Source organism: Rheinheimera sp. B2H12, assembly GCF_059620065.1.
The window spans coordinates 1,324,799-1,382,469 of the sequence record NZ_CM184363.1; the positions used below are offsets into that span (position 1 = coordinate 1,324,799).

The following is a 57,671-nucleotide window of genomic DNA, read 5'->3' on the forward strand; positions in this document are numbered from 1 at the left end:
CTGTGGTTTAGTGGTTTCAGTGCGGGTGTTGATCAATAAAAAAGGCCGGCGTTGGGCCTTGGTGCAGCTGGATGATAAATCCGCACGGTTAGATGTGCGTTTTTTCCCCGAACAGTTCGAGAACTTCGAGCATCTGCTGCAAAAAGACCGGGTTTTAGTGGTTTCCGGACAGGTCAGCTTTGATGATTTCAGCGGTGGCCTTACAATGACGGGCCGTGAGGTGGTTGAAATTACCCAGGCGAGGGAGAAATGCCTGCAATCCTTATTGATTACGGTAGACGCCAGCCAGACCGGTGCTGATTATGTGGTCAGATTACAGCAGGTGTTGACCGAATTTAAAGCTGGAACTGTGCCGGTAAAATTGCGTTATCAGCGCCAGGAAGGTGCTGTAACTATGGCTTTAGGAACCGATTGGTGGGTGACGCCCACAGACGCTTTGTTGCATCAGTTAAAACAATTAGCAACAATACATCTTGAATTTAACTAGGTAGGTAGTGACAGTCGATGATGCTGAATTATTTAGAGTTTGAGCAACCGATTGCGGAACTTGAAGCAAAAATAGAAGAACTGCGCAAAGTCAGCCGCAATGGCGAGTTCGATCTCGGCTTGGAAGAAGAAGTGAACAAGCTCAAAGAAAAGAGCCTGACACTGACCAAAAAAATCTTTGCTGAGCTGGGTGCCTGGCAGGTTGCCCAGTTGGCCCGTCATCCGATGCGTCCTTATACGCTGGATTACATCAAACATATTTTCACTGATTTTGATGAACTGGCCGGCGATCGCACTTTTGCCAATGACGCGGCTATCGTCTGTGGTACAGCCCGGCTTGGTGAACGCACTGTGATGGTGATTGGCCATCAAAAAGGCCGTGACACCCGCGAGAAAATCAAACGTAACTTTGGTATGCCAAGACCGGAAGGTTACCGTAAAGCGCTTCGCATGTTTGAAATGGCTGAACGTTTTAACATGCCGATCATCACCTTTATTGATACCCCGGGTGCTTATCCTGGTATTGGTGCAGAAGAGCGTGGCCAAAGTGAAGCTATTGCCCGTAACTTAAAAGTCATGGCTGGTTTAAAAGTGCCGGTACTTTGTACTGTCATTGGTGAAGGTGGTTCTGGTGGTGCGCTGGCAATTGGGGTTGGTGATCAGGTCAATATGTTGCAGTACAGTACTTATTCGGTGATTTCACCGGAAGGTTGTGCCTCCATTTTATGGAAAAGTGCCGACAAAGCACCTTTGGCTGCCGATGCGATGGGTATTACGGCTCCGCGGCTGAAAGAGCTGAATCTGATTGATGAAGTGATTGCCGAACCTTTAGGCGGAGCTCACCGCGCGCATGAGCAAGTGGCCGCCAGTCTGAAACAGGCGCTACTGCGGGACTTAGCCAAACTGGATAAATTGTCGCTGGAAGAACTGCTGGACCGGCGCTATAAACGTCTGATGTCATTTGGCTATTGCTAAGCCTATGGCCTAGTCATTGTTGCACTTGCTTGATTTACCAGCAAAAAGCCGCTTGATGCGGCTTTTTATTGTGAATGTTAAACCACCTGTCAACGAGGTGGTTTTTTAATGATAGGCAGAGCCTGGATGGACACCGCTGAATTGATGGGCGCTATTGAAGATTGCATCGCGGCGCTGCCGGTTGAAGTGCAGCCGCAGCAGCTAGTGCTTGGACTCAGTGGCGGCCTCGATTCGATGGTGTTATTGCAACTGCTGTCGCAGTGGCAGCAACAACAACCAGGACGGCAGTTGCAAGCAGTTTATGTCCATCATGGCCTAAGTCCGCATGCCGATGCCTGGGCGCTATTTTGTGCAGAGCAATGCCAATTACGGCAGGTGCCGTTTCAAACCATTCACGTCACTGTTGCAGGCTCAGATAATCTGGAACAAAAAGCCCGTACCGCCCGTTATCAGGCCTTATCCGCTTTTATCAACTCACCGTACAGCGCTTTATGCACTGCCCATCATGCCGATGATCAAGTGGAAACTATCCTGCTGGCATTGAAGCGGGGCAGTGGTCTGGCCGGAATGGCCGGGATTGCCCGTTATAAACCCTTTGCCGCCGGTTGGCTGTTAAGACCTTTGTTGTCTTTCAGCCGCGCGCAGTTAACTGAATTTGCTAAGGCCCGGCAACTGCGCTGGATAGAAGATGAGAGTAATCACGATGTGCGGTTTGACCGTAATTATCTGCGGCAGAAAATCGTGCCATTATTGACCAGGCGCTGGCCAGCTTTTGCCAGTACTGCGGGTCGTAGCGTGGCGCAACTGGCACAATCGCAACAGGCGCAGAGCCTGTTACTGCAACCACTGCTGGCCAAGATAGCTTCGGGCCGGCAGCTGGATTTAACGGCGTTGTTACAACAACCGGCGTTATTACAACCCTTGCTGTTAAGGCAATGGCTGGCAACCTTTGAGCTCAATCCAACAGCAGACCGGCTGACAAAAATCCAGCAGCAACTGATCCTGGCGCGGCTGGATGCGAGTCCGGAAATTCAGTTGGCTGGCTGGGCACTGCGGCGTTATCAGCAAAAGTTGTATTTATTAGATCCCACCGAGTTGCAGCAACTGGCACAAAGTTCTCAGGCACAAGCGATTCGATTGGGGCTGTCGTTTATTTTGGCCGATGGCCGCACTGCTTGTTGGCAGCAGGAACCTATGGCCTGGGGCGATTTAGCTTGTTATCTGCCACTGGCGGTCAAGCCTGCGGCTGAACTGCAACTGGAGTATGGACTTTTGAGTCTGCGCTTTAAACCGGCTGGGGCGAAGCAGAGTAAAGCATTAAAAGATTGGTGCAAACACTGGCAGTTGCCGCCATGGCAGCGTCCAGCCCTGCTACTGTTTTGCAGCGCCGGGCAATTGCAGGCTGTGGTGGCACCACAGCAGCGAGCAGCTACCAGCGGCTGGCACTATAGTCAGGCTGGTGCCGCAGACGCACAAAGCTGGCTGAGCATAGCGCCAGCTCAGGCTTTGGCCAACACTGACTGACAGTCATTGCGCTTGATCGAGGGGGCCACTTTGACGGCATTTTTACCGGCTTGTTTCGCCTGGTATAACGCATCATCTGCCCGCTGGAATAAACACAACCCTTGCTCTTGCGCCTGTAACTGAGCCAGACCGGCACTGGCGGAGACACCATATTTTTCACAAATATGATGCTGGGCTATCGCTTTGACCAAGCGGTGTGCCACCAATTCGGCACTCAGCGCATCTTCAGCGGTTAATAACACCGCAAATTCATCACCGCCAAAGCGGAAAATATTGTCACTCAGCCGCAACGTTTGGCGCATGGCATCTGCCACGGCCAGCAACACTTCGTCGCCGGCATGGTGACCATGTTGATCATTGACGGGTTTAAAATTATCCAAATCCAGCAGGATCAAAGCACAAGGCGACTGCTTACGTGCCGACAATAACACCGCTTTGGCAAAGGCATCGTCAAAAAAACGTCGGTTGCCAAGACCTGTCAGGGTATCTTTTAATGCCAACTGTTGCAGTCGCGTCACAATCAAGGCGTTTCGCAGCGGAAACAGCCACTGAGTTTCCAGTTCTGCCAGCCTGCGTTGTAATAATGGACTTACTGAAGTATCGCTTTGATACACCAGTTCGGCCAGGCATTGGTCCTGCAATACCAGCATGCTGCGGTATTCATGTGCACTCTGGTAGCTGCCGGGCGCGATAAATGAACCCACTGCAGTATGAATTTCGATGGAACTCAATGGCAGAATTTTGCCAGCCGCCATCGAAAAAATCTGCAGCTGTTGTGCCAGTTCCAGACTGGTTTGCAGTTGCTCGACCAAACCTGGCCCCACTGTGTTGCTCAATTGCGACCAGTTGGGGGTTGAGGTGATACCTGCGTAACTGGGCACATGATCCAGTGACATTTCGCTCATGCTGAACAGTTCCATCAGCCTGCTCCTGTATTCAGTTGATACCGAGCAAAAGCATGATTTGTGCCAATATGAAATATTGATAAGATACAGCCGGTTACAAATTTTAACTTATCAGAAAATGCTAAATTACTGTTTTCTGACGGCAAAATACTGCCACTTGCAGTCGTTATGGCGTCTCGCTTGCTAAAAACGCCATTATTTTGTCGATCTGGCGCATGCCATCTTCGTAGCCCAGTTCAATCAGACGGCGGGTAAAAGATTTTTCAAACAACAGATAACTGGCCAGACTGGATTCAGAGTGTTGTTTAATGCCAAGAGTGCGCAATAAAGACCGGATGGCCATTGGCAATGCCAGAAAATGTTCACTGGCCAATTGATTAAAGTTGGTGCTCGGGTTGATGAGTAAACTTTCAACGGGTTTTAACTCTGACGGGATTTGGTGCTGGCGCAGAGTTTCAATGGTTTTATTGACGCGTTGCATCCTTTCCATATCGGCGGTTAAGGTGTCAGAGAAAATACTGTCCAGTAAATGACCTGCAATAGTCGACACATTCGGGTGATGTGGCATTTGTTGCAAATGTTCCCGTTTACGCGGTTGCTCCAGGCCAATGATCAGGATTTTATCGGCGCCTAGGTGGATAGGGGCGCTGAGTGGCGATAATTGATTGACCGAACCATCACCATAATAATGCTGATTAATCCGTACCGACGGCATCACCAGTGGAATGGCGGCGGATGCCATTAAATGATGGACGCCGAGCAAAGTCCGTTGACCACAACGGCGGGAGCGTTGCCATTCCGCCGCCTGACTGGATTGAAAAAACGTAATGGAATCACCGGTGTTATAACAACTTGCCGTGACTGAGACACTCTCAAGGTAACCTCCCATGATATTGCGGTCTAACCGTTTTAAATCCAGGATTTCGTTCAGCAGTAATTTCAGGGGTTTATTGTCAAGCATCGACACCGGTTTATGATTGGCGTAATCGGCCTGAAACGCCGCAAAGACGCCGCGCAATAAATGATAAGTGGCGCGCAAATAATCGGAGTAATACACCTGACCGGTATGGAAATTCTTCCAGACCCACTCCAGTTTGCGCACGCCCAGATGAAAGCAACTGGCATAACAAGCCAGCGCCGTACCATTGATCGCCCCAGCCGAAGTGCCGCAAATAATATCAAAAGGTGTTTTACTGTTGCGTGGATACTGCTGAGCTATCGCCTTCAGGACCCCGACCTGATAGGCGGCTCTGGCACCACCGCCGGTCAGTAACAAGGCAATCTTTTTATCGGTCTTGGTTTGGTTCATCAGAGATACATCAACTGTCACGCACACTACTATGGCTAACTATTACTGAGTTCTGCTGACAAAGCAACGGCGCTTCAGCTGGAAAATTAGTTTTTACCGGAACCTGAGATGCGACTGACAGTCGAAGTGGTTTCAACGCCCTAGTTGCGGTAAGCTGTTAGCACGTAACTGATTTGTGGTGATGATGGTCCTGTCACGGCAGAACTGAAAGTGCAGCATGATGCTCAAAACCGAGGAAGTGGAAGATGTCAGACAATCAATCAGCAAAAAGACCCCATATTATTGGCCCTGTGTTGGTGTTACTGGGGCTGGCTGCTGCCGGCTGGTACTGGTGGAAACCGGTGCCGGCGCCGGTTGAAGTACCGGCAACAGTGACGGTGCCACCCGCTGTGGTGGAAGCAAAAACTACCGAACCGGATGATGTGCTGACCAATAGTGCCGAGCCAGCAGATCCGATTAGTGAGCAGGCGGCAGATGCTGGGGTGGATCCGACGTTGCTGGGCGGCGAACAAAGGGTAGCGGAGCAACCTGCGTTGCCGGCACTGGATGAGTCAGACGCTCTGGTTAAACAAGAATTACTGGCACTGAACTGGAAAGCAGGCTTGGCAGCACTTTTTGTCAATGAAGAGATGATCCGGCGTTTTGTAGTGCAGGTCGATAATATTGCCCAGGGCCAGATAGTGCCGGAACAGGCTATTTTTAAAGGGCTGAGCAAAGATTTTCAGGTGAAAAAACAAGGCCAGCACTATCAGTTGGATACTGCGAACTACAGTCGGTACCAGCCTTATCTGGAATTACTGGAGAGCGCGCCAAAAGCTCAGGTGGTTGCGCTGTTTAATAAGTTGTACCCCTTGATGCAAACGGCTTATCAGGAGTTGGGTTATCCGGATAAGCAATTCCGTGACCGCCTGCAGCAAGCTATTGCGGTGTTAGTCGCTGCTCCCGAGATTGCGGATGGCCCCTTGTTGGTGCTGGATTCAGTGCAATATGATTTTGCCGATAGTGAAGTTGAACAGCTACCCCTGGCGCATAAGCAGATGATCCGACTTGGGCAAAAAAATCAGCAAAGGTTAAAGCTATTACTGTCAGCCTATCAACCCCTGTTAGCGAAATAATGGTTGCGAGGTCAGAGCCAGGCTGAGTATTTGTGTTATTTTTCATCGGTTTTGCCGAAATAGCGCAAAATGAACAGAATCAGTTGCACCAGCGGCGAGTTTTGCGCATAATGCGCCCGCATTGCAGCTGATACTTCAGCCGCGACACTATGGTAGCCTTATTGGTCCTCTCGCAATACTAGTACGTGAACCCGGTCAGGTCCGGAAGGAAGCAGCCGCAGCGTATGACGTGTGTGCCGGGATGTGGCTGGTAAGGCTGCCACCCAATTCAGCTTTGGCTGACACTTCATCAAGTCTTCGTCATTATCTAATACTTAATTTGTAACAGTCTTACTTGCAGTCAATTGTGCCTGACTTGCTCACTCTGCCAGTGACTCCGCCGCTTTGTTTGCCTGCCGTAAAAAATCAGCTTTAACGATATCCAGCGCCGCTAATACAGTCTCGGATGGCAACTGCTGTTGTTCCAGTAATAAAATCAGTTCAACGGCCAATTGTACTTCCAATGTAGCCTGGGCTAACGGGATTGGGGCTGCCGGAGGTTGCGTTGCCGGCAGCGATACCGCCACCGGCGCTGGGCTGGTCGAACCGTTAACCATGTTCTGCTGCGGCGTTGCTCGCCGTTTCATCGTTCGTCGTTGCGGCTGTCACCACATCGGTTTTGTTGTTATCCGGACTGTCAAGGAAAGCTCTGGCTTTGGCAACCGCATCCTTGACGCGGGTTACCATCTCAAAGCGTTCCGTTTGCGGCAGATAAAACGCCATATCCACTTCATAACGAATATACTTACAAGGCAGCTGGTTCAGCACAATACAGCATAAATCGGCTAGATACTCGCTGTCATGCTCTTCATCCAGCCCCAACTCTCTGAGGTGATCCAGCATCAGTTTCTCGTAATAGTTGTGAATATCATCATGTAGTTTCATTAAGGCTCCATGGTCAAGCGTGTTGACCTGACTGGTTTTTTTGTTCGGCTAAGCATAAACACTAATCACTGAAAATGCCACAGCTGGTCTGACTGACATTCAGCCGAAAGCACTGCTACAATGCGGCGTCGCAATTAAGGCCAGAGGCCGGAACCCAGTTATGCAAAAGAATACCACGCCTTGTTACTACGGTGATTATCTGCAATTGGACAAAATCCTGACGTCTCAGGATACCCAAAGCGCTAAATATGGCGCTGAAGCCCATGATGAAACACTGTTTATCGTCGTGCACCAGGTGTATGAGCTCTGGTTTAAACAAGTGCTGCATGAATTAAAAGCGGTGCTGAGTGTGTTTGCTGCCGACGTGGTGAAAGATGAACAACTGACCGGTGTGGTGCATAAATTAAAGCGGGTGATCACCATCCAGCAACTGATGAATCAGCAAATCGGTGTGATGGAAACGATGACGCCGCAAGATTTTATGTCGTTTCGGGATTACCTGGTGCCAGCTTCCGGTTTTCAGAGTGTGCAGTTTAAGATGCTGGAGATTGGCCTCGGACTGAAAAGTGGTTATCGCATTGACTATGATAAAAATTCTTTTTACAGCCGGCTCAATGAAAAAGACCGGTTATTTTTACAAAGTCTGGAACAACAACCGAGTTTGTTTGAGCAAGTGGAAAAATGGCTGGAGCGGATGCCGTTTTTAGAATTTGGTGATTTCAGTTTCTGGCAGATGTACCAGCACACCACAGCGCAGATGCTGGATGAAGATGAAGAGACAGTCCGCAGTCTGGCTGAGCTGGCGGAGCATGAGCGGCTGTTGCAACTGAGCGAAATTGACAAAACCCGCGCCAAGTTCGCCGCCTTACTCGATACCGGTAAATATGCCGCCTTGCAACAGGAAGGCAGTTTTCGTCTCAGTCAGCGGGCGATGCTGGCGGCACTCTTTATCAGTCTGTATCAGGAAGAGCCGGTATTTAACCTGCCATTTCAGGTGCTGACCTGCTTGACCGAAATTGATGAGAACCTGACCATCTGGCGTTACAAACACGCCATGATGGTGCAAAGGATGTTGGGGACCAAAATTGGCACCGGCGGCTCGTCCGGCCATGATTACCTGAAACGCACCACCGAAAAGAACCGGATCTTCACCGATCTGTTCCATATGGCAACTTTCCTGGTGCCCAAAGCCAGTTTGCCGCTGTTACCGGCGGCGGTGAAACGCCAGCTCGGCTTTTATTTTTCCGGTCAGCAATAACCTGGGCGGTCAGGGGGGCTTGGTTCAAGCCGGCAGGTCGTAGGGCAGTTGCCGGCTTTGCAGCGCAGCTTTAAACAACTGCAGATGCACTGTTGTCAGCGCGGTTAAATCGCGCTGATAACCGCCACCAATGACTGCGGCCAGTGCAATATTGCGGTCGCGACAACTGTTGATGACATATTGATCGCGCGCCAGCACACCTGCAGTGCTGATCGCTAGTAAGCCCAAATCATCCTGCTGGTGAATATCAACCCCGGCATCAAACAGCACTAAATCCGGTTGATGCAGCGCCAGCAGATAATCCAGACTTTGCTGAACCGCCTCAAGATAAGCATGATCCTGACAATGGGTCGGTAATGCGAGATCCCAGTCTGACTGTTGTTTGCGTGCCGGGAAATTTTTTTCGCCATGTAAAGAGGCGGTGATGATGCCTTTGTTGTGCTGAAACAGCAGCGCAGTGCCATCGCCCTGATGGACATCGCAGTCAAAAATCAGAATTTTATCCACACCTTGTTGCTGCAGTTGCATCGCAGCCACCGCCAGATCGTTAAATAAACAAAAGCCACTGCCTTCCCCGGCAAAGGCATGGTGATAACCGCCACTTAAATGCAGCGCCAAGCCATGCTCTAATGCCAGTTGAGCGGTGTGCACAGTGCCGCCTACTGACTGCAGGCTGCGATGTAACAAAAATTCCGACCACGGAAAACCAATCCGGCGCATCGCTTTTGCATCGATAGTGCCATGCCACAGGCTATCGATATAATCCTGCTGATGGACCAGCTGTAACAGCTGTCGGCTGGCTGGCGGGCTGTTGGTGATAAAAGTGTCTGCCGGCACCCCGGCTTGCAGTAACGCCTGATACAAGGCCTGATATTTACCAATCGGGTAACGATGTCGCTCAGGTAATTGCAGCGCACTGTAGCAAGGGTGGTAAATCATCGGCGGCCAGCGCATCAAAATTCCTTTTTTTGTTCCAGCCACTGAATTTCAGCTTCTAACTGACTTAACGCTTTGCGGCAGCGGCCGAGTCTGGCGTGCAAAGCCAGTTGTCTGGCCGGCTCTTGTTGTTCAATGGCCGCTTGTTGGATCAGTTGTTGCAACCGTCGTTCAAATTCCAGCGTTTCACTGAGCTTCTGATACAAAGCCTGATGCGAACCACCGAGTTCCGCCAACAATTGCCCGGCGCGCTGACGTTGGGCCGCTGTAGCTTGTTGCTGGTCACTCAGTTGATGCGCAGCCGGATTTTTTTCTGGCCGGGCACGCCACTTACCTTTTTCCCGCTGCCGAACATCCAGACAACTAAAAGCCCGGGTCAGTGCCTGAATTTGCGCCGCTAACTTTTCTGCCATCCGCTGTTGATTGGCTTGTTGAATGCGCAATAAATCGCCGTGGCCACGCACCGGCTGGCGCAGGCGAGTTAGCATTTGCATGGCTTCCTGCACATAATCGAGCAGTTGCGGCGAATGACATTGGAATAGTTCAGAATCAAACCAGTCGCGCCGTTGCCAGGCGGGCGCGGCCTGATCAATGCGGCTGGCCTGACTGGCCAGCGTCAGCAGTTGTTGTTCCAGTTGTTGACTCAGTTGCAATACACTGCTCATGCATTAAACCAGGTTTGCCAGATCAAACGACCGGCGATGGCCATCACCATCAGAATAAACAAAGGTTTGATTAACTTGCTGCCAAAACGGATTGCGGTATGAGCGCCCAGATAAGAGCCGATCATCAGGCAGAGCCCCATGGCAATGCCCAGTTGATAATGAATATGACCGAGCCAGGCAAAAGTGACCAGGGCAAAACCATTACTGACAAAATTCATCGAACGGGCCACACCGCTGGTCAGCAATAAATTGATTTTATACAGCGCCATGGTCGACACCATCCAGAATGAGCCGGTACCAGGCCCGGCAATTCCATCATAGACACCCAGACTGAAGCCCTGCAGACGCTGACTCCAGCGATTTCTCCGATCAGGCGGAGGCAACATCAGTTGATCATCGGCCTGTACTTTGGCAAACAAACTGTAGATTGCTGCGATTAAGATCAGCACTGGCAGTACTTTTTCTAAAGTTTCTTTACTGATTTGATCAACCACCAGCACGCCGACGCAAGCGCCAATAGCGGTGGCCAGCAGCGCATGGCGCCAGTAACTTGGGTCAAATAATTTTTTCCGATAATAGGTGATGGCGGCGGTGAGTGAACCAAAAGTTGCCGCCAGTTTATTGGTCCCCAGCACCAGATGGGGTGGTAGACCGGCAGTTAACAATGCCGGTACCGTCAGTAAACCGCCGCCACCGGCGATGGCATCAATAAAACCCGCCAGAAAAGCGACTGAACAAAGTAACAGCAGCAGGCTGGGATCAAGCGCAAATTCCATGGTTATCCATCTATCTGTTGTTTAAAAGGCGGCAAGGCTTTGAGCATGGCGCTGCCGTATGATTTGGTGACCAGCCGCCGGTCCAGGATCACAATCCGGCCCTGGTCCTGTTCCTGCCGCAGCAGTCTACCACAGGCTTGCACCAGTTTCTTTGCTGCTGCCGGCACTGTCAGTTGCAAAAATGGATTACCGCCTCTTTTGGTCACGGCCTCGGCCATGGCTTCTTCAAATGGCGAGGTGGGGACAGCAAAAGGCAGTTTGGTGATAATCAGATTGGTGAGCAAGGGGCCGGGTAAATCCAGTCCTTCGGAAAAACTTTGGGTACCAAATAAAATGCTGCCTTCGCCGCCTTGGATGCGCATTTTATGCAGATCCAATAACGACTGTCGGCTGGCTTCGCCTTGCACCAGCAAGCTGAAACCAACTTTGCGCAGGGCTGTCGCCACTTGTTCCATCTGCCAGTAAGAGGCAAACAACACCAGATTGCCGATATTTTTATCCAAATAATCCGGCAATACTGCAATGAGTTCATCGGTAAACAACTCTGAAGTCGGTTCGGTTGTTAACTTCGGAATATGAATCAGGCCACGTTCGGCATAAGCAAAAGGGGAGTTGACCTGCAAGGTGCGTAAACCCGGATGCTCCAGTAAACCCAGTTCGCGTTTAGCATAATCAAACGAATTCAGTGAAGTCAGTGTGGCAGAACATAACAGCACGGCGTGGGCTTTACTAAAAAGTAGATCGTCCAGTTGAAAGCTGACCGACAGTGGACAGGCATGGCCGCGTAGTTGTTGTTCCTGCTGACTGACCCAGCGCGCTTGATTGACATGTTTTTGTTGTGGCACTGACCACAATTGCCACAGCTGATTTTGCGCAGAAAAACGTTGTTCTAATTGAGATAATTCATGTTGCAGTGGCAGCAGTAATCGGCTTTTCAACTTGCCTTCGCTGCCAAGCTCCAGCAGTTGCTGAAACAGCTTTTCGATGGCACTGAGTAATTTGCCACTGATTTCAGCCAGCGGTTCAGCCTGTTGCAACCACAATGGTGGCAACTGTGCATCAATAAAACGTTGATGCGGTTGTTTGCCAAACCAATCGTTGCTGAATGTTTTCAGCTGATTTTGCACAGGTTTGATGGTGGCGAAAAAGTCTTGTGCTAATTCCAGCAGTTTTAAGCAGTCACGGATCGCGCTTTGCTGCGGCAATTCTTTTTGCAGTTGCTGGTACAGCTTATCAATTTGTTCCTGCCATTGTTTGGCATCAAAGTTGAGACTCGCCTCTGCGGCAAAAAAATCCCGGCCGCTGTCGGCCAGATGATGCGCTTCATCAATCACATAAATACAGTCTTCCGGCTTGGGTAAAATACTGTTGCCAGAGGCTAAATCAGCCAGCAGTAAGGCATGATTGACCACCAGCACCTGACTGTGTTCCAGTTCAGCGCGTGCCAGATGAAAAGGGCAGCTCCTGTGGGCCTGATGTTGTTTATGGCAATGATAAGCATCCGCCTGAATACTGTGCCATTGACCATCACTTACGGCGATTGGCAGGCTGTCTTTATCACCGAGCCAGCTGCGTTCCTGCCAGGCGGTTAGCAGCTTTGCCAGCAGTGCCGGATCCGGCATCTCTTGCCAAAATGGCAGCAAATCAGGCTGCTTTAACTGTTGTTGCAAGCGTTCGATACAGGCATAGCGTTGCCGGCCTTTCACCAGACTAAATTCAAAAGCCAAAGCGCTATGCTGCTGAAAAAAAGGTAAGTCCTTGTACACAAGTTGCTCTTGCAAGGCCACTGTGGCGGTGGCAATCACTAAGGTCTTTTTCTTTTGCAGCGCCAGTGGGATGGCAGCCAAAAGATAAGCCAGCGATTTACCAGTGCCGGTGCCGGCTTCAATCAATCCGATCCGATCATAACTGTGATAACTGCCAGCAATAATATTGGCCATCTCCGCCACTAGTTTATTTTGGGCTGGCCTTGGCTGATAACCAGGTAAGGCAGTTTTGATCTGCTGATGGATGGTTTTGATCTGCGCTTTGACAGCGTCGCTTAGCATAATAATGCCTGTATAAATTCACAGTTAAGCTATTGTAAGCCTGTAGCCGAACGGCTGCAAATTTAATCTGGTCAGCGCCAGCGCAGATGTCTGGCGGGCAAAGGTCGAAAAAAATGAGCGGTTAAAACGGTGTCTGGGCTGTCTGAGGTCAAATATTGAGCCTCTCAGTGCGGTCAACTGACGAAAATCCGGCTTGGAATTGTTTCTTTTCGTAGCGGTTAGTTGCCATTTTTTTTGCTGAATAAGTGAGGTTTTGTTTTTTAACTAATTGATTTGTTTATTATTTACCTTTTTTTTGTTTGTCATCCAGTTGTCGTTCTTGTAGCCGGACAATCTTTATTCATTTTCGTTCCACTAAATTTAGTTGGCGGTAAAAAAAAATCTGTTTATTATCAACTGGAGTTTGCAGCAAAACGACTGCAAAAATGTGCCAGGTCAGACCAGGTTCAAAAAATAGAATCACTGCTTCACAGTGGTCCAGGGAGAATAAAACATGTTTAGAAATACCAAAGTATCCAACGCTGTGCGCACGGCCATCGTGTTTGGTGCCGTTGCCTCTGTCAGTTCTTTTGCTTCTTTTGCTCAGGAAGACGAGAAAAAAGTTGAGCGTATTGCTGTTACTGGTTCACGTATCATGAAAGCCGATCTGGTCTCTAATAGCCCGATCGTCAGTGTCGATGAAAAAGAGTTAACCAGCCGCGCTGACGTGACTCTCGATACCTTCCTTAACACTCTGCCACAGGTGAACCCTTCAGCTTCAACCACCTCGAATAACCCTGGCAATAGCGGTCAGTCCAATATCAACTTACGGGGTTTAGGTGCTAACCGTAACCTGGTGTTGATGGACGGTCGTCGTTTAATGCCATCCAGTGCTGATATGACGGTTGACTTAAATACTATCCCGGTCGCTTTAATTGAAAGTATTGAAGTGGTCAGCGGTGGTGCTGGTGCTGCCTATGGTGCCGATGCGGTCTCTGGTGCGGTGAACATGAAAATGAAACGCAATTTTGAGGGGCTGGATTTCCGTTTCAGCAACTCAAACCAGTTATCTGACCGTGATTCTAAAGAGAATAACTTCTCGTTAGTCTTTGGTGGCAATTTTGATGATGATAAAGGGAATGCGGTTTTTGCTTATGACCATTCTACCCGTCAGCCATTAACAAAAGGTCAGCGTGGTTTTGCTGCCACCGCTTCATCAACCACCTCTTATATTCCGGAAGGTTTACTGTTTAATAACGCCAATAACCTGCCATCCCAAGCTGCCATTGACAGCGTGTTTGCCAAATATGGCGTCGGTGCAGGTAAAGTTGTCAACAGCCAGGACTTAATCAGTTTTAACGCTGATGGTTCGTTATTCTCGCGTGGTGTCGCTGGTACGCCGTTGGATGTAGAAAACTGGAAATATGGTGATAATGATGTTGCTATCAACACCAACTTATTCCCGGATTTTTACAGCTATAACTTTGACCAGGTGAACCTGCTGGTATTACCACTGGAACGTAAATCCTTTATGAATAAGCTGGATTACCAGCTGACTGAAAAGGTTAAAGTGTTTGGTTCTGTTGCCTGGACCAATTACTCAGCAACAACGGCACTGGCTCCAACACCGTTCCCAACCATTCAGACCCAAGGTCCTGGCGGCACTAATGCTACGATGATTTCATCGAACCTGATTGCACCAGGTAAAGTGTCGGCACTGCGCGCCTTGTTTATACCAGTGACTAACCCCTTTATTCCGGCTGACTTAAAAACGCTGTTAAATTCACGGACCGGTGACAACCCGGATATAGTCGGTTCTGGCGCCAACGAAGCTTTTGCGCTGCAATCCCGTTCAGTCTGGGGTGGCTTACGTAATGCGGTGAACGATAACACTGTGTTGCAATACTCTTTAGGTTTCTCTGGTGAAATCAACGATGAATGGCGCTGGGAAGCTTATGCGATGGAGGGTAAAACCAATATCGAAGTGACGCAGGAAGGTGCCATTGACAGCCAGAAAATGCAGCGATTAATTGAAGCACCAGATGGTGGTAACAGCCTGTGTGCCGGTGGTTACAACCCATTTGGCCGTGCTGAAGTGTCTGATGCCTGTAAAACCTATCTGCTGGTGGAAAACGTTGAGCGTCGTGAGCTGAACCAACGCGTGATGCAAGGTTTTGTCTCTGGTGATATGTTTGAATTACCAAGCGGTATGTTAAGTACCGTATTTGGTCTTGAAACCCGTAAATTTGATTACGACCGCAACCCTGGTGCTCTGACTGGTGCCATTTCTGGTCCAAACGTTGCCACTGCTGCCGGTGGTGAAAACGAATTTACTGACTTCTTCGCGGAAGCTTATATCCCGTTACTGGATAGCAAGCCAATGGCTGACTTGCTGGACTTAACACTGGGTTTCCGGACTTCAGAATCTCAGTTCTACGACACCATCAAAAAAGTTGAGAGTAAAAAAGATCGCAATAACGCGTTAAAAGCAGAAGTGAGCTGGGAAATAGCTGACGGTCTGCCACGGTTACGTGCGTCTTACCAGCGCGCGGTACGGGCTCCAAACTTTGACGAATTATTCAGCGGCGGTAACTCTGCACCACAGTTTTATGATCCATGTTCTGCCAACAGTGAGTTCAGAAAAGCCAGTGGCGAAGCCGGTCGTAAATTATGTCAGGACACTGGCGTTACAGATACAGCCAGATTTACCCAGGCGCCTGGCAGCCAGTTAACTACCACTATTGGTGGTAATACTGCGCTGAAGCCTGAGACTGCCGATACCATCACTTTTGGTGCCGTGCATAACTTTGACTCTGGTATCACCGCCGCACTGGATTATTACAACATTGATATCCAGGATGCGATCTTAACGCCAAACTCAAACCCAATTATTGCCGACTGTTATAACTACTATGGCAATAACCCTAACCTGAGCAAGGATCAAATCTCTTGTCAGGCGCTTACCCGTGGTGGTTCAGGTGCGATTTCAGGCGTGAAAAACCTGGATCAAGCCGATGGCAAGTTTACTGCCAACAATGCCGGTTTTATCAAAACTTCTGGGATTGATTTACAAGCAGGTTACCGGTTAGATAGCGGTTTACTGGGTGGCTTAACCTGGAATACTGATGTGTATATCAACTACTTACTGTCTTATGAGACGCAATCTCGTGCTGGCATGCCAGTGGTTGATTACACAGGTTCTATCTCTTACTTCGGTGCTGGTTTTGGTCAATCCTTCCCTGAACTGAAAGCGAACTGGAACAACAGAGTCACTATTGGTGATTTTGAAGTGGCCTTACGCGGTCGTTTCATCGATGGCATGGTCAACCGGTTAAAAGTAGAGTTCCCAATCGAAACTTACCCAACGGGTGTGGCTTCAGTGGTGTACTGGGATACGTCTTTGACTTACAACCTGTTTGAAGGTGCCAACGTTCGTCTGGGTATTAACAACCTGTTCGACAAACAGCCTCCAACTTATGTACCAAACGTACAGTCAGGTACAGATCCATCGTTATACGATGTGGTAGGTCGCCGTTACACAGCTGCGATTCAGGTCAAGTTCTAATTGCAGTAAAAGTGAATGCCGTGCTCTGCACGGCAGCAAAAAACCCGGCCTGTGCCGGGTTTTTTATTTGTTGACTGCGGTGACCGTTGTCAACAAGTTAAGATGGCTGATTCTCCAGCCAATGCTGCTGGCAGCGGGCGCAGCGTTGTCGGGCTGGGTCCTGCTTCAGTAATTCTCGTTCAATCCGGCATTCGCAATCACAGCATAAGCCATACAAGCCCATATCCATCTGACTAAGCGCAGCTTGTAAAGCTTCCAGCCGGTTGGTTTTTTGTTTTAATTCAGGCGTTAGCCATTTGGCTAGTAATTCCGGCCAGTGCCCGAGTTGCTGTGATTCAAGCACTTGTAATAATTGTTGGTATTGCGTCTGCCGGTCTTGTTGCAGATAATGCAAAATATCTTGCCGGATCAGCTGCAATTCTTCGAATAATTGCGCGCGTAATAACGGGGTCAGTGATTGGGGCATAAAAACCTCTGAAGCAAGCAGCAGATAGCCATAAACAGGTAATAGCTAGTGTGGCGCTGAAATGGCGGCACCGTGCTGATGCAGATCAAACGAAGCGATAAAAGTTTGTTTGCTGATCTTGTCTGTTGTGTTGGCCCGGCGTTTGAACAATAACTTGGTCAAGTGGGAAGAAAATCTGCTTTCGTCGGGTCTGGTATGCAGTGACTAGGTATATATATTCCGGCATAGCCCGGTTCATCAACAGAGGACGCAACTATGAAAAATATGCAACAAAAAATGGCTGCAGCCATGGGCACACTGTTATTAAGTTCAATCACCACAGTGCATGCTGCTGAAAGCTCGTTTCAAGCGGTGGAATTAGCAGCCGGTTATCAGTTATCTGCAGCAGAAGCCGCTTGTGGCGCTGACAAAAAGAAAACCGACGACAAAGACACTGCGGATAAAGCCAAAGAAGGCAAATGTGGGGAAGGTAAATGTGGCGGCGATAAAATGGCCGACAAAGCTGCTGACAAAGCCGATAAAACCGACAAAGCCCAGGAAGGCAAATGTGGTGAAGGTAAGTGTGGCGAAGGTAAATGTGGCGGTCTGAATTAAGATGCAGTTGCCAACCGGTGTCGGGCTGGGCTTGCGGCGAGAACTGTTGCAGCCACTCGCCAGCCAAAAACCTGACATTATCAGCTTTTTTGAAGTGGCACCGGAAAACTGGTTACCTTTCGGCGGTGCGCTCGGCAAGCAATTTCGCCGGATGACCGAGCAGTATCCTTTTGTTTGTCATGGTTTATCACTGTCGCTTGGCGGTCCGGATCCGCTGGATCTGGACTTGCTGGCGGCGCTGAAACAGTTCTTCCGGCAGCATCAAATCAGACTCTACAGTGAACATCTGAGCTATTGCTCGGCCGGCGGGCATTTATACGATTTATTGCCTATGCCTTTTACATCCGCTGCTGCCCGTTACGTCGCCGGGCGGATCCGCCAGGTACAGGATATTCTGCAGCAGCAGTTGGTGATTGAAAACGTGTCCTATTATGCAACACCAGGACAGGAAATGTCCGAGCTGGATTTTACCCTTGAGGTGTTACAGCAAGCCGACTGTGGTTTATTGCTGGATGTGAACAATGTGTATGTCAATGCCCACAATCATGGTTACAACGCGCGGGATTTTATTGCCGCTTTCCCAAGCAACCGTATTGTCTATGGCCATATTGCCGGTCATTATCAGAATAAGCTAAGCGGCCAACCGGCTTTGATTGATACCCATGGCAGTGCCGTCTGTGCGGACGTCTGGCAGTTACTGGCTTTTGCCTATCAGCAGCATGGCGTTTTTCCAACGGTATTGGAGCGTGATTTTAATCTGCCGCCACTCTTAGAATTAACCACTGAGCTGGCGCTTATTCAGCATCATCAGCAACAGGCGGCTGGTTGTGGCCATGCCAGCCAAGTTGCGCCAATGGCAGCAGTCCAATAATGCCGGCACCGTCGTTAGCACCATTTCAGTTGTTACAATACCAGTTGGCAGATGCGATCCGGCAGCAGCAAGCGGATGTGGCCCCGGCAGATGTCAGGCCTGGTCAGTTTCAGGTCTATCAGGAATTGTTTTTTAATAATGTGCTGAATTTTGTCAGCAGTGCTTTTCCGGTGTTGTGTTCTTTGTACAGCCCGCTGGCCTGGCAGCAGAAGGTGGCCGCTTTTTTTCGCAGTGGCGCGCAACCGAGCCCTTATTTTTTGCATATCGCCAGCCAGTTTTTACAGTGGCAAGATGAACAGCCACTGGCTGCGAATGAACCGCCTTTTTTGCTGGAGTTGGCGCATTATGAATGGATGGAGCTGGAACTCGCGACCCGGCAGGTCAGCGCTGAAGTGACGCTGACGGCACTGTCGACAGATAGCGCTTTACAGTTATCGGCGCTGGCGGAATTACTGATCTACCAATTTCCGGTGATGCAAATTAGTGCCGATTTTCAGCCACAACAACCAGATAGCAGTCCGCATTTTTTATTGCTCTATCGGGATTTGGCGGACGAGGTAAAATTTATCAAATTGAATCAACTCAGTGCTTTGTTGCTATTTCAAATCCAAACTAGGCCAGGTATCCGCTGGGCAGAATTATTAGCTGAGTTATGTCGCTTGCTTCCAACAGAGTCCAGTACCATGATTGTCAGCAACGCTGGCGAATTTGTGCAGGATCTGGCAAAGAAAGCTGTGATCCGAGCTTTTCAAGGCGCGTAAAATTCATTACCATGACCGACCTGTTTCTGGCCTGATCAATAGTGGGGAAGTACGCAATGGCAGACGAAAATTTTAAAGAATCTTTTGGCGTGATGCAATTACTCGGTTTTATTGCCGTCTTCACTGGCTTATTGTGCTTGGTACCTATTCTGCGCTGGATCCAAATTCTGGGGTAATCCACAGTCAGGATGCAGAAAACCGCCGCATGGCGGTTTTTTTATCGGACTCACCAGCACAGAAGCTGGTTTTTACCATCGGCACCGGGCGGCAACCCGCGCCATGGTCAGTCAGCATCACGAACGAATTTTAAGCCAATTTTTAACAGAGTGTCTTTGATATGAATCAACAAAACAGCTTGAGCCTGATGTTGCAACAAGTGATTAAAGCGGTGCCGGATTATCCGAAACCAGGTATTTTATTCCGCGATGTAACCAGTCTGATGCAGGACCCAGTGGCTTTTGCCGCCGTGATTGATCACCTGAAACAACATTATGCCAACCACGGTTTTAGCAAAATTGTCGGCACTGAGTCACGTGGCTTTATTTTTGGTGCGCCGCTGGCTTATGCGCTGGGTGTGGCTTTTGTGCCGGTGCGCAAACCTGGCAAATTACCACGCGAGCGGATTGCCGAAAGTTATCAGTTGGAATATGGTCAGGATACGCTCGAAATGCATACTGATGCCATTGTTGCTGGCGATAAAGTCCTGTTAGTAGATGATTTATTGGCAACTGGTGGTACTATTGACGCCACAACCAAACTGGTTCGCCGGCTGGGTGGCACTGTGCATGACGCCGCATTTGTGGTGAATTTGCCAGAGTTAGGCGGCGCCGCCAGGTTAGCTGCTTTATCGCTGAATGTGCATAGCCTGGTTGAATATGCCGGTCACTAAGTGATAGCAGCCAGGGTGGATAGACACAGCGCGAAGAAGGAGTGCAGATGAGTTATCAGGTGTTAGCCCGTAAATGGCGGCCACAAAATTTTGCCCAGTTGGTCGGGCAAGAGCATGTCAAAGCCGCCTTAACCAATGCGCTGACCCAAAACCGTCTGCACCACGCTTATCTGTTCACCGGCACCCGCGGGGTCGGTAAAACCACCATAGCGCGGATTTTTGCCAAAAGTCTGAATTGTGAGCAAGGGGTGACGGCAACCCCTTGTGGCATTTGTAGTGCCTGTGTTGAAATCGATAAAGGTTATTTTGTTGATTTACTCGAAATTGATGCGGCATCCCGCACCAAGGTTGAAGATACCCGCGATTTACTTGATAACGTGCAATATGCACCGAGTCGGGGCCGGTATAAAGTTTACCTGATCGACGAAGTGCATATGCTGTCCAAACACAGTTTTAATGCCTTGTTAAAGACGCTGGAAGAACCGCCGCCGCACGTGAAGTTTCTGCTGGCAACCACAGATCCGCAAAAGTTACCGATTACTGTATTGTCGCGTTGTCTGCAGTTTAGTTTGAAGGCGCTGAGCCAATCGCAAATTAAACAGCACTTAAGTTATATTCTGGCGCAGGAACAGATTAGCGCTGAAGATGAAGCGCTGGCCTTGTTAGCAAGGGCGGCCAAAGGCAGTTTACGTGATTCACTCAGTCTGACCGATCAGGCGATAGCTCAGACCAATGGTCATATTGAGCTAGCGCCGGTACGGGAAATGCTGGGCTATCTGGAACAATCCTGGGCTGAATTGTTGTTGCAAGATGTGCTGAATCGCAATTTAACCAGCATGCAACAGCATTTATATCAGTTAATTGCCCAGTATAGTCAGTTTCAGTCGGTGCTTGACGATATGCTGTCGTTATTGCATCTGGCTGCATTAGCCCAATTCCAGCTCAGTGCCGCCGAACTGGCGCTGACCGAATCAGCTTTTGTCCGGGCTGTGGCCAGAGCCCAAAGTCCGGAAAGTATTCAGTTGTATTATCAGTTGCTGTTATCGGGCAAACGGGATTTAGCTTATGCGCCAGACTCGCGCACCGGGTTGGAAATGGCGTTGTTGCGGGCCATTGCCTTTGTGCCAGGCGAAGTAGCAGCGCCCGCCCATACGGGTCGCGCAGCAGCCTTATCCGCCGCTGGTATTCCGACAGCTACAGCCAGTCCAGTTGCTGCCAGTGTGTCGCCTGAGGAGGCAGCCGCAACTCCGGCTCCTGTGCTGGCGGCCGCAGCCATGCCAACCCTGGCGGCAGAAGCCAGTACTGAATCCAGCCAAGCACTACCGGCCTTAGCGGCACCAATCGCCGACCCTGCCACTGTTCCAGGAACTGTGCCAGGAACTGCACCGGCAACACCGGCAGCGACGATAGACCCATTGTCGGCCAGTATTCTGGCTCGGCGTGGCCTGACCATGCAGTCATTGTCGGCAGGAGCTGAACCGCCAAAAAAGTCTGAGCCTCAGCCGTTGGCGAAGCCTTCGGCCAAGCCGTTGCCAACGCCAGCGGCAGTGGGGCCGGTGTTGAACACTATGCCGCCGGCCCTGTCTGAGAAAGCTCCGGCACCGGTCACGACGACTGTGGCAACAGCAGCCACATCAGCATCAGCATCAGCAACTGAGCGTGTAGCGCAAACGCCAGCAGTATCCTTGCCAAGAGCCAGTCCAGCCCCGGCACTGCAGCCATTAACGGCGTCAAGCCCGGTCGATTTACCACCCTGGCAACTTGCCGAGGTTGTGACCAGCGCGCCACTGTCGGCAGCAACGGCAACAGACTGGCAGGAAGGGCAGGAAGATGACGAACCTTTATCTGCTGAGCTCAGGCCGCAGCTGGCGCAACCCAATGCTGATCGTCAACCGCAAGAGCCAGGCGAAGATGAAGAGCCAGATCCAGTCGCTGATAGTGCTGCTGGCGACTGGGCCTGGCAACAGTATCAACACCAGGATGCAACTGCTGCTGTGTTGCAGACTGAGCCGGCACAGTCACAGAGTACACTACAGCCTCAGCTCACGCAGCAGAGCGAAGCACAACCGATCCGGCATGCGCTGCTGGATAGCTTGCAAGTGTTGGACCCAGAAAATACCGACTTTGCTGAAGAATTGCCGACTGCACAAATCCAGTTGACGCAAGTGCCACAACAGTTAGTGTTTAACGGCGAGATTGATGCCAGCAATTTTGCCGTGCGCTCTGCCAGTCAAGTCGATAGTTGGGCAGCACGGATTGATCAACTGGCTATCGGTGGTCTGATGCGATTATTTTTATTGCATGCCAGTCCGGTGCTGGATGACAGCACTGAGCCTGCGCAACTGAAGTTACATGTCAGTCAGAGTCAGCAACACCTGGATAGCGAAAAAAATCGTCTGACTTTACAGCAGGTGTTGTCGGCCTCTTATGGTCACCCCTTGCAACTGATGGTGACCTTTGCGCCTGAAGTGCCGGCTTGCCCTTTGGCAATCCAGCAACAGATTGAACAGGCCCGGCAGCGTTATGTCCGGCAATTACTGGCCTCAGATCCACTGGTGGTGGCCTTGCAACAACAGTTTGCTGCCGAATTATTGCCAGAAACGCTGGCCGTTAATTAACCGGACATCGGCAGCAGATGGCCTGATGTCTTGTAATTTGCGGGCGATCTGATTATCGTGTCGCCAGCAAAATGTCCAACCGCATTGTTACAGTTAAAAAGAGAGAACCGTTATGTTTAAAGGTGGCATGGGTAATATCATGAAACAGGCGCAGGCGATGCAGGAAAAAATGCAGCGGGCGCAAGAAGAAATCGCCAAACTGGAAGTGACGGGTGAAGCCGGTGCCGGCATGGTCAAAGTGACAATGCTCGGCAATCATAACGTCCGCCGTGTCAGTATTGACGACAGTCTGATGCAGGATGATAAAGAAATGCTGGAAGATTTAATTGCTGCCGCTATCAATGATGCGGTGCGTCGGGTGGAAGAAACCAGCAAAGCTAAAATGGCCGGTGTTGCGGGTGGCATGCAATTACCACCTGGTTTTAAAATGCCATTCTGATTTGTCGTTGAGGACCTGCCGTCATGGCTAAACATACGCCTTTAGTGCAGCAACTGATTGATGCACTCAGGATCCTGCCATCGGTAGGCCCGAAGTCTGCGCAGCGCATGGCTTATCAACTGCTGGAACGTAACCGTACTGGCGGCCTGGAACTCGCGCATGTGCTGCAAGCCGCCATGGAACAGGTGGGGCATTGTCAGCAATGTCGCACTTTTGCCCAGAGTCCGCTCTGTCCCATTTGCCAACATCCGGTGCGGGGCCAAAGTCCGTTGCTCTGTGTGGTAGCTAGTGCGGCTGATTTGTATGCCATTGAGCAAACTGGATTATTTGCCGGTCGTTATTTTGTGTTACGTGGTCAGCTGTCGCCACTGGATGGCATTGGCCCAGCCGAGCTCGGTTTGGATAATCTGGCACGGCAACTGGCTGATGGCAGCATTGCGGAAGTGATCCTGGCAACTAATCCGACCATTGAAGGCGATGCTACAGCTTTTTATATTGCTGAGCTTTGTAAAAAGCACCAAATTCAGGTGTCGCGACTCGCCCAAGGCATGCCGGTTGGCGGTGAATTGGAATATGTCGATGGCAGTACTTTGTCTTATGCCTTTAGCGGGCGCAAACCATTTTAGCCCATCAACTGACTTGATCGCACGCTATGGCGTGCCTGTCGCTGCTTTTTGTCTGTTTAGCTGATGTCAGCTGCCCTTGAAACTTGATTAAGTTTGCCCCATATAGCTGTCAGCCCCGGCGTGTGAGCGTCGGCACTATTTATCATGGTTGCGCATCGTCGCGATGATGGCGACAGGCACTGCTGGCGGATAGCCAGATTATTTTTTGATAAGGAGCGGTAAATGACTGAAACCACACAAAAGCAAACGCATGGCTTTCAAGCCGAAGTCAAACAACTGTTACAGTTAATGATCCATTCTTTGTATTCCAACAAAGAGATTTTCTTGCGCGAGTTGGTATCCAATGCTTCGGATGCTGCTGACAAGCTGCGCTTTTTAGCGTTATCTGACAGCAGTTTATACGACAATGATGGCGATTTACGCGTTCGGATCAGCTTAGATGAAGCGGCCAAAACCATCACCATCAGCGATAATGGTATTGGCATGACGCGGGATGAAGTGATTAGCCATTTAGGCACAATCGCCAAATCAGGCACTAAAGAGTTTTTCTCGCAATTATCCGGTGAAGCCAGCAAAGATTCACAACTGATTGGCCAGTTCGGCGTCGGTTTTTATTCCGCTTTTATTGTGGCCGATAAAGTGACGGTCCGCACCCGCAAGGCTGGCCAGGCCGCTGACAGCGCGGTGGAATGGGAATCTGCCGGTGAAGGTGAATATAGCATCAGCCCAATCGTTAAAGCCGGTCGGGGTACTGATATTGTGCTGCACCTGCGGGACGCTGAAACTGAATTCCTCAGTAAGTGGAAAGTGGAAAGCATTGTCACCAAGTATTCCGACCATATCTCAATTCCGGTGCAAATGTGGGAAGAAGGCACCCCAGAGCGCGACGGTGAAGATGGCGAAAAAATTGCTGCCACCGAAGGCTTCTGGAAAGCCGTGAACAAAGCCACAGCATTGTGGATGCGTGACAAATCCGAAGTGTCTGACACCGAATATCAGGAGTTCTACAAGCACATTTCCCATGACTGGACTGAGCCACTGAGCTGGAGTCATAACAAAGTGGAAGGCAACAGCAACTACACCAGCTTGCTGTATGTGCCGAAAAAAGCGCCTTTTGATCTGTGGAACCGTGAAGCCCGGCATGGTCTGAAACTTTATGTCCAGCGTGTCTTTATCATGGATGACGCTGAGCAGTTTATGCCAAGCTACCTGCGTTTTATCAAAGGGGTATTAGATTCAAGCGATCTGCCGCTGAACGTCTCACGCGAAATTCTGCAAGATACCAAAGTGACGCAGAGTCTGCGCAAAGGTTGTACTTCCCGCGTACTGAAAATGCTGGAAAAAATGGCCAAAGCTGAAGATCAGGCAGAATACCAGTCCTTCTGGACTGAATTTGGCCAGGTGATTAAAGAAGGCCCGGCTGAAGATCATGCCAATAAAGAAACCATCGCCAAACTGCTGCGCTTTGCTTCCACCCAGGAAGACAGTGCTGTGCAAAATGTTGGCCTGGAGGCTTATGTTAGCCGGATGAAAGAAGGTCAGGATGAGATTTATTTCCTGGTTGCAGACAGTTATGAAGCGGCGAAACATAGCCCGCATCTGGAAGTCTTCCGCAAGAAAGGTCTTGAAGTGCTGTTGTTATCCGACCGGATTGATGAATGGTTAATGCAGCATCTGACAGAATTTGAAGGTAAGAAACTGCGCTCTGTGGCCAAGGGTGGCTTGGATTTATCCAAACTGGATGATGAAGAGACCAAAAAAGCGCAAGAAGCCACTGAGAAGCAATTTGCCACTGTCACTGAGCGTTTTAAAACCGCTTTGGGTGAGCAGGTGAAAGATGTTAAAGTCAGTCACAGATTGACCGACAGTCCGGCCTGTGTGGTGACTGACGAGTTTGATATGAGTACTCAGATGATCAAACTGATGGAATCTGTCGGCCAGAAAGTACCGGAAGTGAAACCTATTTTTGAATTAAACCCTGAACATCAGTTGGTGCGGCATATTGCTGACGTGCAGGATGAAGAAAGGTTTAAACAATGGGCTGAAGTGCTGTTTGAGCAAGCATTATTGGCTGAACGCGGTAGCTTGAAAAATCCGGCCAGCTTTGTGACCCGGTTAAATGCGTTATTACTGGATTTAGCCAAGTAATCAGCGCAGTCAGCAGCGGTCTGCCGACCACTGCTGCTGAAAAAGCGGAATAGCATTGTATTGCTGTTCCGCTTTTTTTATGGTCAAAACATGAAATAAGCTGGTTTTTAATCTTAATTCAGAACCTGATTCATTATCGATTTTCATTATCTTTATGATCTTACTCAAATAAATTGCGCAAGTTTAGCGCTAAAATGCTGGTGTCTTTTTGCGCAACAGCACAAATTTCTGCTTTGGATAATTTTTCTGCACTGCTTGCTGAGCCAGAATATGCTTGGACTTTAGTCGAATATTTTGTATCGAAAAATAACTGAAATTGCCTAAAACAGCGATTTAATTGCAAAAATGCCGCTAACTGGCTGATTTGTCAGATTTAGACTAAAGTCGCTATGACATATCTGATGAGCAGGGCCAGGATGACAAATTTCTTGTCTGATGACGGACATTGTGTAAAGATCCGGACCTTACAACGATTGGATCAATCCCCAGCTACTCGAGGTTTTGTATGCGTATTATTTTGTTGGGTGCCCCAGGTGCCGGAAAAGGAACTCAGGCGCAGTTTCTGATGAATAAATTTGGCATCCCACAAATTTCGACCGGTGATATGCTGCGTGCTGCGATTAAAGAAGGCACACCGCTTGGTTTAGCGGCGAAACAAGTGATGGATGCGGGTCAACTGGTGTCTGATGATCTGATCATCGGTCTGGTGAAAGAACGTATCGCCAAGGCCGATTGTGCTAATGGTTTCCTGTTAGACGGTTTTCCACGCACTATTCCGCAAGCCGATGCGATGAAAGAGAATGGTGTGGCTGTTGATCATGTCATAGAATTTGATGTTCCTGACGATGTAATCGTTGAACGGATGAGTGGCCGCCGGGTACATCCGGCTTCTGGTCGGGTTTATCATATCAGCTATAACCCGCCCAAAGTGGCTGGCAAAGATGATGAAACCGGTGAAGATCTGGTGATCCGCGAAGATGATAAAGAACAGACTGTCCGTAAGCGTTTAGGGATTTATCACGAGCAAACTGAGCTACTGGTGGGTTATTACCGCCAGCAAGCCGAACAGGGTCTGACGCACTATCATCATTTGGATGGCACTCAGGCAGTTGACAGTGTCAGCGCTCAGTTATTGGCGTTATTAAGCTAAACTATTGAGTCTTCTTAAAAACCCGCCAACTGGTGGGTTTTTTTTCGGCTATTTATGCTATAAACAGCCCTCGGCCTATTTGACCTGACAGGCAAGATTAAAGGTAGCGATATGCAACTTGAGTTCCTTGTTTTACCTTATTATGCAGCCGCATTGGCTGTCTTTTATGTAGTGCTGGCTTTTCTGGTGATCCGGCAGCGTTTTAAATTGCGGATCGGGCTTGGCGATGGTCAACAGCCTGAGCTGGTCAAAGTGGTACGCATTCATGGCAATTTTGCCGAGTATGTGCCTTTTCTGCTGCTGTTGTTACTGATCCTCGAATTGCAAGGCGCTGCACTGTGGCAATTGCATCTGGTGGGGGCTTTGACGCTGGGTGGCAGACTTTGCCATGCGGTTGGATTATTGCGCAGTAGCGGCACTTCAGCACCACGCTTTGTTGGGATGATCAGTACGTTCAGCGCCTTGTTGCTTGCGGCTGGGCTATTGTTGTTTTAGAGATTGAGTCGGATGAAAGTGATGGGGCAGGGGCCGGCGGTGCTGATGTTGCACAGCTCGCTGAGCAGCCACAAACAATGGTCGATGCTGGCAAGCCAGTTAGCGACCGACTATCAGCTGTTTTTGCCGGATTTAGCCGGTTATGGTGCCCAACCAGCCCTCTTTGCAGACCAAAGCAGCCGATATCGGCTGGAACAAGAAGCGGCACTGATTTTGACGGCCTTGCCCGCTGCAGTGAAGGCAAAACCCTTAGTGCTGATCGGCCACTCTTTTGGTGGCGCCGTGGCGCTGCATCTGGCCCGGACCGGTTCGTTGCAAGTGCGGCAATTATTGTTATTTGAACCTGTCGCATTCCATCTATTGGCAGCTGCAACTGATGCTTTATCGCAGCAGCTCTGTCAGGAAGTACAGCAATTGGCGGCGCAGATGCAAGCTGCCAGCCCTTGGCATGCCGCACAGTTGTTTGTTGATTATTGGCAACAAGCGGATTATTTCCAGCATTTGCCGCTGCGGGTGCAACAGCAAATGACAGCGCAGGTTGGTAAAGTGGCGGCCGATTTTACCGCCTTGTTAGATGAACCTGCCAGTCTGGCGCAATACCAGCAGATCAGTTGCCCGGTGTTATTATTAACCGGTGCACAGAGTCGAAGGCCGGCACTTCGGATCAGCGAATTATTAGCCAGTATCTGGCCACAAGCAGTCTGCCAGCAATTGCCAACCGGCCATATGGGGCCGGTGACCGATGCCGCCATCGTCAATCCGCGGTTTTTACAGTTTTTGGCGACGACTTAAATGAAACAACCAGCGCCAGGCTGGTTGTTTTGCAGTGGAATTTTTTACGGAGCTTTCGTGCACTGAGCTCTGTTAGGGCGCGACGGCCTGTAACACCGCAACATCACTGTTGGCGGCCGTTTGCTGACTTAACAGCGCCGAAGGCTGCCCATGGCCAATACTGACTTTCCTCGGTTTGAGCGCTTCCGGCACTTCGCGCATCAATTCGATATGCAGCAGGCCATTATGCACTGTGGCGCCAGTCACTTTGATATAGTCAGATAACTGGAACTTGCGCTCAAAATTGCGCTCTGCAATGCCCTGATGCAGGTAACGCCGGTCTTCGGTTTTATCCGCTTTCTGGCCGCGTACCAGTAATTTATTGTGTTCGGTTTCGATCGACAGTTCATCTTGCTCAAAACCTGCGACCGCCATGGTGATCCGATACTGATCTTCACCCGTGACTTCAATATTGTAAGGCGGATAAGCAGGTTGTTTTTCATTGCGGGCTGCTGCATCCATTAAAGATGCCAGGTGATCAAATCCGATAAAAGAACGGTAGAATGGAGAAAAATCTAAAGTAGTCATCACTAATTCCTCATAAAGTAAGCAAATCAGTTCGTTACGAACTTGTGTTTGGACTGTTCAACAGTTGAACCAGTCAGTAACAGCAGCCACTCAGGCCTGCTGTTACTCCTTTAATAAGGTCAGCCGCGATGTTTTCAAGCCAGCATAACTAAAAAATTTAGTCGGTCACTTTGGCCTCTGGCGCCTTGGTCTGTGAAGTCACTGGCGTGACAGGAGATGGCAGTAAGCTTAATACTGCCTGAAAATCAGCGGGTTGCTCCAGCCCTTTGGCGAGTTGCTGATGCAATAAAGTGCCGTCCGGACCAATCAGCAGCAGGGCGCTCGCCAATAGGCCCACATCTTTGATCCGTAAGCCAAAACTGCTGCCAAAATCACCCCAGACGGCATCAGAATATAAACTGACTTTGTTAAGTTCCACTGTCGCGGCAAAACGGCTTTGGGCAAACGCAACATCGGTGCTGACCAGGATGCTACTGACTTGTTCGGGCAACGCCGCTGTTTGCGCAATAAAATGCTTGGCCAATTGCCGTCCGAGTTCAGTGTCCAGGCTTGGAACTGTCTGGATCAGCAGATATTTGCCGGTAAAATTGACCCGTCGCACCGGGTGCAACTGGGCATTCGCCAGCTTAAAATCAGGCACAGGTTGGCCGAGGGTCTGAACTTCACCCTGCAATTGCAGTGGGCTGCCGTTGGCGGTCACCGAGGAAATACGTTCAGATAAATTGGCCGTCAAATCGGCTGCTGTGGCTTCAGTCAGTATGCTGCAGCACAGCGCCATTAAAAGGGCCCGGTGACTTGGGGAAAATTGTTTCATCATAAAATCCTAAATTAACAGGCAAGGGGAATAATACCGGCTTTAAAGTCAGCAACTTGCCGCAAAAACTTCCAGATTAAAATTCGCACTTGGCACACTTCAGCGCTACACTGGAACATAACATGATGCCGAGTGAGTGACCAATGGTAGCAGCGGTTTTAATTTGTGATGATTCCAATCTGGCGCGAAAACAAATGGCGCGTAGTTTACCTGCGGATTGGCAGGAAAAAATATCTTTTGCCGGTCATGGTCAGGAAGCGCTGGAAGTATTAAAACGACAACCGGTTGATTTGCTATTTCTGGATTTAAATATGCCGATCCTGGATGGTTATCAGGTATTGCAGGCGATTAAGGAACAACAAATTCCGGTCAAAGTGGTGGTGGTATCCGGCGATATTCAGCCAGAAGCGCGTGAACGGGTGTTAAGTTATGGTGCGCTCGATTTTATTCGCAAGCCGGTGGCGGCAGAAAAACTGACCGAAGTGTTAGAGCAATTTACGGTCGCTCATACGGTGGCTGACAGTCAGAAAGTTCAGGACCGGGTGCTGGCAGGTGCTGCCAGTCACCAGCAGTTTGCGCTGGATCCAATTTTGCGGGATGTGTTTCAGGAACTCACCAATGTGGCAATGGGACAGGCGGGTGATTTGCTGGCTCGTTTGCTGAAAGTCTTCGTCAAATTACCAATCCCGAATGTCAATTTAATTGAAGTCAGTGAATTACATATGGCGATTGCATCCGTTGAACAAAAGCAAACGACTTCAGCGGTTTGTCAGGGCTTTATCGGTGGTGGAGTCTCAGGCGAGGCTTTATTGATCCTCAATGACTCCAGCTTTGTTGATATCGCCAAATTGCTTAACTACGAAGGCAAGCTCACCACCAAAACTGAACTCGAGCTGTTAATGGATATTGGTAATATCCTGATTGGCGCTGTGCTGAAGGGCTTAGCTGAGCAGATTGATATGTCTTTCAGTCAGGGGCATCCGGTGGTGCTGGGGCAGCATGCGCCGGTCAGCGAAATGATCAAAGCCAATGCCAGACGCTGGAAAAGAACATTGGCAATAGAAATCAGTTATGGCATTGAAAATTACAATATTAACTGTGATTTGTTGTTACTGTTTACCGAAGACAGTATCAAAACACTGAATTACAAAGTCGAATTTCTGTTAGAAGAGTAGTTATGTCCCAAGATAATACTGATGTCTCACAAGTGCACTGGTTGCTCGACATGTTCCAGACCGTTGATGTTGGTCTGGTGGTATTGACGACTGACTACAAGATCCAGGTGTGGAACGGCTTCATGGAAAACCACAGCGGTCTGACCCCACGGCAAGTACGGGACAGAGTGTTGTTTGATTTGTTTTCCGAAATTGATGAAGACTGGCTCAGACGAAAATGTGATCCGGTGATTTTGCTGAAAAACAAAGCTTTTACCATTTGGGAACAGCGGCCATTTATTTTTAAATTTCGCAATTACCGGCCTATTACCGGAGTTGCCGATTATATGTATCAGAACAGTACCATTTTTCCAATCACTGATGTGCGGGGCGCTGTCACGCATTTATGCATGATTATTTATGATGTGACCGATGTTGCCACCAGCCGGCTGGAACTGGAGTCGATGAATGGTCAGTTAAGACAGCTGTCCAAAACCGACTTTCTGACCGATCTGAGCAACCGGGGGCATTGGGAAGATGCCCTGCATCATGAATTTAAACGACTGAAACGCAGTGGTCAGCGCAGCGCGTTGCTGATGTGTGATATCGATCATTTTAAACGGGTCAATGACACCTTTGGCCATGCGGCCGGTGATGCTGTGATCCAGGCAGTGGCGAAAGCGGTGAAGAAAAATCTGCGGGAAACCGATGTGGCCGGCCGTTACGGCGGCGAAGAATTCGCCGTGTTGCTGGTGGACACCACTGAAGATCAGGCATTGTTTTTCGCCGAGCGACTGCGTAAAACCGTGGAAAATGTTGCTATTGAATATAACCACCAGTTGCTGAAAGTGACGGTCAGTATTGGGATTGCTGAATTCAGTGCCGAGATGCATGAACACCGCAACTGGATTGAAGCGGCTGATAAAGCCTTATATACCTCCAAAGCCAACGGCCGGAATCAGGTGACTTTGTGCCGCACTGCTGCTGAATAACAAGGCGTTGGATCCACCAGAGTGACCGCCGTCAGCAATCTGCATGCTGACGGCGATATTGGTTTAATTCGGCACCATTAATAACGGCTGCACACTATTGTCCTCGTTTAACTGCTCCAGTTTTACCGTAAAACCCCACAGTCTGTGCAGGTGCTTCAGGACCTGATGATAGCTGTCTGCCAGTGGGATCCGCCGGTTTGGCACAAATCGTAATGTCAACGAACGATCGCCGCTGATATCGACATTCCAGACCTGAATATTAGGTTCAATATTGCTGAGGTTGTATTGGGCCGACAGCATTTGCCGAATGTGCTGATAGCCTTCACTATTATGGATAGCTGCCACTTCAAGACTGTTCTCTTTATCGTCATCGACGATGGCAAACAGGTGGAAATCACGGATGATTTTTGGTGACAAATACTGGCTGATAAAACTCTCATCCTTAAAGTTTTGCATGGCAAAATGCAGGCTTTGTACCCAATCAGATCCTGCCAGTTGCGGAAACCACGCTTTGTCTTCCTCGGTAGGCTGTTCACAAATACGCCGGATATCGCAGAACATAGCAAAACCCAGTGCATAAGGGTTGATACCAGAATAATATTTTGAGTTATACGGCGGTTGTGCCACCACATTGGTGTGGTTATGCAGCACTTCCAGCATAAATTTATCGCTGACCAGACCTTCCCCGTACAGATGTTGCAATATGGTGTAATGCCAGAACGTCGCCCAGCCTTCATTCATCACCTGAGTTTGTTTTTGCGGATAAAAATACTGCGAAATTTTCCGCACTATCCTGACTATTTCGCGTTGCCATGGTTTTAGCAAGGGGGCATTTTTTTCAATAAAATACAGAATGTTTTCTTGCGGCTCCGCCGGAAAATGCCGTTCTTGTGGTTCGTGATGATGTTCTTTGTTGGGAATGGTTTTCCACAGCTGGTTCACCTGAGACTGCAGATAATTTTCCCGATCTTTTTGCCGGCGTTGTTCCTCATCCATCGAAATTTTCTGTGGTCTTTTGTAGCGATCCACGCCGTAATTCATCAGGGCGTGGCAGGAGTCGAGGATATCTTCCACTTCATTGATGCCATATTTTTCTTCGCAGTCACTGATGTATTTTTTGGCAAACACCAGATAATCAATAATCGAGGATGCATCTGTCCATGTTTTAAATAAGTAATTGTTTTTGAAAAAAGAGTTATGGCCATAGCAGGCGTGAGCCATCACCAGCGCCTGCATGGTAATGGTGTTTTCTTCCATTAAATACGCAATACAAGGATTGGAGTTAATGACAATTTCATAGGCCAGCCCCATGAAACCACGTTTGTAGTTTTGTTCGGTCTGGATAAATTTTTTGCCGTAAGACCAATGGTTATAACCCAGTGGCATCCCGACACTGGAATAAGCGTCCATCATTTGTTCGGCGGTGATAATTTCAATTTGATTCGGGTAATAATCCAGTTGGTAGTGTTTGGCAACCCGTTCAATTTCAGTCTGGTAACGGGTGAGCAATTCAAAAGTCCAGTCCGGTCCATCCGGTAGCTGGCACAGGGGCGGTTCGGCAACTGTTTTACGTTTGGCGGTCATGTTTTGCTCCTTGTCGGCTCAGGCGGCCTGTTTTTTGAACAGTTCGCGGAACACCGGATAAATATCACTGACCTGACGGATAGGTTGAATGGCAAAGTTGTCAAAAGTTGCCAGCAGTTTTTCGTATTCCAACCACAAACTCTGGTGCGGTCGTTGGGTAATTTCGATATAAGCGTAATAACGCACCAGAGGCAGCAGTTGTTCGGTCAGCAACTGGGCGCATTGTGGACTGTCATCGGCCCAGTTATCGCCATCAGAAGCCTGAGCTGCATAGATATTCCACTGACTTGGGTCATATCTTTCCTTGACGATGTCAGCCATCAGCTTTAATGCGCTCGATACAATAGTACCGCCGGTTTCTTGGGAATAAAAAAACTCTTGTTCATCAACTTCTTTGGCCTGAGTGTGGTGACGGATATACACCACGTCGACGTTTTTGTAACTGCGGCTTAGAAACATATAGAGCAGAATATAAAAACGTTTCGCCATGTCTTTAGTGGCCTGGTCCATCGAACCTGAGACATCCATCAGACAAAACATCACGGCTTTGCTGGTGGGCTCAGGTCTTTTGGCAAAATTGCGAAAACGCAGGTCAAAACTATCAATAAAAGGCACAGCATCAATCCGGCGTTTCAGCTCTGCTGCCTGTTGTCGCAGTTGTTGCAGTTGCAATTGATCCGGAATTGCCTCCTGTAGCAACAGCTCGATCCGGGTTTCTACCTCTTTAAGCAGTTTTTTCTTGCCGGCAGACATGGCAACCCGACGCGCCAGCGAGCCTTGTAACGATCGAACTATATCGATGTTGCTCGGGACGCCTTCAGAGCGGTAGCCCGCACGGACATTTTTGTATTGCACCAGTTTATCCAGCTGGTTTTTTTTCAGATTCGGCAGTTCCAGATCTTCAAACAGCAAATCCAGATACTCATCTTTGGAGATGGAAAACACAAATTCGTCTTCGCCTTCACCATCCCGACTGGCCTCCCCCTGACCAGAGCCACCGCCCTGACCACCTAAGGGTCTTTTGATCCGATCGCCGGTACTGAACTGATCATTGCCAGGATGGATCATCTCCCGATGTCCGCCCTTGCCTTGGTGGAAAAATGGCTCTGTAATATCCCGGCCCGGAATAGTGACAGATTCGCCGCTATCAATATCCGTCACGCTGCGTTTACTGATAGCGTCAGACACCGCCTGTTTGATTTGCTGTTTATAACGGCGGATGAACCTTTGCCGATTCACCGCACTTTTGTTTTTGCCGTTCAGGCGTCGATCGATAAAATGCGCCATAGCACCTCCGGCTGACCCTCAGTATCATTGCGATTTGCGAACGCGCAGATACCATTCTGACAACAGTCGCACCTGTTTGCGGGTGTAGCCTTTTTCCATCATCCGATCGACAAAATCATCATGTTTTTTCTGATCGTCGGTCGAGGTTTTGGCATTAAATGAAATCACCGGCAGCAGCTCTTCAGTGCTGGAGAACATTTTTTTCTCTATCACAGTGCGCAGCTTTTCATAGCTGGTCCAGGTTGGATTTTTGCCATTATTTTTCGCTTTGGCTCTGAGTACAAAGTTAACAATCTCGTTGCGAAAATCCTTTGGATTACTGATACCGGCTGGTTTTTCAATTTTTTCCAATTCAGCATTCAGCGCTGCGCGATCAAACAACTGACCGGTTTCCGGATCGCGATATTCCTGATCCTGGATCCAGAAATCGGCATAAATCACATAACGATCAAAAATGTTTTGGCCATATTCTGAATAAGACTCCAGATAGGCGGTTTGAATTTCTTTACCGATAAACTCGACATATTTGGGGATCAGGTAGCCTTTCAGATGCTCCAGATAACGTTCTGCCACATCGGCCGGGAATTGCTCCCGCTCGATTTGTTGCTCCAGCACATAAAATAAATGTACTGGGTTGGCGGCCACTTCGGTACTGTCGAAGTTAAAGACTCTGGATAAAATTTTAAAGGCAAAGCGGGTCGACAAGCCGGTCATGCCTTCGTCGACACCGGCATAATCCCGGTATTCCTGATAGGATTTGGCTTTTGGATCTGTGTCTTTTAAACTTTCGCCATCGTACACCCGCATTTTGGAATACAGGCTGGAGTTTTCCGGCAGTTTCAGTCTTGATAACACCGCAAACTGCGCCAACGAGGTCAGAGTACCTGGTGCACAAGGCGATACTTTTAACTCACTGTTTTCCAAAAGTTTGCCGTAAATTTTGACTTCTTCTGACACCCTTAGGCAATAAGGCACTTTGACGATATAGACCCGGTCTAAAAAGGCTTCATTGTTTTTGTTGTTTCGAAAGGTTTGCCATTCTGACTCGTTACTATGCGCCAGAATAATGCCCTCAAAGGGTAATGCGGCCAGGCCTTCAGTGCCGTTATAGTTGCCTTCCTGAGTGGCGGTTAATAATGGATGTAGCACTTTGATTGGTGCTTTGAACATCTCAACAAATTCCATTACACCTTGATTGGCGCGACATAAAGCCCCTGAGTAGCTGTATGCATCCGGATCGTTTTGGGCAAAATGCTCCAACTGACGAATATCGACTTTACCCACTAAAGATGCAATGTCCTGATTGTTTTCATCCCCTGGTTCAGTTTTGGCAATGGCAATTTGATCCAAAATCGAGGGGTATTTTTTGACCACCCGGAACTGACTGATATCGCCATTAAACTCATGCAATCTTTTACTGGCCCAGGGCGACATAATAGTTTTTAAATAGCGTTTAGGAATGCCGTATTCTTGCTCCAGAATATTGCCATCTTCAGCTAAATCGAATAAACACAATGGGTTGTCGTAAACTGGTGAGTCTTTCAGATAATAAATAGGCACCTGTTGCATCAGTGATTTCAGTTTTTCGGCCAATGACGACTTACCGCCGCCAACCGGACCGAGCAGATACAGGATTTGTTTACGCTCTTCCAGCCCTTGTGCTGAGTGTTTCAGGTAAGACACTATTTGTTCGATGGCATCTTCCATGCCATAAAACTCAGAAAAGGCTGGATAACGAGCGATCACCCGGTTAGAAAAAAGCCGGCTCAGTTTCGGATCCTGCGCCGTATCAATAAACTCTGGCTGACCAATCGCCATCAGCAGTCGCTCTGCAGCGCTGGCGTAACAACTTTTATCGCCTTTACACAAAGTCAGGAACTCAGCAATGCTGTATTCCTCTTCTTTTGCCGCTTCGTATCTTGACTTGTAGTGCTCAAAAATGCCCATATGCACCTCCGCAACCTTGTCGTGGAAACTAAAGACTTTGTTTGTGTGATGACTCAAGATTAGACAGTAAAATCTGGCTTCGCCTGTCTAATTCACAGAATTTAATTGAATTTTTTTTAGCACAAGTCGTAAAGATTCTGAGGCTATGCCGGACAGTGTGGCGGTGGTGGCGCTGCAGGGCGAAAAAAACCCGGCGAGCGCCGGGTTGATCAAAGGTGGCTGAACCAGATCGCTTAAGCGAAATTGGCAGCAGCAAATTCCCAGTTAACCAGCGCCCAGAAGGCGTTCAGGTAAGTTGGGCGGGCATTACGGAAATCGATGTAATAAGCATGTTCCCACAGGTCAACGGTCAGCACTGGTGTGATGCTGCTGTCAGTCAGTGGTGTGCCGGCATTGCTGGTATTGACGATATCCAGGCTACCGTCAGCTTTTTTCACTAACCAGGTCCAGCTTGAACCGAAGTTGTTAACAGCTTTATCGTTAAAAGCGGTCTGGAAAGCGGCGAAAGAACCCCATTTTGCGTTAATGGCAGCTGCTAATGCGCCTGTTGGTTCGCCACCGGCATTAGGTGCCAGGCAGTGCCAGTAAAACGTATGGTTCCAAATTTGCGCGGCGTTGTTAAACACCGGGCCTTCTGAAGAACGAATGATATCTTCTAATGATTTACCAGCAAAATCAGTGCCTTCAATCAAAGAGTTCAGTTTCACCACATAAGCATTGTGGTGCTTGCCGTGGTGGTAATCCAGAGTTTCCGGGGAGATGTGTGGTAATAACGCATCTTTAGCATAGGGTAATGCTGGTAATTCAAAAGCCATTTCTAATTCTCCACTGACGTTGTTTATGGTGTCTGCATCGCGTAGACTACAAAACCTGACTAAAATACTCAAGTTTTACCTGAGTTTTGGCGGGTGTTGTCTGGCTCGCTGATGCTGTTTTTCTGCTGTACTTTATTTTTGGGGCAGATCTTGAAAACTCAAGTGGCTGACCGCAAATCCTCTGGTAAAATCATTCGACAATTTTTTGCTGTATTGCAGAGGCTCCTGATGGAAACGATCGACAAAATTAAACAACAACTTGCTGATAACCCAATTATTCTGTTTATGAAAGGGTCGCCAAAATTCCCAAGCTGTGGCTTTTCTGCCCAAGCTTCGCAAGCGCTGATTGCCTGTGGTGAGCAATTTGCTTATGTCGATATTCTGCAAAATCCGGATATCCGGGCAGAGTTACCGAAATTTGCCAATTGGCCAACCTTCCCGCAGCTGTGGGTTGAGGGTGAGCTGGTTGGTGGTTGTGACATTATGCTGGAAATGTTTCAGCGTGGTGAATTACAGCCGCTGATCAAAGAAACTGCGGCCAAATATCAAAAGCCAGCGGATGCCGCTGAGTAAGGTGATGCTGGCGCTAGGTTACAGCAACTCGAGGACCCTTGGTGATTAGAGTCCAGTTGGTTGAGCCAGTGATAAAAAAGCAGCTTCGGCTGCTTTTTTTATCACTGCAAACTTATGCGGGTTGTTCAGTGTTATTTTCCGGCTCCACAGCCAGAAAGGGCGGGGGCCAGCCGCCCAGTTGCTGCCAGCGGTTTACGATATGACAGAATAATTCGGCAGTGCGCTCGGTATCATATAAAGCACTGTGGGCTTCTTTGTTATCAAAAGGAATACCAGCAGCCTGACAGGCTTTGGCCAGCACGGTTTGACCTAATGCCAAAGCGGCCAGTGTGGTGGTATCAAAAGAGACAAAGGCATGAAAGGGTGAGCGTTTAATATGATTACGCTCAACGGCAGCGTTTAAAAAACTTTGATCAAAGGCCGAATTATGCGCCACCATCACCGCACGCTGACAACCGGCGTCTTTTTGCGCTTTACGCACGGCTTTAAAAATTTCGGTCAGGGCTTCACGTTCTGTCACAGCACCGCGCAATGGGTTATAAGGGTCGATGCCATTAAAGGCCAATGAGCTTGGATTGAGTACAGCCCCTGCAAAAGGCTCCACATGAAAATGCAGTGTTTGCAGGATACTGAGCTGTCCCTGTTCGTCCATTGTCAGTAAAGTGGCTGCTATTTCTAACAAAGCATCAGTTTGCGCATTAAAGCCTGCCGTTTCGACGTCGATAACTACAGGGTAATAACCACGGAATCTTTGAGAAAGCAGAGTTGTCGCTTGTGTCATATCCAAACCAGCCTAAAAATCGGATCGGCAGTATGCCAAAAAAAATGCGACTCGTCTTGTTACGGCACATCCTTTGCAGGATTAATCTTGCTATGCTGTGCACAATATTACCCTCGGTTCGCAGTGTGCAAAGCTGCAAGGACCGAGATCTAAAGCAGGAGGGCCTATGAAATCAAGTAGTTATCTGTTGGTGGCTCTGTTGCTGACCACAAAGACCACCCTGTTGCAGGCGAATAGTTCGGATGGCCGCCACAATGTGCGGCATTATGCTGCCGCTCTGGAGCAGTCCAACTGGTCGTTGAAAAATGCCACTGCGCTGAAATGTGAACTCAGCCATAGTATCCCTAATTTTGGTGAAGCGCTGTTTGTCAGCCAGGCCAACAAAGAACTGAACCTGCAGTTTGAATTAAAAATGATCCGGTTACCGGACGATTATGGTTTAGCCAAGGTGCTGTCTGTACCGCCGAACTGGCGTGCCGGCGAAAGTGCCAAAACTATTTCTGAGCTTAAACTACTAAAACAGTTTGATGGTGCTTTGCCGAAAAAACAGGCCTGGACTTTATTAACCGAGCTGGAACAAGGTTTTAGTCCGACTTTTTATTTTGCCGATTGGCATAGCCCTTTTGATCAGATCGCTGCTGCTATTAATCCTGTCCATTTTGATGAACCTTATCAGCAATTTAGTCAGTGTATGGCTGCGTTACTGAAATATAGTTTTGAAGATATCGCGCTGACGGTGTTGAATTATCAGTCCAACAGTGATGAATTGACGCGCGAATCGCAGCATCGGCTGAATCAGATTGCTGAATACCTGAAACATGACAAAGCCGTTGCCAGTGTCAGCATTGATACTTACACCGACAGTTATGGTGGGCGTTGGATCAACGAAGAGTTATCGCGCAAAAGAGCGGCCAGCCTGAAAGCATTTTTTGTCGCCGCCGGGGTCGACGACAAAGTCATCCGCACTGAAGGTTTTGGCGAAAAACGTCATGTTGCACCGAACGAGACCAGCCGTGGCCGGGGAACTAACCGTCGTGCCGTGGTACAACTGGTGAAGTTATAACGCCTGGCAGCACAAAATGACGCTGACTTGGCGCCGGTTTGTGCCGTTGTGTTAGCGGGGCGCCAGTTTTTTGTCCTGAAAACGCTGTGGTGTGACTAATGCTGTCATCACAGCCGGTAACGGCTGGGGCTCGCCACATAAGCTTGCTGCCAGTTGTTCTGCCAATAAGGGCGCGAACAATAAGCCACGGGCACCAAGTCCACCCAGTAGCCATAAGCCCGCGTTCAGTTCACCGGCCAGCGGCAGATGATCCGGCACTGTAACCCGAACCCCGGCTTTAGCCGAAACAACGCTGGCATCGGCAAACCAGCCGGGTTGCTGTAGCACTGTATTGACCAAATCCAGATTCTGCTGATTATCTTCGGCCAGTTCCACCGCAGTGGTTCTGCTGCGGTCAAAGGTGGCGCCGACGCAATGCTCCTGTTGATCAGCAGGCGTGATATAGCCCTGATGACAGAGCACAGTGCTAAGTGCAGCCATCGCAGGTGCCTTGACATGGCTGACCTGACCCCGCACCTGATTCAGCGGTAAATGTGCCGTCGGCACCAACGCGGTTAAGCCGGTGCCATTGGCGAGCACCAGGCGACTGCGCTGCAACTCGCCCTGATTGGTCTGCAAGCGCCAGTCAGCCGACGTTGCGGCAGCTTGTTTAGACACACCCTCAGAGGCGACTGCAGATAACTGCTGGACCTGACAATTAAATTGCACCTTAAAGTTGGCTTGTTGCCGTAAAAACGACAGCGCGGCCTGACAAAAACCTTGCGGTGCTATCCAGCCACCAGCCGGAAAAAATAATCCAGGGTAGGGCAGTTCCAGTCCGGCCTGAGTGCTGGCTTGCGCGGCATCCAGTGGCAGAAACAAACCTGGGGCAAAGGCCGGATCGGCACTGATTTTTTGCTGCCGGCCAGCCAAGGCTGTGGTGCAGGCGAGTGTCAGCACACCACAAAAATCGGCAGCAAAACTAAATTGCTGTTGCATCCGACGGTAAAAACGGCCGGCAAAAGTAAAAGCATGGCTATGTAACGCCGATACCGGGGTATAGCTGGCCTGTAGTTGTGGATATAAAGCACCTTGCCGGTTGTGTGAGGCTTGCAGGGCAATATCGGTATCCTGACACAATAACTCAACGGCACAACCGCGTTGTTGCAGTGCCAGTGCCAGGCAGATAGACGCCAGGCCGCCGCCGATAATAGTCACAGGCTCAGGACTGATTTGGTGCGGTGCAGGCATTGCAGTGGCGTGGTTGGCAAGTGCTAGGTTATCGTGCAGGGTTTCGATGATCCCCACTGTCATTTCGCGTTTACGACCATAACCTTTGATTTTTCGGACACTAAAACCAGCGTCCTGCAAGCCCCGCCTGACTAAACCTGCACTGGTAAAAGTGGCCACAGTAGTCCCTTTTTTGGCTAACCTTGCCATCTGCTGAAACAACTCGGGCTGCCACATCTGTGGGTTTTTACTGGGGGCAAAACCATCTAAAAACCAGGCATCAGCCTGATTCTGCACCGGCAATTGCGGCATGGAATCATGCACATCGCCTAACCACAGATCCAGCGTCACATTGCCTTGCTCAAACTGCAACCTATGACAGCCAGGCAATGCCAGCGGGTATTGTGCCAGTAATTGCTCCGCCAGTTCCTTTAGTGCCGGCCAGCTTTGCAGAGCCTGGCGTAAATCGGCTAATTGCAGCGGATATTTTTCAAAAGTGGAAAAATATAAGCGCTGGCACAGTGCTGCGCTTTGCTGCTGGCGGTGCAGACGAAAGTGTTGCCATGCCAGCAAAAAATTTAAGCCAGTGCCAAAACCGGTTTCGATAATGTGAAAAAAACTGGCCTGATGCTGTGCCCAACGTTCGGGTAAGCCATTTTGCTGCAAGAACACATAACGGGTCTCTTCCAGACCACTTTCATTGGAAAAATACACATCATCAAACAGATCCGACACCGGCGTGCCTTGTTCGTTGTAATGAATTTGGGCGCTTTTGATCACTTGCATAACGAGGCCTCAGAAAAAAATCCTGACTAGTTTAACCTGATTGTCATTTTATTTGATAATAGTGTACAACTGTGCGCTGAAATTGGACCAGTTGCGGCAGAAAAGTCCGTACAATGTTTTTATTCAGCTATTTTTGATGTGCCAGCACATCAGTACAAAGAACTAACTTATCAGCAGATTCAGGAGTCAGAATGAAAAGAGCAGTAATCACCGGATTGGGCATAGTTTCCAGCATCGGTAACAATCAGGCTGAAGTGTTGGCCTCGTTAAAAGCTGGCCGCTCAGGTATTACTTTTTCGCAGGAGTTTGCTGATCTGGGCCTGCGCTCACAAGTCTGGGGTAATATTAAATTAGATCCAAGCGAATTGATTGACCGCAAAGCCTATCGTTTTATGGCGGATGCCGCTGCATTTGCCTATATTTCCATGCAGCAAGCCATTGAAGATGCGGGTTTAACCCCAGAACTGGTTTCACAGCCACGCACTGGTCTGGTGGCTGGATCCGGCGGTGCTTCTTCCAAAACCCAGGTGGAGGCGGCTGATATCCTGCGGGAAAAAGGCGTGAAACGGGTCGGGCCTTATGCAGTGCCTAAAACCATGGCCAGTACTTGTTCGGCTTGTCTGGCGACACCTTTCCAGATTAAAGGCGTGAACTATTCCATCAGTTCAGCTTGTGCCACCAGCGCGCATTGTATCGGTCATGCTGTCGAACTGATTCAGCTTGGCAAACAGGACATTATTTTTGCCGGTGGTGGCGAGGAAGTGCATTGGTCATTGGCGATGGAATTTGATGCCATGGGGGCTTTATCGACCAAATATAATGAGACACCGGAACTGGCGTCCCGCACTTATGATGCCAGCCGCGATGGTTTTGTCATCTCAGGTGGTGGCGGTATTCTGGTGATAGAAGAGCTGGAACATGCGCTGGCGCGTGGTGCCAAAATTTATGCTGAAGTGGTCGGTTATGGCGCCACTTCTGATGGGTACGACATGGTAGCCCCAAGTGGCGAAGGTGCGATTCGCTGTATGCAAATGGCGATGCAACATGTCACTGCCCCGATTGATTACGTCAACACCCACGGCACCAGCACGCCAGTTGGGGATGTGAAAGAACTGGGGGCTATTCAGCAGGTGTTTGCCGGCCAATCTCCGGCGATCAGTGCGACCAAAGCGATGACCGGGCATGCCCTGGGCGCAGCCGGGGTGCACGAAGCTATTTATTCTTTGTTGATGCTGGAACATGGTTTTATTGCGCCTTCCATCAATATCACTGAGTTGGATGCTGCGGCAGAAGGCTTGAATATCGTCACCGAAGCCCGTGCCGCTGAATTAACGACAGTGATGTCAAACAGCTTCGGTTTTGGTGGCACCAATGCCACTTTAGTGCTGCAAAAATATCAAGGCTGAGCCTAGTTGTGATAGCTTCGCACTGATTGGTACTGTCTCAATGGTAAAATATCAAAGCCACCAACCGGTGGCTTTGTGCTTTCAGTCAGACTAAAATGCATTTTTCCTGATAATACTCAGTCCTTTAGCCGGTGAAAACAGTCATGAAAATTTATGCTGATGAAAATATGCCCTATGTGCAGCAATTTTTTGCGGGACTGGGCGACGTGACGCTGGTCGATGGTCGGCAGTTAACTGCAGCGCAACTGGCTGATGCGGATGTGTTGCTGGTAAGATCTGTCAGTCGGGTGGATCAGGCGTTGCTGGCACAAAATCATCGCTTGCGTTTTGTCGGGACCGCCACTATCGGGGTTGATCATATTGACCAGGCCTATTTGCTAAGCCGTGGTGTGGCTTTTAGCAGCGCCCCGGGCTGCAATGCGCAGTCGGTGGTGGAATACGTCCTCAGCAGCTTGTTTTTGCTCTCAGAACAACAGCAAAAACCCCTGCAGCAGTGGACTGTTGGTGTGGTTGGCGTTGGCCAGATTGGTTCCAGGCTGGTGAAAACGCTGCAAGCGCTGCAAGTGCGGGTATTGCAGTGTGATCCGGTGCGGGCCGGGCAAGAAGCTGATTTTGCGCATACCGATTTTGCTGACTTAGTCAGTCAGGTCGATGCGCTTAGCTTTCATGTGCCGCTGGTGAAAAGCGGACCTTTCCCGACATTGGGGTTGCTGGCAGCGCATAATCTGGCGTCGGTGCCGGTTGACGTCGCGATTATTAATGCATCCCGCGGTGAGGTCACTTGTAATCAGGCCTTATTGGCGGAAGCGCAGGCTGGCCGACACAGACCGCTGGTGCTGGATGTCTGGCAGCAAGAGCCTAATATTTTGCAGGCGCTGCTGCCTTATACCCGGATTGCCACAGCCCATATCGCTGGGCATAGTATCGAAGGTAAGGCGCGCGGCACGGAAATGCTGTATCAGGCATTATGTAACTTATTGAAAGTTGAAGCTAACTTAAGCATTGAGCAGTTCTGTCCGCCGCCCGCTATCACTGCATTGCAAATTTCTGCAAATTTTGGACTTTCAGATGTCCAAAATTTGAGCCGGATGTTATATGATGTCCGGCGTGATGACGCATTATTCAGATATCATCTGAATGGCAACGGCTTTGACTGGCTCAGAAAACATTATCCGCCACGGCGGGAATTCAGTTCACTGCGGTTACAGATGTCCGATCAGTCCGCAGTTCCAGCATTTTTAACTACTTTAGGTTTTAGCAGCCAGCATTAGGGGAAAACAAACTATGGCTCAGCAATTCGACGTCGCAGTATTAGGGGCAACAGGTCTGGTTGGTCAGCACCTGATTGAAATTCTTGAACAACGTGATTTCCCGGTCAAACGGTTGATCCCACTCGCGAGTAATCGTTCTGCCGGCGGTTTTGTCACCTTTCAGGGTAAACAAATAGAAGTGTTGGATGCCGAAACCTTTGACTGGACCCAAGCCCAGATCGGTTTGTTTTCTGCCGGTGGTAGTGTTTCCGCCTTGTATGCACCAAGAGCTGCAGATGCGGGTTGCGTGGTGATTGATAACACCTCACATTATCGTTATGAGGCTGATATTCCGCTGGTTGTGCCAGAAGTAAATGCGCATGCCATTGCTGATTACCGCAACCGCAATATCATTGCCAATCCGAATTGTTCTACGATTCAGATGCTGGTGGCATTAAAACCGATTCATGATGCGGTAGGGATCAGCCGGGTCAATGTTGCGACCTATCAGTCGGTCAGTGGTGCCGGTCAGCAGGGCATTGAAGCGCTGGCCAGTGAAACGGCACAGTTACTCAATGGTCGTCCACTGGAAAGTACCGGTAAGTTCAGCCGTCAAATCGCGTTTAACGTGATCCCACAGATTGATGTGTTTATGGACAACGGTTACACCAAAGAAGAAATGAAAATGCACTGGGAAACCCAAAAAATTATGGGCGATGACAGTATCGCGGTGAATGCTACTGCAGTGCGGGTGCCAGTGTTTTATGGCCATGCTGAAGCTGTGCATATTGAAACCCGGCATCCAATCAGTGTGGAGCAGGTGAAAGCCTTATTAGCCAATGCGCCAGGGGTGGTGCTGCTGGAAGACAATGCTGAGTTTCCAACTCAAGTCAGCAATGCTCAGGGCCAGGATGAGGTGTTTGTCGGCAGGATCCGCAAAGATTTGTCGCACGAGCATGGTTTGAACCTGTGGATTGTGGCGGATAATGTGCGTAAAGGCGCGGCCACCAACAGTATTCAGATTGCCGAGCATTTGATCCGCGATTATCTGTAGTTTGGCTGCCGCGCAGTGGCTACCAAGTCGTGGCCACCAAGTAGTGCTAACTCAACTGCTGATGGTAACAAAAAAGCTCCCGTGGGAGCTTTTTTGATCGGAAGAGGCTAGGCCTGGCCTCAAGAAATAGACCGAATGGCAGATAAAGATGATACGAAATTGTGCTGGCGGCCGGAATTGCCTCGGCTAAATCGCATTTCTGTCGCAACTGGTTTAGAATCCTAATCTTACGCGTGGTTGGAACAGTGCTTGCAGGCACTTTGTTATGGTTACTGAAGCTTGCTCTGGCCTGTTCCGGAGTCAGCACTAAGTGGTAAAGGATATTTGAATGCATTTTCTGCGCTTATTCGTTGTGCTGCTGGCTGTCAATTTTATGACGGCGACTGTGGCCACGGCGGATACAACAGCCAAACTGCGGGGACCGAAAGAATTTGATACCCCACAGCAAACCCGGTTAGGTCCGCTGACACCGGCTGATACTTTATGGCGGCTGGCAGAACAGGCGAGGCCCGATCGCCGCATCAATATGTATCAGATGATGTATGCACTGTATCAAAAAAATCCTGATGCCTTTTTAGAAGAAAATTTTAATCACCTCAGGCCCGGTGCCTTTCTGTTGTTACCCTCAGTACGGGAAATTTTGGCAGTTGATGCGCTGGAAGCCCAGCGCAAATCTGAAAATGACGATCGGATCTGGGCCGAACGGGTTCGCCGGGCAGAACTGGCCAAAGCAGAAGCTGCGGCTGCCAAGCAATTGGATATTGTCACAGCCAAAGAACAACTCAGTGAAGAATTAAGCCGGGTTGAAGCACAGCAAACTGAACAAATCAGTGACTTACGTAATCGAATTGGTGCTTCGATGGCGAATGTTGAAACCATAGTGCAGGAAAATAGCCAACTCAAACAGCAACTGACGACTGTAGTGCAAGAGTTAGGTGCAGTCAAAAGCCAGCTCGATAAAGACAGTGAAATTCAAACCCAACTGCAGCAGTTGCTGGCGCAGCAGGCGCAGTTGCTAGAACAGCAACGCGAGCAAATGCGCAAGGCCGAAGAAGGGTTTAATGTTGCCGCCACCATGCAAAAAGTTGCCGCCAGTCCTGTAGGCTGGGCGATCGCGGGGTCATTACCGGCATTTGTGCTGTTATATTTTATTGTCAGTGTGATCCGTCGACGCGGCCAGAAAGCGGCTGCTGTCGTCAATGCGGCCACGGCTGCACCAGCGGCCGATCCGAACTATCGTTCGCCATTACCGCCGCTTGATGATAGTCTCGACTTCGACGAAAGCAGCCTGATTAATCTGGACGACTCGCTGCTCAATGACAATCTAAGCGCTGGTATCCGGCTGGATAACGATGCTTTTACGCCTCCAGCGAAGAGCAGCAATAGCGTCGGTTTTGCCGATGATTTGCTGGATGATGATTTTATCGCTACCGGCACCGCCAAATCGAATGACGAATTTGATTTAGACAGTCTGTTAGATGAACCGGCCAGTGCAAACAAACCAGCGGCTAAAACCGAATTTGATGCCAACAATATCTTGTCCGGCGATGATTTATCGTCGTTGTTCGATAATCTGGATGAAGAACCGGCCTTTGCGCCCAAAGCCGAGTTTGATCCAAACAATATTTTGTCAAACAATGAGTTAAGTTCGTTATTTGATAATTTAGCAGATGATGATCCAGATGAAATCTTTAATCAGGCGCAAGCGGCAGTTGATGCGCAATCAGCGATAAAACCGGACGATCAGGAAGATCTGCTGCCAGAGCTGCCGGTCACAGCGCAAGCTTTGCAAAATGCGGCGGCTGAAGCAGATCAGTTCGATGAATTGCTGGAAGAAATTGAACTGGATATCCCAGTCGATGACGATCTCATCGCTGATGATGAATTTGACATTGATGCTTTATTGGCTGCGACCCAACAGCCTGTGGCGACTCCGGCTGCGGAGCCTGATGCAGTCACCAGCGCCATGGCGGATGATGATTTTGATATCGACTCACTTTTGGCCGCCAACAGCCAGCCTGAGCCAGCCATGAGTCTGGAAGATCATGCCATACAGCCGGATCCGGCCGCACAGTTTGACAGTTCTGAACTTGATGCCTTTGCCGAATCACTTGCCGAAGAGATATTACCAGCGGATGATGATCTCAGAGGATTGGTGGTCGATCTGGCACTGGATGATGAAGAGAATATCACTGAGTTGCTGGAGCCTGATCCAACGGAGCTGTATAACGAACTGGAAGATATCTTATCTGAAGTGGCTGAGTTGCGGGCGCAAAGCATGCAGCAGACCGGAACTCTGGCGGAGCTGAGTTTGCCTGAGTCTGCGTTGCATGAGGCTGCTGCTGATTTTGCTGATGCAGAATTGTCAGTGGCAGATGTCAGCGCTATGTTGCAGGACGCTGAGCCAGAGCTTGAACCTGATGCTGACACAGTTCTGGCAGAGCAGGATTGGGCTGAGCCCATTTCCGAGCATTTTGTTCCGGCGGAAGCCAACAATGTACAACCCGCAGCAGCGCTGGATGCAATCACTGGCTCCGACAGCGATAGCGAGCTTGAACTTGATGAAATTATTGAAATTCCTGAATTGTCAGAGCCACAACTCTTGGCTGAAGCCGAACTGAATCGTGAATTACGGCCATCAGACGAAGCGAGCGAATTGCCGACGCCTGACGACCAGAGTTCAGAGTCAGACTTCGCAGCAACGGCGGTGGCGGTTGAGTTGACAAAGAGCGCGCTGACAGGAGAAGTACCGACGCTGCGGGCTGATCTGACAACTGAGTCTGAAGCCGACCCTGACACTGGATCTGCTGAGCTAATGCCAGACCTGAGCACTGAACCAGACCAGCCCGATGCCTTGCAGAAGGTTGCCGATCAGCTGGCAACCGACTTTCGCTCTGAGCCAGATGATTTGTTGGAGTTAGCGGCAACAGAAAGTGACGAAGCGTCGGCTTTGATGCCGGATTTACAACAAAGTGATGATCAATCGGTCAGTCGTGTTTCTGAAGCCGTCGCTTCAGTGGAACGCCCCAGTAAAATGCTTGACAGTTACCCGGAGCTTGATTTCGCCGAAGAATTAGCCGACGACGAGCTGATTTTTCCGGATCAACTGCAGTTGCCTGATGACACTGAGTTTGCACCGCCGCTGACCGACACTTGGGAAGCCGAAGATGATGTGCCGGCAGAGCTGGCGGAATTAGCAGATATTCAGTTTGATCAGTTATTGTCGGAACTGGATGAATTTGACCTGCCTGGTGCAGAAGACACGACTGTGCTGCTTGAAGATGATGAGCTCGCGACTGTCGAAGCAACTGAGCAACCAGACCTGGCAGCTTCGGGGCTGGTCGTGGGATTGCTGGACGAAACGACCTCAGATCCGGTCGCCGAGTTTCTGCACATTGATAAACTGCTGGCATCCAGTGAAGAAGAACTGACTGAAGAGCAGTTAAGGCCGTTGCAGATTGATGTCGGGCTGGCAGATTTTCCTGATCTGATCAGTGCTGATGAAGTCGGTGATGTCGATAAAGCCGATGCTGGTTTTGCCGGTCGGCTGGATTTAGTCCGGGCTTATAATGAAATTGGTGATGCCGAGAGTGCAGAACAATTGGTGAAAGAAATCATGGCTTCCGATGCGCCTGCTCATGTAAAACAGGAAGCGCTGTCGTTATTGCAGTCCTGAGCCTGCGCCTGCGGCAGTGATGATAGTGCCGGTTTGAATCAGCACTTGGGTTGTAGCCGCTAGCTTTGATATACTCGCGCCGGTTTTAAAAGGAGTCGGCATGCGCATTGCACTGGGTATTGAATACAACGGCACAGGTTATTTTGGATGGCAGCGGCAACGTGAAGTCAACAGCATTCAGGGCGAGCTGGAAAAAGCCCTGAGCCAGGTGGCCAATGCGCCGATAGAAATTTTTTGTGCCGGCCGCACTGATGCGGGCGTCCATGCTACGGGTCAGGTGATCCACTTTGACACTGAAGCCGTGCGAGATATGCGCGGCTGGATCATGGGAGTGAACTCGAATTTGCCCGATGGCATTGCTGTGCGCTGGGGCCAGCAAGTGGCTGACGACTTCCATGCCCGTTTTTCAGCGACAGCCCGGCGATATCGATACATTATTTACAACCGCAAATACCGGCCAGCCATTTTAGGTCCGGGCCTGAGTCATTATCATCAGGACATTGATGTCAGCCTGATGCAGCAGGCTGCGCCAGTGTTACTTGGCGAGCAGGATTTTTCTTCGTTTCGGGCTATTCAATGCCAGTCACATTCGCCAAATCGTAACTTAATTCATTTACAAATTGAACGTTATCAGGACTTTATTGTCATTGACATCAAGGCCAATGCGTTTTTGCATCATATGGTGCGAAATATCACTGGTAGTTTGCTGGAAGTCGGGATGAAAAAGCGGCCGCCCGAGTGGATTGCCCAGTTATTAGCTGCCCGTGATCGCACCAAAGCGGCTGCAACTGCCAAAGCTGAAGGTCTGTATTTGGTGGCTGTGGATTATCCGGCCGAGTTTGCGATTCCGCAAACCAGCATGGGGCCGTTGTTTTTGCCGGATCAGCTCGGTGCATAACTGGCTGGACCGACCTGTACCAGCCTGACAGCTAAGACCAGTTTTTTATGTTCTGCCGTTAGCCTTTGTGTTTTAATAACCGCCGTTTGCCACATTTTCGCGGAATTTGAAGCTAAATTACCGCAATCTGTGCGTGAGAATCGTACAGTGTAGACAAAGGAATACTTATGAGTTGGTTAGAAAAAATCCTGCCCAGAACCTCGTCCTCGGCGCGTCGAAATATCCCGGAAGGGGTATGGACAAAATGTACCGCCTGTGACGCTGTGTTGTACAAGGCCGATCTGGATCGCCAGCTGGGCGTCTGTCCAAAATGTGATAACCATATGCGGATTAATGCCCGTGAACGGTTGGCCAGTTTCCTCGATACCAATACTGGTGTTGAACTGGCTGCTGAGCTGGAGCCGCAGGATATCCTCAAGTTTAAAGATTCCAAACGTTATAAAGACCGTATTGTTGCAGCGCAAAAAGAAACCGGCGAAAAGGATGCCATGGTGGTGATGCGCGGTTCACTCAAAGGCATGCCAGTAGTGGTCGCCAGTTTTGAGTTTAACTTTATGGGCGGCTCCATGGCGTCTGTGGTGGGCGCTAAGTTTGTCAAAGGCGTTGAATTTGCGCTGGAGCACAAAGTACCCTTTGTCTGTTTCTCAGCGTCTGGCGGAGCCCGGATGCAGGAAGCCTTGTTGTCTTTGATGCAAATGGCGAAAACCAGTGCGGCGCTGGCTAAACTCAGTGAAGCAGGTTTACCTTATATTTCGGTCCTGACTGACCCGACCATGGGCGGGGTTTCTGCCAGTCTGGCGATGCTGGGTGATGTCAACATTGGTGAACCAAATGCTCTGATTGGTTTTGCCGGTCCACGCGTCATTGAACAAACCGTTCGGGAGAAATTACCTGAAGGTTTCCAGCGCAGTGAGTTCCTGTTAGAGCATGGTGCTATTGATATGATTGTTGACCGCCGCCAAATGCGCGATACAATTGCGCGATTAGTAGCAAAATTCATGCGATTGCCTTCTCCTGTATCGGAGAACCGCGTCGCCTAAGGCGATATGAACTCTCCTGTCTCTGTTAACAGCCTGTCGCGCCACACTCTGGCCGACTGGCTGGCTTATATCGAAGCAAGTCATCCGATTGATAAAATAGAACTTGGCCTGGAACGGGTGCTGAAGGTCGCCGAACGCGGTCAGTTACAGCAACTGCCTGGCATCAAAATTCTGATTGGTGGTACCAACGGCAAGGGCAGCAGTGCCCGATGTCTGGAGCAACTGCTGCTGGCACAAGGTTACCGGGTCGGTGTTTATAGTTCGCCGCATTTATTGCGCTTTAATGAGCGACTGCGGATCAATGACCAGGATGTCTCTGATGAACTGTGGGTGCAAGGCTTATCGCAAGTGGAAGCCTTACGGGCAGAAGTTGCGCTGACTTATTTTGAGTTCACCACGCTGGCAGCTTTTGCCATCCTGAAACAACAGCAAGTCGACATCTGTCTGATTGAAGTTGGCTTAGGCGGCCGGCTCGATGCCACCAATATTATCAGCCCGGATGCCAGCATGCTGACCACAGTGGATTTGGATCATCAGGATTTTCTGGGTAATGACCGGGAAAGTATCGGCCGGGAAAAAGCCGGTATTTTCCGCGCCAATGCGGTGACCGTGATTGGTGATCCGAACCCGCCGCGGTCTGTCCTTGCACAAACGGAGTTATTGCACTGTCGTACCTGGCGCCAGCAGCACGATTTCAGTTATCACTTGTCTGACTGTGGCACCTTATGGCATTGGCACTGTGCTGAGTTGCGGTTATCGGACTTACCGCTACCGCAGCTTCCGCTGCAAAACATGGCCAGCTGTTTGACCTGTCTGGCCGCTCTGGCGTTATTGCCGTCTGCTGACATAGTTGCTAAAGTGCTGAAAAACCTGACTTTGGCGGGCAGGATGCAATGGTTACAATCCGCACCTGCCGTGATGATTGATGTGGCGCACAATCCACAATCAGCCGCCTATCTGGCGACTCAGTTAGGCGTGCTGAGGCCGCGTTTCCGTCAGGTGCATGCGCTGGTTGGTATGTTAAAAGATAAAGATGTCAGCCAGAGTCTGCGTTCGTTGGCGCCTTGGGTGCAACAATGGCATTGTGTCACGCTACCACCGCCTCGTGGGGCGGCTGCGGAGCAACTGGCTGCTCAATTACCGGTAGGTAGCAACCTGCAGTGTTATGATGCCCTGGCTAGTGCGTGGCAACAGTTAAAACCACAGTTGCACTCAGATGATTTAGTGTTGGTATTTGGTTCATTTGTCACAGTGTCGCAGTTTATGACGTTGTGGCAGCAGGAAAAGCTATGACTGCAGTATTTAAAAATCGCCTGATTGGTAGCGCTATTCTGATGATTGCCGCTATTGTATTTTTACCGGATTTGCTGGATGGGCAAAAACAGGTTAACAAAGATGACTTTAAAGCGATCCCGGATCGGCCTGAATTTGCCCAAGTGGCAGAACAACAGGTATTTCAGCGGGCGCAACACGATGCCAGTCGCGCTGACGCCTTGGCACTGCCGGTAGAGAATGAACCGGTGCTGGATACTGGCACAGATCCGGCACCAACGCAGGATGTGTTGCCGGATCAACAATATGCTTCCATCAGCACCGACAGCAAAGCTGCTGCACCAGTGCATAACAGTGCGCAGATGGTGAGCAAAGCCGCTGATACAGTAGCCGCTCAGCCACAGCAAGCGGCTGGCGGCACTGTCGCTAACAAGCCAGTTGATGCTGCGACCACAACGTCAGCCGAACCCGCTGCGACTGCTACCAAGCAGACAGCAACAGTTGAACCGCAAGTGTTGCCGGCAACTAAACCGGCCGCAAAAGCCTTAAGTCAGTCGGCCTGGGTGGTCAAAGTTGGTTCATTTAGTAAAGAACAAAATGCCAACGCCTTGGTGACCAAGTTACGTGAAGCAGGCTTTGCGACCTTTAGCCGGAAAATTGTGAATAGTCAGGGCCAAACCATGATCAGTGTGGTGGTGGGACCTGATTTGCAAAAAGACAAGCTGGAAACAAGCTTACCAAAGCTGCAGCAACTAGCGAATATTTCGACGCTGAAGGTCAGTGCCTTTTCACCGGCTGAAAATAATTAGCCTAAGCGGCGCGCAGTTTGGTAGAATGCGCGCCGTCATCAAGCATCCCTGTGGAAGCAAATGGTCTGGGTTGATTACGCCATTCTGGCAATAATTGGATTATCGACTGTTATCAGTCTGATCCGCGGCTTCGTTAAAGAAGCCATCTCATTGATCGTCTGGATTGCGGCGTTTTTCGTCGCCAGTCATTATTATCCTTATCTCGCCCCATTTTTCTCTAATATCGACAATCTCTTAATTAGAAATGCAGTCGCTATCGGCGCTTTGTTTATCAGTTGCTTATTGCTGGGCGGGTTATGCAATTACCTGGTTGGTAAGCTGGTCCAATCCACCGGGCTCAGTGGTACTGACCGTCTGTTGGGTCTGCTATTTGGTGCGCTGCGTGGCGTACTGGTGGTCAGCGCTTTGTTATTTTTCCTGGATGCATTTACGCCTTCAGCCGGATCCGACTGGTGGAAAGCCTCAGTCCTGATCCCAGAATTTGATTTCATTATTGAGTGGTTTTTCAGTTACCTGAAAGACAACTCAAGTTTTATGCAACAGACATCAGCGCTGACGAGGTAAGGTTTCATGTGTGGTATTGTTGGTATTGTAGGTAAATATCCGGTCAATCAAGCGTTGTACGATGGTCTGACCGTCTTACAACATCGCGGTCAGGATGCTGCCGGCATTGTCACTGTTGACCAGAACCGGCTGCGCCTGCGCAAAGCCAATGGTCTGGTGAAAGATGTGTTTGAAGAGCGGCATATGGAACGGTTGGCGGGCAACATGGGTATCGGTCATGTCCGTTATCCAACCGCAGGTTCATCCAGTACTGCTGAAGCCCAGCCTTTTTATGTGAACAGCCCGTTCGGACTGGCGCTGGCGCATAATGGCAATTTAACCAACGCGGAAGAAGTCAAAGCCGAGTTATTTAAAGTGGCGCGCCGTCATGTCAATACCAGTTCAGATTCCGAAGTGCTGCTCAATGCGCTGGCGCATGAACTGCAGGGCGATGGGTCAATGCAATTGATGCCAGAAGCGATTTTCCGTGCTGTCACCAATCTGCATCGCAAAGTACGGGGTGGTTATGCGGTGGTGGCGCTGATTATTGGTCATGGTCTGGTGGCGTTTCGGGATCCGCATGGTATCCGTCCGCTGGTGATGGGCAAACGTGAAACTGAACTTGGTACCGAATATATGGTGGCCTCTGAAAGTGTAGCGCTTGATGCGGATGGTTTTACCGTGCTGCGTGACGTTTCGCCTGGCGAAGCGGTTTACATCACTGAAGATGGTCAGCTGTTTAGCCAGCAATGTGCCGAAAACCCGACCTATACCCCCTGTATTTTTGAATATGTTTATTTTGCCCGGCCAGACTCGACTATTGATAACGTCTCTGTTTATGCATCACGGGTTGCGATGGGGAAAAAATTAGGCGAAAAAATCAAAAAAGAATGGGCGCACCTGGATATTGATGTGGTGATTCCAATTCCGGAAACAAGTAACGATGCTGCCTTGCAAATCGCCCATGAATTAGGCTTGCCTTACCGGCAAGGGTACGTTAAAAACCGTTATATTGGTCGGACTTTTATTATGCCTGGCCAGGGCGCACGGAAAAAATCGGTGAAACGTAAACTGAATGCTATTTGGCAGGAGTTTAAAGGTAAAAACGTCTTGCTGGTTGATGACTCTATTGTGCGTGGCACCACCTCTGAGCAAATCATTGATATGGCTCGTGAAGCTGGTGCTAATAAAGTCTATTTTGCTTCGGCAGCACCGGAAATTCGTTTCCCGAATGTATATGGCATCGATATGCCATCTGCCAACGAGTTGATTGCCCACGGTCACGATGTGGACAGCATTTGTAAAATCATTGGTGCCGATGGTTTGATTTTCCAGTCGCTGGCCGATTTGGTCGATGCAGTGCGCAGCGAAAATCCGGATATCAAAAAGTTTGAGACCTCGGTGTTTGATGGCATTTACGTCACCAATGACATCACTCAGGAATACCTCAATAAACTCGATGCTGCGCGCAATGAAGCGGCCAAAGGCGGCAAACCGGCACAAATGGCCGGTAATCTGGAAACTTACAACGAAGGCAGTTAACGCTGTCATCATGCGATCAAAAAAGGGAGCTAAGCTCCCTTTTTTGATCGCATGACCCGCAGATAAACATCAGTGGCTGTGCCGTGACTGTTTCTTGTCCATACTAATGGGTATAAATCGGCTGGAAACCGGAACTCCATAACATGGCTGTCGCAGCCAATACACAGACCAGTAAAATCAAGCCACAAGTCACGACTGAGCTGGCATAGATAAAACCACGCTCCTCCGGAATGTGCATCAGGATTGGCACCCCTACATACAGCAGATAGACGGAATAAGACAGACCTGCCAGTCCAACCAACATCACAAACCACAGCTCAGGATAAAGCGCTGCAATCCCAACCATAAACAATGGGGTTGAAGTATAAGAGGCCAGCTCCAGCGTCTGGGTATAAGTTGGTTCTGAACCAAAGGTATGAGCCATCCAGTGCGCCAGATAAGCCAGCGCAAAAACGCCGAGGATCAGCGCGACATACATAGCCACAGCCATTTTAATGGCGCTATCTGGGGTTAGACTGATAGGTTCACCCACCCCAATGCTCCAGCCGATATGCACGGCGGAGAAATAGGCGCAAACTGATGGGATCAGCGCAACGAGTAAAATATGGATCAAACTGAATTTCAGGCTTTCGTGACGAGCGTCTATGGTCTGCCATTCTTCTTTTGGATGGGCATAGAGCCCCCATAAATGGTTTAGTATCATTTTTATTATCCTTGTCGACTGCAAAACTGAAGTTGCCTGAGTGACAAATCAACACTCATCATTAGTTATGGCCAACAGAAGGCATGCCGTCAAGCTTTGTTGAAAAACTGTGCAATAAAGTCGTTGCGGTGCTGCTTTATTGCGGCAGTTGCTGATCCCGAGCATGCCAGTAGCCCGACAGGGGCGCATTCCACTATAATGCCGCCAACTGCGAGGGTCTTATGCAATTTGCTGAATTACTTCAACCTGTTTATCAATTTTTACAATGTACCACCCCGGCCGGCTGGCTGGCTGAAGCGGCCAAAGCAGAGCGGCTGCCGATATTGCTGCAAGATCATCTGGTGTGTGAGCTAAAAGCTGCGCAGACTGCGATGTATCTGCTGCGCCGCTATGCCTGTGATAAAGAAAGTTCTGTGATATTACTGCATTGGCTGCAGCCGTTTGAAGATTTTACCTATCGGTTTAACGGCGATCTGGCCAGCCTGAAACAAGCGGAAAAACTGCAAAAAAGTATTATCGGCCGTTCTGATTTCAGTCATTCGGATCTGATTATCGATCGGATGGTATTGCTGATCCGGGAAGAATTGCATCATTTTTGCCAGGTACTGGAAATTATGCAGGCTCGCGGTATTCCATACCAGAATATCAGCGCCAGTCGTTACGCTAAAACATTGATCCAACACTGTAAAACCCATGAGCCGCAAATTCTGATCGATAAACTGATCTGTGGCGCTTATATTGAAGCACGTTCCTGCGAGCGGTTTGCGGCCTTAGCTGAGTTGGTTGACCCTGAACTGGCAAGCTTTTATCAGTCATTGTTGCGTTCGGAAGCACGGCATTTTAGCGATTACCTGCAACTGGCACAGGTGATCAGTAAAACTGATATCAGTGCCAGGGTGCAGTATTTTGGCCAGTTAGAAGCTGAACTCGTCAGCAGCCCGGATGCGGACTTTAAGTTTCACAGTGGTGACCCACTGCCGGAACAGCCAACGAAAGCAGGTTGACTATGGTTGGTTGACTGCGACGCTTGATAGCACATTGCTTGCTGCGGGCAACGTTTGGAAATGCAATTGCCAGTCATCCGGTGTTATCGCCAGATAAGAGCTCTGCTGATACCAGTCACCGACCACATAACGCCAGCCTGGCTGACCATCCGGTAAGCTGAGCTGGTGCACTGCCGGTCTGTGGGTATGACCATGGATCAGGTATTGCACCTGATGTTCGGCCATCACCTTCGGCACTTCCTCGGGAGTAACGTCCATAATTATGGCGGTTTTTTGCTGTTTATCAGCTTTGCTGATGCGACGGGCTTTGCGTGCCAGATGTTGGCGGTACCACAAGGGCGTGGCTAAAATCAGCCATTGCCACCAGGGTTGATCCCACCAGCGGCGAAATTTCTGATAACCATAATCCAGCGTACATAAACTGTCACCATGCATCAACAAGGTTTTTTTGCCGTATAATTCCGCAATAGAGGCCGCGGGTAACAGTGTCATGCCAGCGCGTCTGGCAAAATGCTGTTTCAATAAAAAATCGCGGTTACCATGACAAAAATAGACTGGGATCTGCAGCGCAGCTAATTGCTGTAAGCC

The 57,671-nt window shown here is 49.5% G+C and carries 52 protein-coding genes and 1 other RNA gene (2 of these 53 running past the window's edge); 33 read left to right on the top strand and 20 right to left on the bottom strand.

Annotated features, from left to right (window positions below; translation table 11 throughout):
* The 3 genes from dnaE to tilS all read left to right on the top strand — a co-directional run.
* Window positions 1–487, top strand: partial view of a DNA polymerase III subunit alpha gene (gene dnaE / locus AC53GJ_RS05900; RefSeq protein ID WP_496732771.1) — the final stretch only. Its footprint begins 2,981 nt before the window's first position; the window shows 487 of its 3,468 coding nt (coding positions 2,982–3,468); its start codon lies off the left edge, out of view; the stop codon is at window positions 485–487.
* Between the two features lie 17 nt (window positions 488–504).
* Window positions 505–1,461: an acetyl-CoA carboxylase carboxyl transferase subunit alpha gene (gene accA, locus AC53GJ_RS05905; RefSeq protein ID WP_496731611.1), complete on the top strand. Its 957-nt coding sequence runs from the start codon at window positions 505–507 to the stop codon at window positions 1,459–1,461.
* A gap of 108 nt (window positions 1,462–1,569) precedes the next feature.
* Window positions 1,570–2,985, top strand: a complete 1,416-nt coding sequence (tilS, locus tag AC53GJ_RS05910; protein WP_496731612.1) for a tRNA lysidine(34) synthetase TilS — start codon at window positions 1,570–1,572, stop codon at window positions 2,983–2,985.
* Here tilS and AC53GJ_RS05915 read toward each other — a convergent pair.
* Together AC53GJ_RS05915 and AC53GJ_RS05920 are read right to left on the bottom strand one after the other, a co-directional pair.
* Window positions 2,961–3,905 (bottom strand): GGDEF domain-containing protein, encoded by a 945-nt coding sequence (locus AC53GJ_RS05915; protein WP_496731613.1) that lies wholly within the window; start codon window positions 3,903–3,905, stop codon window positions 2,961–2,963. The two genes, tilS and AC53GJ_RS05915, sit on opposite strands and share 25 nt — an antisense overlap.
* Before the next feature lie 151 nt (window positions 3,906–4,056).
* On the bottom strand, window positions 4,057–5,199 hold the full coding sequence (locus AC53GJ_RS05920; protein WP_496731614.1) for a patatin-like phospholipase family protein: 1,143 nt from the start codon (window positions 5,197–5,199) through the stop codon (window positions 4,057–4,059).
* A gap of 245 nt (window positions 5,200–5,444) precedes the next feature.
* Here AC53GJ_RS05920 and AC53GJ_RS05925 point away from each other — a divergent pair, with 245 nt between their 5' ends.
* Both AC53GJ_RS05925 and ffs read left to right on the top strand, forming a co-directional pair.
* Window positions 5,445–6,314: a DUF3014 domain-containing protein gene (locus AC53GJ_RS05925; protein ID WP_496731615.1), complete on the top strand. Its 870-nt coding sequence runs from the start codon at window positions 5,445–5,447 to the stop codon at window positions 6,312–6,314.
* Window positions 6,315–6,473: 159 nt separating this feature from the next.
* Window positions 6,474–6,570: signal recognition particle sRNA small type (gene ffs / locus AC53GJ_RS05930), an RNA gene on the top strand.
* 103 nt (window positions 6,571–6,673) lie between these two features.
* Here ffs and AC53GJ_RS05935 read toward each other — a convergent pair.
* Window positions 6,674–6,910: a DUF2496 domain-containing protein gene (locus AC53GJ_RS05935; protein WP_496731616.1), complete on the bottom strand. Its 237-nt coding sequence runs from the start codon at window positions 6,908–6,910 to the stop codon at window positions 6,674–6,676.
* The gene (locus tag AC53GJ_RS05940; RefSeq protein WP_496731617.1) at window positions 6,903–7,238 is read right to left on the bottom strand and encodes a late competence development ComFB family protein; all 336 of its coding nucleotides are present in this window, start codon (window positions 7,236–7,238) and stop codon (window positions 6,903–6,905) included. The genes AC53GJ_RS05935 and AC53GJ_RS05940 overlap by 8 nt, the downstream gene beginning before the upstream one ends.
* A 160-nt stretch (window positions 7,239–7,398) precedes the next feature.
* On the opposite strand from AC53GJ_RS05940, the gene AC53GJ_RS05945 reads away from it, so the two are divergent.
* On the top strand, window positions 7,399–8,496 hold the full coding sequence (locus AC53GJ_RS05945; protein ID WP_496731618.1) for a tryptophan 2,3-dioxygenase family protein: 1,098 nt from the start codon (window positions 7,399–7,401) through the stop codon (window positions 8,494–8,496).
* 24 nt (window positions 8,497–8,520) lie between these two features.
* On the opposite strand, the gene AC53GJ_RS05950 is transcribed toward AC53GJ_RS05945, so the two are convergent.
* The 4 genes from AC53GJ_RS05950 to dinG are packed head-to-tail and all read right to left on the bottom strand — an operon-like array spanning window position 8,521 to window position 12,921.
* A complete protein-coding gene (locus AC53GJ_RS05950) occupies window positions 8,521–9,450 on the bottom strand; it encodes a histone deacetylase family protein (RefSeq protein WP_496731619.1) in 930 nt (309 codons plus the stop codon).
* A complete protein-coding gene (gene priC / locus AC53GJ_RS05955) occupies window positions 9,450–10,097 on the bottom strand; it encodes a primosomal replication protein PriC (protein WP_496731620.1) in 648 nt (215 codons plus the stop codon). The genes AC53GJ_RS05950 and priC overlap by 1 nt, the downstream gene beginning before the upstream one ends.
* Complete coding sequence (locus AC53GJ_RS05960; protein WP_496731621.1) at window positions 10,094–10,873, bottom strand: sulfite exporter TauE/SafE family protein; 780 nt, start codon at window positions 10,871–10,873, stop codon at window positions 10,094–10,096. Before AC53GJ_RS05960 ends, priC begins: the two co-directional genes overlap by 4 nt.
* A 2-nt stretch (window positions 10,874–10,875) precedes the next feature.
* Window positions 10,876–12,921 (bottom strand): ATP-dependent DNA helicase DinG, encoded by a 2,046-nt coding sequence (dinG, locus tag AC53GJ_RS05965; RefSeq protein ID WP_496731622.1) that lies wholly within the window; start codon window positions 12,919–12,921, stop codon window positions 10,876–10,878.
* Between the two features lie 493 nt (window positions 12,922–13,414).
* Between dinG and AC53GJ_RS05970 the strand changes: the two genes are divergently transcribed.
* A complete protein-coding gene (locus AC53GJ_RS05970; RefSeq protein WP_496731623.1) occupies window positions 13,415–16,465 on the top strand; it encodes a TonB-dependent receptor domain-containing protein in 3,051 nt (1,016 codons plus the stop codon).
* Between the two features lie 97 nt (window positions 16,466–16,562).
* Here AC53GJ_RS05970 and AC53GJ_RS05975 read toward each other — a convergent pair whose 3' ends face one another.
* Window positions 16,563–16,931 (bottom strand): hypothetical protein, encoded by a 369-nt coding sequence (locus tag AC53GJ_RS05975; RefSeq protein WP_496731624.1) that lies wholly within the window; start codon window positions 16,929–16,931, stop codon window positions 16,563–16,565.
* Between the two features lie 255 nt (window positions 16,932–17,186).
* Here AC53GJ_RS05975 and AC53GJ_RS05980 point away from each other — a divergent pair, with 255 nt between their 5' ends.
* From AC53GJ_RS05980 to htpG, 8 genes are all read left to right on the top strand, one after another.
* A complete protein-coding gene (locus tag AC53GJ_RS05980; protein ID WP_496731625.1) occupies window positions 17,187–17,525 on the top strand; it encodes an HvfA family oxazolone/thioamide-modified RiPP metallophore in 339 nt (112 codons plus the stop codon).
* Between the two features lies 1 nt (window position 17,526).
* On the top strand, window positions 17,527–18,396 hold the full coding sequence (locus AC53GJ_RS05985) for an HvfB family MNIO-type RiPP peptide maturase (protein ID WP_496731626.1): 870 nt from the start codon (window positions 17,527–17,529) through the stop codon (window positions 18,394–18,396).
* The gene (locus AC53GJ_RS05990) at window positions 18,396–19,157 is read left to right on the top strand and encodes an HvfC family RiPP maturation protein (protein ID WP_496731627.1); all 762 of its coding nucleotides are present in this window, start codon (window positions 18,396–18,398) and stop codon (window positions 19,155–19,157) included. Before AC53GJ_RS05985 ends, AC53GJ_RS05990 begins: the two co-directional genes overlap by 1 nt.
* Window positions 19,158–19,494: 337 nt before the next feature.
* On the top strand, window positions 19,495–20,046 hold the full coding sequence (gene apt, locus AC53GJ_RS05995; protein ID WP_496731628.1) for an adenine phosphoribosyltransferase: 552 nt from the start codon (window positions 19,495–19,497) through the stop codon (window positions 20,044–20,046).
* Between the two features lie 47 nt (window positions 20,047–20,093).
* Window positions 20,094–22,664 (top strand): DNA polymerase III subunit gamma/tau, encoded by a 2,571-nt coding sequence (gene dnaX / locus AC53GJ_RS06000; RefSeq protein ID WP_496731629.1) that lies wholly within the window; start codon window positions 20,094–20,096, stop codon window positions 22,662–22,664.
* 112 nt (window positions 22,665–22,776) lie between these two features.
* Window positions 22,777–23,103 (top strand): YbaB/EbfC family nucleoid-associated protein, encoded by a 327-nt coding sequence (locus tag AC53GJ_RS06005; RefSeq protein WP_496731630.1) that lies wholly within the window; start codon window positions 22,777–22,779, stop codon window positions 23,101–23,103.
* A 23-nt stretch (window positions 23,104–23,126) separates the two neighbouring features.
* Complete coding sequence (recR, locus tag AC53GJ_RS06010) at window positions 23,127–23,729, top strand: recombination mediator RecR (protein ID WP_496731631.1); 603 nt, start codon at window positions 23,127–23,129, stop codon at window positions 23,727–23,729.
* A 222-nt stretch (window positions 23,730–23,951) separates the two neighbouring features.
* Window positions 23,952–25,877, top strand: coding sequence for a molecular chaperone HtpG (htpG, locus tag AC53GJ_RS06015; protein WP_496731632.1), 1,926 nt, complete (start codon window positions 23,952–23,954; stop codon window positions 25,875–25,877).
* Window positions 25,878–25,886: 9 nt separating this feature from the next.
* On the opposite strand, the gene AC53GJ_RS06020 is transcribed toward htpG, so the two are convergent.
* Window positions 25,887–26,024, bottom strand: a complete 138-nt coding sequence (locus AC53GJ_RS06020; RefSeq protein ID WP_496731633.1) for a hypothetical protein — start codon at window positions 26,022–26,024, stop codon at window positions 25,887–25,889.
* 358 nt (window positions 26,025–26,382) lie between these two features.
* On the opposite strand from AC53GJ_RS06020, the gene adk reads away from it, so the two are divergent.
* The 3 genes from adk to AC53GJ_RS06035 all read left to right on the top strand — a co-directional run bounded on the left by adk (window position 26,383) and on the right by AC53GJ_RS06035 (window position 28,314).
* Entirely contained in the window at window positions 26,383–27,027 is a 645-nt protein-coding gene (adk, locus tag AC53GJ_RS06025) for an adenylate kinase (protein WP_496731634.1), read from the top strand.
* 111 nt (window positions 27,028–27,138) lie between these two features.
* Window positions 27,139–27,522: an MAPEG family protein gene (locus AC53GJ_RS06030; protein WP_496731635.1), complete on the top strand. Its 384-nt coding sequence runs from the start codon at window positions 27,139–27,141 to the stop codon at window positions 27,520–27,522.
* 12 nt (window positions 27,523–27,534) lie between these two features.
* Window positions 27,535–28,314, top strand: coding sequence for an alpha/beta fold hydrolase (locus AC53GJ_RS06035; RefSeq protein ID WP_496731636.1), 780 nt, complete (start codon window positions 27,535–27,537; stop codon window positions 28,312–28,314).
* Window positions 28,315–28,386: 72 nt separating this feature from the next.
* Here the strand turns inward: AC53GJ_RS06035 and AC53GJ_RS06040 are convergent, their stop codons facing one another.
* On the bottom strand, window positions 28,387–28,881 hold the full coding sequence (locus tag AC53GJ_RS06040) for an Hsp20 family protein (RefSeq protein ID WP_496731637.1): 495 nt from the start codon (window positions 28,879–28,881) through the stop codon (window positions 28,387–28,389).
* 157 nt (window positions 28,882–29,038) lie between these two features.
* A complete protein-coding gene (locus AC53GJ_RS06045; protein ID WP_496731638.1) occupies window positions 29,039–29,698 on the bottom strand; it encodes a redoxin family protein in 660 nt (219 codons plus the stop codon).
* A gap of 140 nt (window positions 29,699–29,838) precedes the next feature.
* Between AC53GJ_RS06045 and AC53GJ_RS06050 the strand changes: the two genes are divergently transcribed.
* Together AC53GJ_RS06050 and AC53GJ_RS06055 are read left to right on the top strand one after the other, a co-directional pair.
* Window positions 29,839–30,870: a response regulator gene (locus AC53GJ_RS06050; RefSeq protein WP_496731639.1), complete on the top strand. Its 1,032-nt coding sequence runs from the start codon at window positions 29,839–29,841 to the stop codon at window positions 30,868–30,870.
* Window positions 30,871–30,872: 2 nt separating this feature from the next.
* Window positions 30,873–31,841 (top strand): sensor domain-containing diguanylate cyclase, encoded by a 969-nt coding sequence (locus tag AC53GJ_RS06055; protein ID WP_496731640.1) that lies wholly within the window; start codon window positions 30,873–30,875, stop codon window positions 31,839–31,841.
* A gap of 63 nt (window positions 31,842–31,904) precedes the next feature.
* On the opposite strand, the gene AC53GJ_RS06060 is transcribed toward AC53GJ_RS06055, so the two are convergent.
* The 4 genes from AC53GJ_RS06060 to AC53GJ_RS06075 form a co-directional block, all read right to left on the bottom strand.
* On the bottom strand, window positions 31,905–33,425 hold the full coding sequence (locus AC53GJ_RS06060) for a SpoVR family protein (protein ID WP_496731641.1): 1,521 nt from the start codon (window positions 33,423–33,425) through the stop codon (window positions 31,905–31,907).
* A gap of 18 nt (window positions 33,426–33,443) precedes the next feature.
* Entirely contained in the window at window positions 33,444–34,712 is a 1,269-nt protein-coding gene (locus AC53GJ_RS06065) for a YeaH/YhbH family protein (RefSeq protein WP_496731642.1), read from the bottom strand.
* A gap of 24 nt (window positions 34,713–34,736) precedes the next feature.
* Window positions 34,737–36,659, bottom strand: coding sequence for a PrkA family serine protein kinase (locus AC53GJ_RS06070; protein WP_496731643.1), 1,923 nt, complete (start codon window positions 36,657–36,659; stop codon window positions 34,737–34,739).
* A gap of 233 nt (window positions 36,660–36,892) precedes the next feature.
* Window positions 36,893–37,474 (bottom strand): Fe-Mn family superoxide dismutase, encoded by a 582-nt coding sequence (locus AC53GJ_RS06075; protein WP_496731644.1) that lies wholly within the window; start codon window positions 37,472–37,474, stop codon window positions 36,893–36,895.
* A gap of 228 nt (window positions 37,475–37,702) precedes the next feature.
* Here AC53GJ_RS06075 and AC53GJ_RS06080 point away from each other — a divergent pair, with 228 nt between their 5' ends.
* Complete coding sequence (locus AC53GJ_RS06080; RefSeq protein ID WP_496731645.1) at window positions 37,703–38,047, top strand: Grx4 family monothiol glutaredoxin; 345 nt, start codon at window positions 37,703–37,705, stop codon at window positions 38,045–38,047.
* Between the two features lie 112 nt (window positions 38,048–38,159).
* Here the strand turns inward: AC53GJ_RS06080 and rnt are convergent, their stop codons facing one another.
* On the bottom strand, window positions 38,160–38,828 hold the full coding sequence (gene rnt, locus AC53GJ_RS06085; protein ID WP_496731646.1) for a ribonuclease T: 669 nt from the start codon (window positions 38,826–38,828) through the stop codon (window positions 38,160–38,162).
* A 166-nt stretch (window positions 38,829–38,994) separates the two neighbouring features.
* On the opposite strand from rnt, the gene AC53GJ_RS06090 reads away from it, so the two are divergent.
* The gene (locus AC53GJ_RS06090; protein WP_496731647.1) at window positions 38,995–39,891 is read left to right on the top strand and encodes a flagellar protein MotY; all 897 of its coding nucleotides are present in this window, start codon (window positions 38,995–38,997) and stop codon (window positions 39,889–39,891) included.
* A 51-nt stretch (window positions 39,892–39,942) separates the two neighbouring features.
* On the opposite strand, the gene mnmC is transcribed toward AC53GJ_RS06090, so the two are convergent.
* Window positions 39,943–41,886 carry a bifunctional tRNA (5-methylaminomethyl-2-thiouridine)(34)-methyltransferase MnmC2/FAD-dependent 5-carboxymethylaminomethyl-2-thiouridine(34) oxidoreductase MnmC1 gene (gene mnmC, locus AC53GJ_RS06095; RefSeq protein ID WP_496731648.1) on the bottom strand — a complete coding sequence of 648 codons (1,944 nt, stop codon included), beginning with the start codon at window positions 41,884–41,886 and terminating at the stop codon, window positions 39,943–39,945.
* A gap of 191 nt (window positions 41,887–42,077) precedes the next feature.
* Between mnmC and fabB the strand changes: the two genes are divergently transcribed.
* The 10 genes from fabB to purF all read left to right on the top strand — a co-directional run bounded on the left by fabB (window position 42,078) and on the right by purF (window position 55,376).
* Window positions 42,078–43,292, top strand: a complete 1,215-nt coding sequence (fabB, locus tag AC53GJ_RS06100; RefSeq protein ID WP_496731649.1) for a beta-ketoacyl-ACP synthase I — start codon at window positions 42,078–42,080, stop codon at window positions 43,290–43,292.
* A gap of 143 nt (window positions 43,293–43,435) precedes the next feature.
* Window positions 43,436–44,563 (top strand): 4-phosphoerythronate dehydrogenase, encoded by a 1,128-nt coding sequence (locus AC53GJ_RS06105; protein ID WP_496731650.1) that lies wholly within the window; start codon window positions 43,436–43,438, stop codon window positions 44,561–44,563.
* Between the two features lie 13 nt (window positions 44,564–44,576).
* Window positions 44,577–45,596 carry an aspartate-semialdehyde dehydrogenase gene (locus AC53GJ_RS06110; protein ID WP_496731651.1) on the top strand — a complete coding sequence of 340 codons (1,020 nt, stop codon included), beginning with the start codon at window positions 44,577–44,579 and terminating at the stop codon, window positions 45,594–45,596.
* A gap of 328 nt (window positions 45,597–45,924) precedes the next feature.
* A complete protein-coding gene (locus AC53GJ_RS06115; RefSeq protein ID WP_496731652.1) occupies window positions 45,925–49,272 on the top strand; it encodes a FimV/HubP family polar landmark protein in 3,348 nt (1,115 codons plus the stop codon).
* Between the two features lie 100 nt (window positions 49,273–49,372).
* Window positions 49,373–50,170 (top strand): tRNA pseudouridine(38-40) synthase TruA, encoded by a 798-nt coding sequence (gene truA / locus AC53GJ_RS06120; protein WP_496731653.1) that lies wholly within the window; start codon window positions 49,373–49,375, stop codon window positions 50,168–50,170.
* A 167-nt stretch (window positions 50,171–50,337) separates the two neighbouring features.
* The gene (accD, locus tag AC53GJ_RS06125; protein WP_496731654.1) at window positions 50,338–51,210 is read left to right on the top strand and encodes an acetyl-CoA carboxylase, carboxyltransferase subunit beta; all 873 of its coding nucleotides are present in this window, start codon (window positions 50,338–50,340) and stop codon (window positions 51,208–51,210) included.
* A gap of 6 nt (window positions 51,211–51,216) precedes the next feature.
* The gene (gene folC, locus AC53GJ_RS06130) at window positions 51,217–52,503 is read left to right on the top strand and encodes a bifunctional tetrahydrofolate synthase/dihydrofolate synthase (RefSeq protein ID WP_496731655.1); all 1,287 of its coding nucleotides are present in this window, start codon (window positions 51,217–51,219) and stop codon (window positions 52,501–52,503) included.
* Window positions 52,500–53,291, top strand: coding sequence for an SPOR domain-containing protein (locus tag AC53GJ_RS06135; protein ID WP_496731656.1), 792 nt, complete (start codon window positions 52,500–52,502; stop codon window positions 53,289–53,291). Before folC ends, AC53GJ_RS06135 begins: the two co-directional genes overlap by 4 nt.
* A gap of 60 nt (window positions 53,292–53,351) precedes the next feature.
* Window positions 53,352–53,855, top strand: coding sequence for a CvpA family protein (locus AC53GJ_RS06140; protein WP_496731657.1), 504 nt, complete (start codon window positions 53,352–53,354; stop codon window positions 53,853–53,855).
* Window positions 53,856–53,861: 6 nt separating this feature from the next.
* On the top strand, window positions 53,862–55,376 hold the full coding sequence (gene purF, locus AC53GJ_RS06145; protein WP_496731658.1) for an amidophosphoribosyltransferase: 1,515 nt from the start codon (window positions 53,862–53,864) through the stop codon (window positions 55,374–55,376).
* Window positions 55,377–55,479: 103 nt separating this feature from the next.
* On the opposite strand, the gene AC53GJ_RS06150 is transcribed toward purF, so the two are convergent.
* Entirely contained in the window at window positions 55,480–56,079 is a 600-nt protein-coding gene (locus AC53GJ_RS06150) for a Yip1 family protein (RefSeq protein ID WP_496731659.1), read from the bottom strand.
* A gap of 221 nt (window positions 56,080–56,300) precedes the next feature.
* Between AC53GJ_RS06150 and miaE the strand changes: the two genes are divergently transcribed.
* Complete coding sequence (miaE, locus tag AC53GJ_RS06155; RefSeq protein WP_496731660.1) at window positions 56,301–57,083, top strand: tRNA isopentenyl-2-thiomethyl-A-37 hydroxylase MiaE; 783 nt, start codon at window positions 56,301–56,303, stop codon at window positions 57,081–57,083.
* On the opposite strand, the gene AC53GJ_RS06160 is transcribed toward miaE, so the two are convergent.
* Window positions 57,084–57,671 carry the 3' portion of a UDP-2,3-diacylglucosamine diphosphatase gene (locus AC53GJ_RS06160; protein WP_496731661.1) on the bottom strand. 192 nt of this gene lie beyond the right edge of the window, so only the last 588 of its 780 coding nucleotides appear in the window; its start codon lies beyond the right edge, outside the window; its stop codon occupies window positions 57,084–57,086. It abuts the gene before it with no gap.

Coding starts and splice junctions, on each gene's coding strand:
- mnmC (WP_496731648.1), bottom strand. CDS start 41,886: ATGCAAGTGATCAAAAGCGCCCAAATTCATTACAACGAACAAGGCACG.
- rnt (WP_496731646.1), bottom strand. CDS start 38,828: ATGACACAAGCGACAACTCTGCTTTCTCAAAGATTCCGTGGTTATTAC.
- AC53GJ_RS06070 (WP_496731643.1), bottom strand. CDS start 36,659: ATGGGCATTTTTGAGCACTACAAGTCAAGATACGAAGCGGCAAAAGAA.
- AC53GJ_RS05980 (WP_496731625.1), top strand. CDS start 17,187: ATGAAAAATATGCAACAAAAAATGGCTGCAGCCATGGGCACACTGTTA.
- truA (WP_496731653.1), top strand. CDS start 49,373: ATGCGCATTGCACTGGGTATTGAATACAACGGCACAGGTTATTTTGGA.
- AC53GJ_RS05975 (WP_496731624.1), bottom strand. CDS start 16,931: ATGCCCCAATCACTGACCCCGTTATTACGCGCGCAATTATTCGAAGAA.
- dinG (WP_496731622.1), bottom strand. CDS start 12,921: ATGCTAAGCGACGCTGTCAAAGCGCAGATCAAAACCATCCATCAGCAG.
- priC (WP_496731620.1), bottom strand. CDS start 10,097: ATGAGCAGTGTATTGCAACTGAGTCAACAACTGGAACAACAACTGCTG.
- AC53GJ_RS06060 (WP_496731641.1), bottom strand. CDS start 33,425: ATGACCGCCAAACGTAAAACAGTTGCCGAACCGCCCCTGTGCCAGCTA.
- folC (WP_496731655.1), top strand. CDS start 51,217: ATGAACTCTCCTGTCTCTGTTAACAGCCTGTCGCGCCACACTCTGGCC.
- AC53GJ_RS05915 (WP_496731613.1), bottom strand. CDS start 3,905: ATGGAACTGTTCAGCATGAGCGAAATGTCACTGGATCATGTGCCCAGT.
- AC53GJ_RS06040 (WP_496731637.1), bottom strand. CDS start 28,881: ATGACTACTTTAGATTTTTCTCCATTCTACCGTTCTTTTATCGGATTT.
- AC53GJ_RS05935 (WP_496731616.1), bottom strand. CDS start 6,910: ATGGTTAACGGTTCGACCAGCCCAGCGCCGGTGGCGGTATCGCTGCCG.
- AC53GJ_RS06020 (WP_496731633.1), bottom strand. CDS start 26,024: ATGAAAATCGATAATGAATCAGGTTCTGAATTAAGATTAAAAACCAGC.
- AC53GJ_RS06105 (WP_496731650.1), top strand. CDS start 43,436: ATGAAAATTTATGCTGATGAAAATATGCCCTATGTGCAGCAATTTTTT.
- AC53GJ_RS06150 (WP_496731659.1), bottom strand. CDS start 56,079: ATGATACTAAACCATTTATGGGGGCTCTATGCCCATCCAAAAGAAGAA.
- AC53GJ_RS06035 (WP_496731636.1), top strand. CDS start 27,535: ATGAAAGTGATGGGGCAGGGGCCGGCGGTGCTGATGTTGCACAGCTCG.
- AC53GJ_RS06075 (WP_496731644.1), bottom strand. CDS start 37,474: ATGGCTTTTGAATTACCAGCATTACCCTATGCTAAAGATGCGTTATTA.
- dnaX (WP_496731629.1), top strand. CDS start 20,094: ATGAGTTATCAGGTGTTAGCCCGTAAATGGCGGCCACAAAATTTTGCC.
- AC53GJ_RS06080 (WP_496731645.1), top strand. CDS start 37,703: ATGGAAACGATCGACAAAATTAAACAACAACTTGCTGATAACCCAATT.
- AC53GJ_RS05970 (WP_496731623.1), top strand. CDS start 13,415: ATGTTTAGAAATACCAAAGTATCCAACGCTGTGCGCACGGCCATCGTG.
- AC53GJ_RS06055 (WP_496731640.1), top strand. CDS start 30,873: ATGTCCCAAGATAATACTGATGTCTCACAAGTGCACTGGTTGCTCGAC.
- AC53GJ_RS06115 (WP_496731652.1), top strand. CDS start 45,925: ATGCATTTTCTGCGCTTATTCGTTGTGCTGCTGGCTGTCAATTTTATG.
- AC53GJ_RS05990 (WP_496731627.1), top strand. CDS start 18,396: ATGCCGGCACCGTCGTTAGCACCATTTCAGTTGTTACAATACCAGTTG.
- AC53GJ_RS05920 (WP_496731614.1), bottom strand. CDS start 5,199: ATGAACCAAACCAAGACCGATAAAAAGATTGCCTTGTTACTGACCGGC.
- AC53GJ_RS06030 (WP_496731635.1), top strand. CDS start 27,139: ATGCAACTTGAGTTCCTTGTTTTACCTTATTATGCAGCCGCATTGGCT.
- AC53GJ_RS05985 (WP_496731626.1), top strand. CDS start 17,527: ATGCAGTTGCCAACCGGTGTCGGGCTGGGCTTGCGGCGAGAACTGTTG.
- htpG (WP_496731632.1), top strand. CDS start 23,952: ATGACTGAAACCACACAAAAGCAAACGCATGGCTTTCAAGCCGAAGTC.
- AC53GJ_RS06110 (WP_496731651.1), top strand. CDS start 44,577: ATGGCTCAGCAATTCGACGTCGCAGTATTAGGGGCAACAGGTCTGGTT.
- accD (WP_496731654.1), top strand. CDS start 50,338: ATGAGTTGGTTAGAAAAAATCCTGCCCAGAACCTCGTCCTCGGCGCGT.
- AC53GJ_RS06065 (WP_496731642.1), bottom strand. CDS start 34,712: ATGGCGCATTTTATCGATCGACGCCTGAACGGCAAAAACAAAAGTGCG.
- AC53GJ_RS05950 (WP_496731619.1), bottom strand. CDS start 9,450: ATGCGCTGGCCGCCGATGATTTACCACCCTTGCTACAGTGCGCTGCAA.
- fabB (WP_496731649.1), top strand. CDS start 42,078: ATGAAAAGAGCAGTAATCACCGGATTGGGCATAGTTTCCAGCATCGGT.
- adk (WP_496731634.1), top strand. CDS start 26,383: ATGCGTATTATTTTGTTGGGTGCCCCAGGTGCCGGAAAAGGAACTCAG.
- tilS (WP_496731612.1), top strand. CDS start 1,570: ATGATAGGCAGAGCCTGGATGGACACCGCTGAATTGATGGGCGCTATT.
- AC53GJ_RS05925 (WP_496731615.1), top strand. CDS start 5,445: ATGTCAGACAATCAATCAGCAAAAAGACCCCATATTATTGGCCCTGTG.
- purF (WP_496731658.1), top strand. CDS start 53,862: ATGTGTGGTATTGTTGGTATTGTAGGTAAATATCCGGTCAATCAAGCG.
- apt (WP_496731628.1), top strand. CDS start 19,495: ATGAATCAACAAAACAGCTTGAGCCTGATGTTGCAACAAGTGATTAAA.
- AC53GJ_RS05945 (WP_496731618.1), top strand. CDS start 7,399: ATGCAAAAGAATACCACGCCTTGTTACTACGGTGATTATCTGCAATTG.
- miaE (WP_496731660.1), top strand. CDS start 56,301: ATGCAATTTGCTGAATTACTTCAACCTGTTTATCAATTTTTACAATGT.
- AC53GJ_RS05960 (WP_496731621.1), bottom strand. CDS start 10,873: ATGGAATTTGCGCTTGATCCCAGCCTGCTGCTGTTACTTTGTTCAGTC.
- AC53GJ_RS05940 (WP_496731617.1), bottom strand. CDS start 7,238: ATGAAACTACATGATGATATTCACAACTATTACGAGAAACTGATGCTG.
- AC53GJ_RS06090 (WP_496731647.1), top strand. CDS start 38,995: ATGAAATCAAGTAGTTATCTGTTGGTGGCTCTGTTGCTGACCACAAAG.
- AC53GJ_RS06005 (WP_496731630.1), top strand. CDS start 22,777: ATGTTTAAAGGTGGCATGGGTAATATCATGAAACAGGCGCAGGCGATG.
- AC53GJ_RS06135 (WP_496731656.1), top strand. CDS start 52,500: ATGACTGCAGTATTTAAAAATCGCCTGATTGGTAGCGCTATTCTGATG.
- AC53GJ_RS06045 (WP_496731638.1), bottom strand. CDS start 29,698: ATGATGAAACAATTTTCCCCAAGTCACCGGGCCCTTTTAATGGCGCTG.
- AC53GJ_RS06140 (WP_496731657.1), top strand. CDS start 53,352: ATGGTCTGGGTTGATTACGCCATTCTGGCAATAATTGGATTATCGACT.
- recR (WP_496731631.1), top strand. CDS start 23,127: ATGGCTAAACATACGCCTTTAGTGCAGCAACTGATTGATGCACTCAGG.
- AC53GJ_RS06050 (WP_496731639.1), top strand. CDS start 29,839: ATGGTAGCAGCGGTTTTAATTTGTGATGATTCCAATCTGGCGCGAAAA.
- accA (WP_496731611.1), top strand. CDS start 505: ATGATGCTGAATTATTTAGAGTTTGAGCAACCGATTGCGGAACTTGAA.